Origin of the sequence: Streptomyces caniscabiei, from assembly GCF_014930365.1 — a bacterium.
GTDB lineage: Bacteria > Actinomycetota > Actinomycetes > Streptomycetales > Streptomycetaceae > Streptomyces > Streptomyces caniscabiei.
Window position 1 is genome coordinate 227903 of sequence record NZ_JABXWI010000006.1, and the last position, 57671, is coordinate 285573.

54 protein-coding genes and 1 pseudogene (2 of these 55 running past the window's edge) are annotated in these 57671 nt (G+C 68.4%); 10 read left to right on the forward strand and 45 right to left on the reverse strand.

The genetic code is table 11. The features are described from left to right. The 9 genes from HW837_RS18545 to HW837_RS18585 all read right to left on the reverse strand — a co-directional run. A protein-coding gene (locus HW837_RS18545; protein ID WP_049875716.1) for an NACHT domain-containing protein crosses the window boundary here: on the reverse strand, positions 1–1082 show its 5' portion. It extends 1153 nt beyond the left edge of the window; only the first 1082 of its 2235 coding nucleotides appear in the window; its start codon is at positions 1080–1082; its stop codon lies beyond the left edge, outside the window. Then, entirely contained in the window at positions 1079–1453 is a 375-nt protein-coding gene (locus HW837_RS18550; RefSeq protein ID WP_060878348.1) for a hypothetical protein, read from the reverse strand. Before HW837_RS18550 ends, HW837_RS18545 begins: the two co-directional genes overlap by 4 nt. A gap of 602 nt (positions 1454–2055) precedes the next feature. After that, positions 2056–3390 carry a hypothetical protein gene (locus HW837_RS18555; protein ID WP_059043321.1) on the reverse strand — a complete coding sequence of 445 codons (1335 nt, stop codon included), beginning with the start codon at positions 3388–3390 and terminating at the stop codon, positions 2056–2058. 120 nt (positions 3391–3510) lie between these two features. After that, positions 3511–4269 (reverse strand): hypothetical protein, encoded by a 759-nt coding sequence (locus HW837_RS18560; protein ID WP_013001002.1) that lies wholly within the window; start codon positions 4267–4269, stop codon positions 3511–3513. 396 nt (positions 4270–4665) lie between these two features. After that, positions 4666–5496 carry a transglutaminase-like domain-containing protein gene (locus HW837_RS18565; protein ID WP_060878346.1) on the reverse strand — a complete coding sequence of 277 codons (831 nt, stop codon included), beginning with the start codon at positions 5494–5496 and terminating at the stop codon, positions 4666–4668. 71 nt (positions 5497–5567) lie between these two features. Continuing rightward, positions 5568–6398 (reverse strand): TniQ family protein, encoded by an 831-nt coding sequence (locus tag HW837_RS18570; protein WP_060878345.1) that lies wholly within the window; start codon positions 6396–6398, stop codon positions 5568–5570. Beyond that, positions 6395–7450, reverse strand: coding sequence for a TniB family NTP-binding protein (locus tag HW837_RS18575; RefSeq protein ID WP_060878344.1), 1056 nt, complete (start codon positions 7448–7450; stop codon positions 6395–6397). The genes HW837_RS18570 and HW837_RS18575 overlap by 4 nt, the downstream gene beginning before the upstream one ends. Continuing rightward, the gene (locus tag HW837_RS18580; RefSeq protein ID WP_060880707.1) at positions 7450–9495 is read right to left on the reverse strand and encodes a Mu transposase C-terminal domain-containing protein; all 2046 of its coding nucleotides are present in this window, start codon (positions 9493–9495) and stop codon (positions 7450–7452) included. Before HW837_RS18580 ends, HW837_RS18575 begins: the two co-directional genes overlap by 1 nt. Next, complete coding sequence (locus HW837_RS18585; protein ID WP_060880708.1) at positions 9492–10250, reverse strand: TnsA-like heteromeric transposase endonuclease subunit; 759 nt, start codon at positions 10248–10250, stop codon at positions 9492–9494. Before HW837_RS18585 ends, HW837_RS18580 begins: the two co-directional genes overlap by 4 nt. Before the next feature lie 511 nt (positions 10251–10761). Here HW837_RS18585 and HW837_RS18590 point away from each other — a divergent pair. After that, complete coding sequence (locus HW837_RS18590) at positions 10762–12549, forward strand: serine/threonine-protein kinase (RefSeq protein ID WP_060886467.1); 1788 nt, start codon at positions 10762–10764, stop codon at positions 12547–12549. A gap of 319 nt (positions 12550–12868) precedes the next feature. Beyond that, positions 12869–13185 (forward strand): annotated as a pseudogene (locus HW837_RS48700) (hypothetical protein); the annotation flags it as partial. 2 nt (positions 13186–13187) lie between these two features. Here the strand turns inward: HW837_RS48700 and HW837_RS18595 are convergent. The 8 genes from HW837_RS18595 to HW837_RS18630 form a co-directional block, all read right to left on the reverse strand. Then, positions 13188–13820, reverse strand: a complete 633-nt coding sequence (locus HW837_RS18595; RefSeq protein ID WP_225615459.1) for a DUF2461 family protein — start codon at positions 13818–13820, stop codon at positions 13188–13190. A 225-nt stretch (positions 13821–14045) separates the two neighbouring features. Then, positions 14046–15665 (reverse strand): ISL3 family transposase, encoded by a 1620-nt coding sequence (locus tag HW837_RS18600; protein WP_060880117.1) that lies wholly within the window; start codon positions 15663–15665, stop codon positions 14046–14048. Positions 15666–16225: 560 nt separating this feature from the next. Continuing rightward, a complete protein-coding gene (locus tag HW837_RS18605) occupies positions 16226–16591 on the reverse strand; it encodes a CU044_2847 family protein (protein WP_079088877.1) in 366 nt (121 codons plus the stop codon). Between the two features lie 112 nt (positions 16592–16703). Continuing rightward, on the reverse strand, positions 16704–20972 hold the full coding sequence (locus tag HW837_RS18610) for an nSTAND1 domain-containing NTPase (protein ID WP_159057234.1): 4269 nt from the start codon (positions 20970–20972) through the stop codon (positions 16704–16706). A gap of 200 nt (positions 20973–21172) precedes the next feature. After that, positions 21173–23338, reverse strand: coding sequence for a TniQ family protein (locus tag HW837_RS18615; RefSeq protein ID WP_060880114.1), 2166 nt, complete (start codon positions 23336–23338; stop codon positions 21173–21175). Between the two features lie 5 nt (positions 23339–23343). After that, positions 23344–24465 carry an AAA family ATPase gene (locus HW837_RS18620; RefSeq protein ID WP_060880113.1) on the reverse strand — a complete coding sequence of 374 codons (1122 nt, stop codon included), beginning with the start codon at positions 24463–24465 and terminating at the stop codon, positions 23344–23346. Beyond that, the gene (locus tag HW837_RS18625; protein WP_060880112.1) at positions 24462–26573 is read right to left on the reverse strand and encodes a helix-turn-helix domain-containing protein; all 2112 of its coding nucleotides are present in this window, start codon (positions 26571–26573) and stop codon (positions 24462–24464) included. Before HW837_RS18625 ends, HW837_RS18620 begins: the two co-directional genes overlap by 4 nt. After that, positions 26570–27289: a TnsA-like heteromeric transposase endonuclease subunit gene (locus HW837_RS18630; protein WP_060880111.1), complete on the reverse strand. Its 720-nt coding sequence runs from the start codon at positions 27287–27289 to the stop codon at positions 26570–26572. The genes HW837_RS18625 and HW837_RS18630 overlap by 4 nt, the downstream gene beginning before the upstream one ends. Positions 27290–27607: 318 nt before the next feature. On the opposite strand from HW837_RS18630, the gene HW837_RS18635 reads away from it, so the two are divergent. The 3 genes from HW837_RS18635 (at position 27608) to HW837_RS18645 (ending at position 29190) form a co-directional block, all read left to right on the forward strand. Beyond that, positions 27608–27982, forward strand: coding sequence for an SPDY domain-containing protein (locus tag HW837_RS18635; protein ID WP_037729828.1), 375 nt, complete (start codon positions 27608–27610; stop codon positions 27980–27982). A gap of 80 nt (positions 27983–28062) precedes the next feature. After that, positions 28063–28353 (forward strand): hypothetical protein, encoded by a 291-nt coding sequence (locus HW837_RS18640; protein WP_037729826.1) that lies wholly within the window; start codon positions 28063–28065, stop codon positions 28351–28353. Positions 28354–28368: 15 nt separating this feature from the next. Continuing rightward, positions 28369–29190, forward strand: coding sequence for an SPDY domain-containing protein (locus HW837_RS18645; protein ID WP_013000990.1), 822 nt, complete (start codon positions 28369–28371; stop codon positions 29188–29190). 622 nt (positions 29191–29812) lie between these two features. On the opposite strand, the gene HW837_RS18650 is transcribed toward HW837_RS18645, so the two are convergent. From HW837_RS18650 to HW837_RS18700, 11 genes are all read right to left on the reverse strand, one after another. After that, the gene (locus HW837_RS18650) at positions 29813–30508 is read right to left on the reverse strand and encodes a hypothetical protein (RefSeq protein WP_013000989.1); all 696 of its coding nucleotides are present in this window, start codon (positions 30506–30508) and stop codon (positions 29813–29815) included. Positions 30509–30588: 80 nt separating this feature from the next. Next, positions 30589–31032 carry a hypothetical protein gene (locus HW837_RS18655; protein WP_013000988.1) on the reverse strand — a complete coding sequence of 148 codons (444 nt, stop codon included), beginning with the start codon at positions 31030–31032 and terminating at the stop codon, positions 30589–30591. 428 nt (positions 31033–31460) lie between these two features. Continuing rightward, on the reverse strand, positions 31461–33200 hold the full coding sequence (locus HW837_RS18660) for a relaxase/mobilization nuclease domain-containing protein (RefSeq protein ID WP_013000987.1): 1740 nt from the start codon (positions 33198–33200) through the stop codon (positions 31461–31463). After that, a complete protein-coding gene (locus HW837_RS48110; protein WP_013000986.1) occupies positions 33197–33586 on the reverse strand; it encodes a plasmid mobilization protein in 390 nt (129 codons plus the stop codon). The genes HW837_RS18660 and HW837_RS48110 overlap by 4 nt, the downstream gene beginning before the upstream one ends. Positions 33587–33810: 224 nt before the next feature. Continuing rightward, complete coding sequence (locus HW837_RS18670; protein WP_013000985.1) at positions 33811–34047, reverse strand: hypothetical protein; 237 nt, start codon at positions 34045–34047, stop codon at positions 33811–33813. Positions 34048–34133: 86 nt separating this feature from the next. Then, a complete protein-coding gene (locus HW837_RS18675; RefSeq protein ID WP_013000984.1) occupies positions 34134–34325 on the reverse strand; it encodes a hypothetical protein in 192 nt (63 codons plus the stop codon). Next, on the reverse strand, positions 34322–35941 hold the full coding sequence (locus HW837_RS18680; protein ID WP_060881478.1) for a collagen-like domain-containing protein: 1620 nt from the start codon (positions 35939–35941) through the stop codon (positions 34322–34324). The genes HW837_RS18675 and HW837_RS18680 overlap by 4 nt, the downstream gene beginning before the upstream one ends. Beyond that, positions 35938–36579: a WhiB family transcriptional regulator gene (locus tag HW837_RS18685; protein WP_037729902.1), complete on the reverse strand. Its 642-nt coding sequence runs from the start codon at positions 36577–36579 to the stop codon at positions 35938–35940. Before HW837_RS18685 ends, HW837_RS18680 begins: the two co-directional genes overlap by 4 nt. Positions 36580–36741: 162 nt before the next feature. Further along, entirely contained in the window at positions 36742–37440 is a 699-nt protein-coding gene (locus HW837_RS18690) for a zinc finger domain-containing protein (RefSeq protein ID WP_013000981.1), read from the reverse strand. A gap of 2 nt (positions 37441–37442) precedes the next feature. Then, positions 37443–38333 (reverse strand): helix-turn-helix domain-containing protein, encoded by an 891-nt coding sequence (locus HW837_RS18695; RefSeq protein ID WP_013000980.1) that lies wholly within the window; start codon positions 38331–38333, stop codon positions 37443–37445. Further along, positions 38330–38476: a hypothetical protein gene (locus tag HW837_RS18700; protein ID WP_158512235.1), complete on the reverse strand. Its 147-nt coding sequence runs from the start codon at positions 38474–38476 to the stop codon at positions 38330–38332. Before HW837_RS18700 ends, HW837_RS18695 begins: the two co-directional genes overlap by 4 nt. Positions 38477–39016: 540 nt before the next feature. On the opposite strand from HW837_RS18700, the gene HW837_RS18705 reads away from it, so the two are divergent. The 5 genes from HW837_RS18705 to HW837_RS18725 all read left to right on the forward strand — a co-directional run bounded on the left by HW837_RS18705 (position 39017) and on the right by HW837_RS18725 (position 42417). Then, complete coding sequence (locus HW837_RS18705; RefSeq protein ID WP_046773755.1) at positions 39017–39511, forward strand: helix-turn-helix domain-containing protein; 495 nt, start codon at positions 39017–39019, stop codon at positions 39509–39511. 174 nt (positions 39512–39685) lie between these two features. Further along, positions 39686–40240, forward strand: coding sequence for a hypothetical protein (locus HW837_RS18710; RefSeq protein WP_060878342.1), 555 nt, complete (start codon positions 39686–39688; stop codon positions 40238–40240). Beyond that, entirely contained in the window at positions 40237–41433 is a 1197-nt protein-coding gene (locus HW837_RS18715) for an MAB_1171c family putative transporter (RefSeq protein WP_013000977.1), read from the forward strand. The genes HW837_RS18710 and HW837_RS18715 overlap by 4 nt, the downstream gene beginning before the upstream one ends. Further along, a complete protein-coding gene (locus HW837_RS18720) occupies positions 41423–42016 on the forward strand; it encodes a phosphatase PAP2 family protein (RefSeq protein ID WP_037729819.1) in 594 nt (197 codons plus the stop codon). Before HW837_RS18715 ends, HW837_RS18720 begins: the two co-directional genes overlap by 11 nt. Before the next feature lie 233 nt (positions 42017–42249). Further along, on the forward strand, positions 42250–42417 hold the full coding sequence (locus tag HW837_RS18725) for a hypothetical protein (RefSeq protein ID WP_158512234.1): 168 nt from the start codon (positions 42250–42252) through the stop codon (positions 42415–42417). Between the two features lie 180 nt (positions 42418–42597). Here HW837_RS18725 and HW837_RS18730 read toward each other — a convergent pair whose 3' ends face one another. The 17 genes from HW837_RS18730 to HW837_RS18810 form a co-directional block, all read right to left on the reverse strand. Then, positions 42598–42942, reverse strand: a complete 345-nt coding sequence (locus HW837_RS18730; RefSeq protein ID WP_013000975.1) for a zinc ribbon domain-containing protein — start codon at positions 42940–42942, stop codon at positions 42598–42600. 216 nt (positions 42943–43158) lie between these two features. Continuing rightward, positions 43159–43377 (reverse strand): helix-turn-helix domain-containing protein, encoded by a 219-nt coding sequence (locus HW837_RS18735; RefSeq protein WP_078580112.1) that lies wholly within the window; start codon positions 43375–43377, stop codon positions 43159–43161. Positions 43378–43442: 65 nt separating this feature from the next. Then, a complete protein-coding gene (locus tag HW837_RS18740; protein ID WP_013000974.1) occupies positions 43443–44420 on the reverse strand; it encodes a hypothetical protein in 978 nt (325 codons plus the stop codon). Positions 44421–44545: 125 nt separating this feature from the next. Beyond that, positions 44546–45505 carry an SAM-dependent methyltransferase gene (locus tag HW837_RS18745; protein WP_049875715.1) on the reverse strand — a complete coding sequence of 320 codons (960 nt, stop codon included), beginning with the start codon at positions 45503–45505 and terminating at the stop codon, positions 44546–44548. Then, a complete protein-coding gene (locus HW837_RS18750) occupies positions 45499–46629 on the reverse strand; it encodes a hypothetical protein (RefSeq protein WP_013000972.1) in 1131 nt (376 codons plus the stop codon). The genes HW837_RS18745 and HW837_RS18750 overlap by 7 nt, the downstream gene beginning before the upstream one ends. A 111-nt stretch (positions 46630–46740) precedes the next feature. Then, positions 46741–47196: a hypothetical protein gene (locus tag HW837_RS18755; RefSeq protein ID WP_013000971.1), complete on the reverse strand. Its 456-nt coding sequence runs from the start codon at positions 47194–47196 to the stop codon at positions 46741–46743. Positions 47197–47312: 116 nt separating this feature from the next. Continuing rightward, a complete protein-coding gene (locus tag HW837_RS18760; protein ID WP_013000970.1) occupies positions 47313–48575 on the reverse strand; it encodes a cytochrome P450 family protein in 1263 nt (420 codons plus the stop codon). Next, complete coding sequence (locus HW837_RS18765; protein ID WP_013000969.1) at positions 48476–49798, reverse strand: cytochrome P450; 1323 nt, start codon at positions 49796–49798, stop codon at positions 48476–48478. Before HW837_RS18765 ends, HW837_RS18760 begins: the two co-directional genes overlap by 100 nt. Continuing rightward, positions 49795–50367, reverse strand: a complete 573-nt coding sequence (locus HW837_RS18770) for a GTP-binding protein (RefSeq protein ID WP_231885017.1) — start codon at positions 50365–50367, stop codon at positions 49795–49797. The genes HW837_RS18765 and HW837_RS18770 overlap by 4 nt, the downstream gene beginning before the upstream one ends. A 25-nt stretch (positions 50368–50392) precedes the next feature. Further along, the gene (locus tag HW837_RS18775; RefSeq protein ID WP_231885015.1) at positions 50393–50713 is read right to left on the reverse strand and encodes a DUF742 domain-containing protein; all 321 of its coding nucleotides are present in this window, start codon (positions 50711–50713) and stop codon (positions 50393–50395) included. Positions 50714–50751: 38 nt separating this feature from the next. Further along, positions 50752–51156: a roadblock/LC7 domain-containing protein gene (locus tag HW837_RS18780; protein WP_158953100.1), complete on the reverse strand. Its 405-nt coding sequence runs from the start codon at positions 51154–51156 to the stop codon at positions 50752–50754. 8 nt (positions 51157–51164) lie between these two features. Continuing rightward, positions 51165–52469: a sensor histidine kinase gene (locus tag HW837_RS18785; RefSeq protein ID WP_013000965.1), complete on the reverse strand. Its 1305-nt coding sequence runs from the start codon at positions 52467–52469 to the stop codon at positions 51165–51167. Between the two features lie 730 nt (positions 52470–53199). Then, complete coding sequence (locus HW837_RS18790; protein ID WP_013000964.1) at positions 53200–53532, reverse strand: hypothetical protein; 333 nt, start codon at positions 53530–53532, stop codon at positions 53200–53202. A gap of 121 nt (positions 53533–53653) precedes the next feature. Continuing rightward, positions 53654–54619: a hypothetical protein gene (locus tag HW837_RS18795; protein ID WP_037729816.1), complete on the reverse strand. Its 966-nt coding sequence runs from the start codon at positions 54617–54619 to the stop codon at positions 53654–53656. Further along, complete coding sequence (locus HW837_RS18800; protein ID WP_013000962.1) at positions 54619–55665, reverse strand: thiopeptide-type bacteriocin biosynthesis protein; 1047 nt, start codon at positions 55663–55665, stop codon at positions 54619–54621. Before HW837_RS18800 ends, HW837_RS18795 begins: the two co-directional genes overlap by 1 nt. Before the next feature lie 22 nt (positions 55666–55687). Continuing rightward, positions 55688–56920 carry a lanthionine synthetase C family protein gene (locus HW837_RS18805; RefSeq protein WP_013000961.1) on the reverse strand — a complete coding sequence of 411 codons (1233 nt, stop codon included), beginning with the start codon at positions 56918–56920 and terminating at the stop codon, positions 55688–55690. After that, positions 56917–57671, reverse strand: partial view of a lantibiotic dehydratase gene (locus HW837_RS18810; RefSeq protein ID WP_060878341.1) — the final stretch only. Its footprint extends 2374 nt past the window's final position; only the last 755 of its 3129 coding nucleotides appear in the window; its start codon lies beyond the right edge, outside the window; its stop codon occupies positions 56917–56919. The genes HW837_RS18805 and HW837_RS18810 overlap by 4 nt, the downstream gene beginning before the upstream one ends.

A 57671-nucleotide genomic window follows, 5' to 3' on the forward strand; every position in this document is an offset into this window, starting at 1 on the left:
TGAGCGGTGGCGAACTGATGGGTGTCGAGTAACTCGGCGGGGTCGCGGCCCGGGGTATCGCTGTAGATGGTGCGGGCAAGGACGACCATCAACGGGGTGGACAGCACTGCGGTGAGGTTGGCCTCGGCCAGGCCGCTCGGATGCTTGCACAAGCGGGCCAGGACCGGGTCCCACATGGTGGTGGTGCCGCTGCCGGTGGCGGTTTTGCGGGTGGTGCGAGGCAGATAGTCGGCCAGGTCGGTCCGTGTGAGGTCGTCCAGTTCGATGCCGGCCGCGGCAGTGAGGACGTCGGCGGCTGCGACGGCGGTGGCGTACTCGTCGGGGCGGCTGGTCAGCAGCAGCGGCATCCTAGTGGCGTTCAGCGCTTCCAATGCAGCACAGCGCAGTCTGTCGGCAATCTCATCAAACCCGTCCAGCACGGGCAGGATGCGGCCGGCCTCGACCAAGGCGGCGGCCAGACTCGATCCGGTCGGGCCGGGCGCGGCGAGACCGGGGTGGTCGCGCAGGAGCTGGTCGGTCAGCCAGTCCCGCAGTGAGGTGGTGGTTGGGTTCCACGACCCGAGGCTGAAGATCACCGGTACGAGATCGGTGTTGGTGCCGGTGTCGAGGAGGTCGAGGACGAACCGCAGGGTCAGCACCGTTTTGCCGGAGCCGACCCGGCCCAGGACCACCAGCCGTCCCGACGGTATCTGCTGGTAGACGTCGACGACCTGATCCAGGTGGCCGGTCAGGGCCAACGGACCGAAGGTCACCCCGGCTGGGCCACGGCGGATATTGGCCCAGTGATCTGTCAGGGCCTCGGGTGCCAGGTGCCACCGTATCGGCAGCGGGAACGGGTCATGTACCCGCTGCCGTTCCTCCTCGCGCCGCCACTGCGCTCCGACTGCCTGAGCAAGCTGGTCGGCCGCTTCCGCCAAGCGCTGGTTTCCCGCCAACGCACGGGCGGCCGGAGCTTCCTGCCGGGCCGGCTGGGACGCTGACGCCCCGTAGTTGATGGTGACGTCACCCATCACGCGGCCGACGAAGGTGCCTGAGCCGTGGTTGTGCTGGTCGCCGGCTTCCCGGCTTTGTCCGTCAGTCACCGGGAACTGTCGTGGTTGATGGTGAGCCCCCCGATCACATCGCCGGCGATGAACGTTCCCGATCCCTCATTGCGCTGTACCTGCAGGGCGGGGGCAGCGGACGGGGAAGCTGCCAGAGAACGAAGTTCTGCCAGGACCTCGGGGCGGCGTTCCGCGTGGGCGGCGAGGAGTGATGCCAAGGCGATGCGGCGGTCGTCGTCGGCAACGCCCCGCGACAGCGCGCCCAGTGCCGCTTCGCGCTCGCCCTGAGTGCCTTGCCGAAAAAGGCGGTCAACCGTCGCACGGGCGCGGTCCCATCCCAAGCGAACGGCGTCGGCGAGAATCGTTGCTGCGGCACCCGTGGCGATGGCGAGCAGTTCGGCATCAGACATGACCGCATGATGCCAGGCCACCAACTCCCCTGGCAGAGCTTCACGTTGGCTAGAGAAAGCTGTAAACCAATGGGGTAATGCCAGCCTGCCGCCTCGCGGAACCGGACCGGCGCTACTCACGCCTGGGCGCTTAACGGATCCTCATCTTGCTCTGGACCTCAGCCTTTACGACGTTCATGCCCTGGTTCGCGCACTCACTCCGTGTGCCCGTCTTCGATCCCGGGATTCGCCATCCTCCAACGAGACACCAGCAGACTGCTCCACGTCGGAGTGCCGCGAACCGTGGACGTGGCCAGCCACACCTTCACGACTTCACTCGAACGAGTGACGGTTGCAACCTACGAGTCTCAAATCCGTGTCGCATCCGACTCCGATCCGATATCGGTCGTGAGATTCCGACCCAGAAAATGAGTTCCCACAGATGTGTAGGATCTCGCGGCTGGTTGCACAGGCCCTCGCGCTGACCAGTTGCTTCTCCGGCAGTCTCGCGCGGTGGCCGGGCGCTCTTGTCTCAAGACGGGTGGCATTTCCTCTTGGTCCGACGCCCCAGCCCGATCCGGCGACCGATCAGGCTCGGTTACACACAGCACCGCCGGTCCGAGTCATGCCCAGACTTTGTGTTCGTCAGTGAAGTATGGCCACGGCTGCCAGCCTGCAACGCCCATTTGAAGGAGGCGTTCTACTCCTCGTGCCCACGTGTCAAGGTGGGTGAGTTCCAGCAGTAGCCGCTCGATTTCCGCACGGGCCATCACGACGCGGTGGCCATGTCCGTAGATCGCCACGACGGGCTGGAGGGGCGCCATGTCGGCGCCTTCGGCCAGGACCCACTCGGCATTCAGGCCAGCTTTATGCAGCTCCTCGATGAAGTTGTCGGAAGACATCGTCACGGTGAACACCAGAACGTCGGCGATCAGCCCGGCGCACTCCGCCGGCTGTAGGGGATAGATGCCCCACGGCGGGGCCATCGTGTTGCGGGCGGCGTTGTCACCGCTGCCGAAGCAGATTTGCTGTCCGGTCAGTCGGGTGCGGCGCAGCAATGCCGCGTACGCGGAGTGGAACTGTCGCGTGGCTTCCTGTGGGCCCCAACGGTTGCCGGCCGCCGGGATGTCGAGTGCGAGCAGTGCGCGTTGCCCAGGCACGCGCATCGTCTTGAGTCCCTCTCGGTGGGCGTAGTCGAAGGCGTCGCGGAGAGCCGACAGGTGGCTGGCGTACGGTATGCCGGTTTCGATGAGACGGGCTTTGTCGGGTCCGGGCAGCGGCCCGTTCACGTCTAGTGCCTCGGCCGCCATGCGGGTCCGTGCGAGCTGGGCGCCCTCACGCCGTTTCGGGTTTGTTTTGAGCTCATGCAGGTAGATGGTCTGCAGGTTGTTCTCGTCGGGGGTGTCGAAGACAGTCGCGTCGCCGATACGTAGGCAGTTCGTCAAGTCATGCAACATCGCGAAGCGTCGGTACTCGGTCCACTGCTGCTGCATGAACTGGACCTCGTGGACGGTGCCTTCCTTAGCGAGGGTCATCGGGCCGGGCGCTTCGTTCCGCCGCAGGGTGAGGATGTAGCGGCGGTCGTAGCCGAATGCTCTCCATGCCATGGCATCCCCCACGGAACGCAGTTGCCGGCCTATGCGCTCAAGGACATCCGACTCCAGCCGCCAGTCGTCCACGTCGTGGTGGTTGCCCGCTACCAGCTCGGGCGCGTCTGCGGGGAGTTTCTCTCCCCTCTTGAGCCGCTTGATCACCCGATTTCGCGCGGCACGCGCATGACTCGCTTCGAGAGTGGCCGTCAGCAGGTCGTGCTGAAAGGCTACGAAGTCCTCGGGACCGTGACACTCCCGCAGATCGCGGATGAACCTGATCAGCCCCTCGGCGTTCTCCCGGTGGAAGGGATGCTTGATCAGCGCATCCAGCCGGTCAGGCGGCATATCGGTCAACTTCGCAGGCACCGGGCCATTGTCGGGGCTACGCCCCCAAACCCACCAGCGGTTTTGGCTGACTCGCCCACCCGAACCGAGGTGCTTGCCCGTGGGCCGTCTTCGAGTCGGTCACCGGGTGAGCCCGGACCGCTACGAAGCTGGCCAATCGGACAGGTCCAGGTGCGGGCCCGGGTGGAGGCCACTCTCTGCCAAGTGCAGCCGCCGGATGAGCACTTCTACTGCCCTCCTGAGCGATTCCTTGTCTTCCGCAGACAGCGTCAGTGAGGCCGTGGAGACCTTCCGCTCGTCGCTTCTTGCACCCAACTGACTGACCTTGTTGAAGTAGCCCGAGGACACGTTGAGCCGCTCGGCTGCAGTCTGATCCCCGTCGGCCGCCCACCTCTTCAGGTGGGTCGAGAGCCAGTACGCGGCGTCTGCAATCGGTCGGGTCCCGCTCCGCAGAGGACGCAGGCACATCGTCCGCGCCGCCTTGGTCACGTCTGTGTCCCGCCAGGACCAGTCCGGCTGCGGAGGGGCGTCGCGCTGAATGACGACGGTCGCGTCGAACGCTGTGGCCGAAGCAGTTGCGAAGTCCGCGCTGGCAACTGTTCCCTTCGCGCCAGTTGTAACCGGCTCCACGTCAGCGCCGAGGTAGTAGAGCATCACGACGAGGCGCTGATCAACTTCAAGCTCGGCCGACCAAGTATCCAGTAGCGGCATGACGGCCGAGCGTGCCTCGTCCTCGATCATCGGCGCAGCTGGCGCGGCGGCGAGCCTCGTTTCGGTGAGCGTCAGCTTCCAACCTTCGACCTCGTACGAGGCGGGGAAGGCACCTTCGAGCCAGGTCACCGGGTGTTGATCGACCCACTCGACCGCAAAGTGCAGCATGCGAACCTGTCCGGTCTCCACGGCCTCAGTATCTCGCTGCCGCGGTGGCTCTTCCACAGCCTGGCCATCCGCTCTCGCCTGGCACAGACGGCATGTCCCAGCAGCGAGACGGGACAGGGGTGTCCCGTCTCATTAGATCTTGAAGAAGTGAGGCCGCTGACCTGCGGGGTGACAGGTTGAGTCGCGACTCACGGAGGGCGAGACAAGGCGTCCCGGAAGGGCTGCGGCCAGCGCCGAGTGCGCGTCTCATCGATCATGGCGGGGTGGTGCTTCCTGAGCTGGGAATCGTCAGGATGGTGAGACGCCTGCTTTCAGGGTTCGCACTCAAGGTGGCAGTTTCCTGTGGCTGCGCGCCGCAGTTGGCCACTGCGGCGCTCGGTGTCGACTGAACCTCCGCCAGTCGGTTCCCGAGCTCGCTCAACCGATGATGTGCTGGGGAACGGCCAGGTCCGGGTTGGCGGACAGACGGATCAAGGCCGACGGATCGTCCTTGGAGCAGGCGCCGGCGACCACGTCGATCAGCTGGTCGTAGTCCGGTCCGGTCTTGCCCTCGTAGGCTGCGGTCATGCGGCCCCACTCGTCCCAGTTCAGTGTCTCCTGCTTGCAGAGTGCGGCGAGGTCGCGGACGACGTTGCCGCTGATCTCATGCGGACCCCAGGCGTGATCGGTGCCGACCACCCCGAATGTGTGCGGATCGATCATGCTGCTTCGGTATTGGGCCCATGCCTCGCCGCCCGTGAGGAACTCGCCCGGAGCGAGGTCGTCTGGGCGAGTGACGAAGTTCTTGCCGAGGTGTTCGGTGTCGACGCGCACCCATCGGCGCTGGTCATCGTCCCAGTACTCGGTGATCCAGTGGTCGAAGCCGCGCCCTTCCTGGAAGTAGGTGCCGAAACCACACCGGGCGCGGGAGGCGACACCTCGCGCCCGCAAGATCGCGCAGGCGATCGTGGCGAAGTGCCGGCAGGTGCCGATCACCCGCGTTTCGGGCGTTCGAGGCCGGTGCAGGGGAGCCGGATCCAGGGCAGTCAGCGCAGCAATCAGTTCGTTGACCGGCCGGATGTTCTTCTCAGCGATCCGGTCCTCAGGAATCCCTAACGCCGCGGCGTCCGTGGGCTGGATGACCAGTCCCTGAACGGCGGCGCAGATGCCGACGGGGTCGTCTGGCAGTCCCTCGATGAGCGGGAGTTGCGCCGCATCCAAAGTCGTAAAGGGTCCGGGCTGCGAGTAGTTGAGCACGTCATCGGTCACAGCTGAGCATCGTAAGGGCTGGGTCTGACACACCGGCCCAGCCGATCCCGGGCCCCGCGGCCATGAGGCGCTCAGTCACGTTTCCGGCCCAGGTCCGAAGGGAGTTCCTGGGGAGCGATACCGAAGCGTTGTGCCGTCTCGGTCAGCAGCCGGGGGTGGTTTCGCCAGTGCGGTGAGGCGAACAGGCCGGTGAGAACGACGACTTCGGGATAGGCGACCAGTTCGATCCGGGTTTCGGAGGGATGGTGGGGATCACCGAACGGGTCCTCGCCCAGCGCGTCGAGTCGGCGGTTCCAACGCTGCCGAAGCAGCGGGCTGCCGACTTCGTTGGTGAACCACTTGACCAGGCGGTCGCGGGCACCGACGTAGGCCAGCGCGGTGGAGGGGTGGGTTCCTCGGCGAGCGATCCGCTGATGTTGGCGGTTGGCTTGGAGAACCTCAGGCAGTCGCGTGAGTCTGTGCTGTTCGTCTCCGAGGAGCCATCGGCGGTGCCGGTGGCAGACGCCTTCATGGTGCGGTGTGCTGCGGATGACGAGACCGCGGACGTGGCGGCGGGCCATGCAGGGGCGGCAGGCCGGGCGGCGCCGCGGCTCGATGACCTCCTCTGTGGCGGACAGCGGCAGCCGCCGGATCGGGTTCCCGATTGTGCCGAGTGGGGGCATCGCGTGGATCAGGGAGGCCGGGCTCCGGCTGGTCAGGGCGGCGAGCCGCGACAGCCCCTCCGGGGTCCAGTAGCCGACCCGGTTGTCGTCACGGCGGTGCTGTCGCGACGGGCCGATCAGGGACGAGAGGTGCCCGATGGTGAGGTGGTTGGCGTCGGCGAGCCGGTTCAGGTAGGAGCCGATCGTCTCGCCGTGAACGGGCGGCGGCCTGAGCGGTAGCGCCCGCAGCCGGGTGGTCACGCGGTCCGTTTCTCGATGCGGGTCCGGCGCCGGCGTGCGCGCGGGAGGTTCTGCTGCTCGGCGCTCTCGTCCAGGTCGACCCGTTCCAGCGACGCCCGGGTGATTCTCTCGCTGCCGTCGAGGATGGCGTCCAGGGCGGCTTCGCGGACGAGGTGGGACAGGCTCCCGATCATGCCGCCGGTGCGGTCGTGAAGATAGCTGCTCAGCTTCAGCAAGGTGCCCGGCCGGTGGGCATGCAGCCGCAGGGATTCCTCCAGTGTCGCGACCAGCGATCGCCAAGAGCTGCGCTGTTCCTCGGTCTTGTGGCGGAATGGGCTGGTGGGGATGAGGCTGTAGCGGCTGGCGATCTGTCCGCCGCGCCGTCCGGCAAACAGACCGGTGCCCTCGACATCGACACCGGCCAGGACGAAGGTCGCGGGGATGCGCTCGGAGAGGTACTTGATCTGGTCGGATGCCTCGGCGCCGACCCGCGTACCGATGTCGAGATTGTGCAGTTCGTCGATGAGCACGAGACGGCAGCCGAGGGTGCAGAGCAGATCACAGACCTTGTTGGTGACCTCGACCTGGCTGTAGCGGGACGGCAGAGGCAGGCCGATGAACCGGGCGAACTCGATGGCCAGCATCTTCGGGGTGGCGGCCGGCGGGACGGTGACATAGACGACCGGCAGGGCTTTCGGTTGAATCTCTCCCCGGCGGCGCCCCAGCTGTTCGTAGTTCTTGCCCAGTTGCGTGATCGCGGTGGTCTTCCCCGTGCCCGCCGGGCCCGAGACGATCAGTCCCCGGCGGGCGGAGTGCTGGTGCCGGTTGAGCAGGATGCGCTTGCGGCCGGTCGCGGCGACATGGCGGATCGTCGGGGTGGAGACGATCACCAGCTGGGAGTGGTAGTCCTCTCGTGCCTGGTCATACTCCGCCCGCTCGGGCTCCGGCAGCCGCTGCAGGGCCGCAGGCGGCAAGACGACCGGCGGCGCGACGGTCTCCGCGACGAACGCGGCCCAGCCCTCCTTCGTGGTCAGCGGGTAATCGACCTCTTCCGGCTCCAGGAAGTGCGTCATCAGCGGCTCCCGTCGGTGAAGGCGTCGAACACCCCGAAGGGGATGACCTTGCCCACCGCCTCGTCGACGTCGCCCGGCTCCGGCTCCTCGACCGTCTCCGGTGAGACCTCTGCGGGCGGGCGGCCGGGGATCGCGGAGGCGGCCCGGGTGCGGGCGGCGATCCGCCGGTCCGGTCCTGCCCCGGCCCGGGTCAGCAGATCCTCGACCGCCGCCGCGATGGCGCCCTCGTCGGTGGTGTCCGCTCCCCGCGCGGCCAGGAGTGACCGTGCGTGGCGCCAGGTGAAGTCGGCGAACGGGGCCGAGACCGTGCCCAGCCGGGTCCACGGGACGGTGATCCATCCTCCGGCCCGGGTGTCGCGTACCCAGACGTGCGAGAGGTCGTAGGGGTCGTAATGGACCTCCCAGAGATTGCCTTTGACGTCGACCCCGGACGGCTGGCGCCGGTAGGGGCCCAACTCCCGGCAGTCGTAGGTGCGGTAGTCGATGGTGATCCCGTAGTCGTTGATCTTCCGCCACTCCACCGGCAGCAGCTCGATGTAGTCGTCCCCGCTCAGGCAGATCGGCAGATGTCCCGAGCGGGAGACCAGCAGCGCGTAGACGTCGTTCGGCGACAGGGCCCTGCCGGGCAGGAACGGGCTGCGCAGCCCGTCGTGGGGCCGGGTTTGCCAGCAGGCGACAACCCACTCCTGGAAGAGGTCGGCAAGTTCCGCAATGGTCCAGACGGCCTCGACGTCCTGGCCGCGGCGGGTGACGTTGGAGCCGACGTAGCCGGCGACGTGCTGGCAGAACAGGGTGTTGATCGAGGAGAAGGTGCGCTCGACCACGCTCTTGTCGGTCGGGGTGGCCGGCCGTGCGGGCTGGAGGGAGATGCCCAGTGTCCGGCAGGCCGCGATGAAGGTGTCGGAGATGAAGACCTTGCCGCGGTCGACGACGATCGTGTCCGGGACGATCACCGGCTTGGCCGCGGCGTGCTCCAGCCGGGCGTCGATGCTCATCAGGCGGGCGTGCGGGATCAGCGAGGCCGACATGCGTAACGCATCCGCCCAGCCGGGCCGCATCGGCTCGGGCACCAGTGTCCGAGCCAGCAGCAAGGCGGCATCGACCGCCTTCGTGCCCGCTGGCCGCAGGATGGCCGCGCAGATCGTCCTCGACGCGATATCGACCGCGATGGTCAGCTCGACTCTGCCGGTGACCCCGTCGTCCAGGACCGCCAGCACGTCCAGCGGGGTGGTGTCGATCTGCACCACCTCGCCGGGCCGGGCGGCCATGGTCGGCGTGAACGGCGCCTCCGGCCGCCGGGCCTGCGACCGCCTGGTCGTGGCCGCCTCGAAGCTGTGCCGCCCCTCGGCCATAGCCTTCACCAGCCGGTAGAGCGTCGCCCGCGAGGGAATGGGCACCACGCCTTCGCCGTGGCGTTCGGCCACCAACTGCTCGGCCTGTCGCATCGCCCGGGTCCGGGTGCCGGTCGACTTGTTCTCCTGCGAGGCGAGCACCTCGATCAGGGCTTCCACCAGCCGTTCATCCACGCGTCCCGTACTCGGCATGGACAGCCGTGTGGCCCGCCGGTCGACCAGGCCCCACACACCCTCATCACGCCATCGCAGCCGCATGCGGTGCAAGGTCCGGTCCGAGACCGACGTTCCCGAGGCGGTCAGCTCGGCGGCCTTCGCAGTGATCCGCTCGTTGATCGTGCGCCACTTCGGGTCGAACTCCGGCCGGGGACTGGTGCCCGCGGGCGCATCCGGCGGCACTCCGGTCTCGACTTCGATCAGGTGCCGTTCGAAGAACTGGGCCTTGCGCAAGGCGGGTTCGGGAACTGTGTCGAGCTGCCCGAACGGCGGCAGGCCCGGCGTACTGGCCTGCGAGTCGAGCAGCTCGAAGTCCTCGGCCGCCAGGAGGTGGGTGAACATCATCAGCGACGGTGCCCCGTGGCTGTCGACCAGCCGGACCGTGGTGCCCGCGAGCCCGGCCACCGTATGAACCTGCCCATCGAAGCGGACCCGATCACCGACACGCAGTGCTCCGCGTGGACTTGTCCGGCTCATCGCTCCTCGCTCCGGCTCACCAGCGTGCGGTCGCTGAGCGGATGGGACAGATCCGCGGCCAGGCGTCCGCACCACAGCAGGTGGAACAGCACCGGGAGCACCTGGAGGGGATCGCCGACGGAGGCGGCCTGGGCAACCAGCGGAGCGGGGACGGCAAAGGACGCGGTCACCGCCGCAATGAGCCCCTCCGACTGCCCGTAACGGGGGTGGCGGTAGCCGGCAAGCCAGCGCAGGTTCGCCACCCTCACCGCATCGATCTCCCCGGCCAGCCGAAAGGCCCAGCCCAGCTGGTCGCATGCGCGGCGCATCGCGGCGAACGCCACCGCGGACCGGGCATCGATGCGGTCCACCGGACGACAGTCCACCACCAGGCCCGTCCCGTCCGCTGCCCGCGCGAAGAAGTCCGGCGCGTGCGACCGCACGCGGCCCGACGCCTCGTCGCGCCAGAACAGCCAGAACGGCTGCGAGGCGAACCCCACGACCTGAGGATCGAAGTCCATCAGGATCGCGTGATCACGCTCCAGCCACGACTCGAACCCGACATGCCGCCCCGTCGTCGCCGACCAGTACAGGCCCGGAAAGTGCCGCTGTCCCCGGTACGACGGAAAGTCCCGGACCGGCGCGACCTCCTCGAAGGCCACCTCCGCCGCGTACCCCAACGGCTTGCGTACCTCGTCACCGCGCTCCAGCCAGGCCAGATCGAAATCCGAGACCTCCGGCGGAGCCCCACCCCGCAGGACCTGTATCCCACCCATGACTCGACCATCACGGATGCCGTGAGACAAGCCACATGGAACGGGACACAGGTCACCCTTGTGGGTGACCGCACCCTCGACAACAGCCACCGGACATGAGATTCGAGGCCGCCCCGCTCAGATCGGTGAGACTCCTCCATGCTCAGCGAGACGGGACAAGGGGCTTACCAGCCAATCTCAGATCCGTGGCCGATCGGCCACCGCTTGGCCATCGGTCGTGAGATTCGGTCACGGAAATTGAGATCCCACAATTGTGGGATCTCATTGCGCTCGGCATGCACCAATGCTGTGACCTGCCGATCTCGGCTCTGTCTCACACCGGTGGCCATGCTTCTGTCTCAGGAGCGTGGCCATTTCCTAGGTCGGTTCTGACGCGGGAACTATGCCGGGCGTCCGGTGCGCCTTCTGGGAGCCGTGGGCGGGCGGTCATGGGTACGCTTCCGGACGGGTGGGCCGGGACTTGGGGGGTGCTGTGCGGGCAGGCGAGCAGGTGGCGGGGAGATATGCCCTGGTGGAACAGATCGGCCGCGGAGGCATGGGGGAGGTGTGGAAGGCCCACGACCTGGAATCGCGTGCGTTCGTGGCCGTGAAGCTGTTGCTGGCCGAGGTGGGGGACGAGGAGGCTGTGGCCCGGTTCCGCCGCGAGGCCCGGATCGGTGCGCGGATACGGCACCCGGGAGTCGTCCCCGTGTACGACGCGGGTCAGGACGCGGGGCAGCCGTTCATCGTCATGGAACTCCTAGAGGGCTCGGACCTGAGTTCGCTGCTCGACCGGACGCCCGGGGGCCTGCCTCTGCACGAGGCCGTGCACTTGGCCTTGGAGATTTCCGAAATACTCGCTGCCGCGCACGAGGAAGGCGTCGTGCACCGGGACCTCAAGCCCGAGAACCTCTTCCGCGAGGCCGACGGACGCGTGAGGATCTGCGACTTCGGCATCGCCCGAACCGCCGACTCGACCACCGGCCTAACGGTGACAGGACAGGCTTTCGGTACCCCGGCATACATGGCTCCCGAACAGTGGAGCGGCGCCCAGGTCGATGCCCGCTGCGATCTGTACGCCTTCGGGTGCGTGCTCTACACGCTGCTCACCGGGTCCCCGCCCTTCAGCGGTCACCCGCACTTCCTGATGCGGCAGCACTTGGAGGTCACGGCACCTCCACTACGGAGCCGGCGCGCCGATACCCCCTTCGAACTGGACAGGCTCGTAGCCGCGCTGCTGCAGAAGGACCCGGCACGGCGCCCGGATTCAGCGCGGGAGGTGTCGGCGGTGCTGTCGCGGATCCGGAACCTGCCCGGCGGGATCCTCCCCGTGGCCCAGGCGCTCGGCGGCCACCCGATCGAGGGCCCACTCGTGGCCGGGCTCCTGGCGCGGGTCAGGACCTCGACGGAAATCTTCACTCTCGCCCAAGCGGCCTATCTGGCGACCCGGGTGAGTCCCGGGCTCGCCCTGGAGCTGGTGGAGGCCGCCGAGTCACGGATGTGGGAGCTGGAATCCGATCCGGCAGCCTTCATGGCCGCGCTCCGCGAGGTATCCCTGTGCTGGAACACTTTGGCGCCGCGACGGGTGTCGAGCCTGGTGGCCGCAGCGACGGAACGGTTCGGCCACATCCAGTGGTTCGCGCGCAAGGTCTCCGAGTTGCCGAGGTTCGACATGAACCGCGAGATGGCAGCGGTCCGGCGTCGTCCGCCCGGGAAGGAGGCCGACCAGGCGTGGGCCAAGCTGATGATCTGTATCGGGGACACCAAGCTGGCCATGTCCTGGCTGGGCAGAATCTCGGATCCGGTCGCACGCGAGCAGGCCCTGATCCATATCGCCGAGAACGCGTCGGACAGGGACATGGACGAGGCCATGAGGACGCTCTCCATGCTCTCCTTCCAGTGGGCCTTCATCCAGGGCCTGGCCGCCATTTCGTTCCGCCGGGGAACCCATTGGTCCGATCCGGCCGGGGCCGGACACTTCCTGGAATGCGCCCGCAAGGAAGAGGCCGCTTACCTCCCTGAGTCCGAGCCCGACCAGGAAGACGGCCGGGCCCTCATGTCCAGCGCCATCGAGCGCGCCGACCGGTGGGTCCGCCTACATGAAAGAGATGTCCACCGGCGGGCCCCGCTCGACGGAACCACTGCGCGTGCCCGGGGAGCAGCGATCCCCAACCCGCCTGTCAGCCACCAGGTGCTGCTGGACTTGGCGTACGAATGCTTCGGAAGACCCCTCCCGGGCCCGTTCGGCACCGAGCTGATTGACGCCGTGAGCACACGTGCGCCCGTTCCGCTGGAGCTCTTGGACACCATCACCGCGTAACTTTCCGGAGCAGGTGCGGATGGCCTATCTCGTCGAAGAGCTCCTAGCAAGGCTGTTGGAGGCTCCACCAGAGGTTCGAGCGTGTGTCGGCCCTTGCTTCGAGCACCAACACGTGGGCGACAGAGAGGGTGTCGCAGATCCCACAGTTGTGTAGGTCTCGCGCTTCGCTGCATACGCCGAGGCTGTGATCTGCGACTTCTCGCGGTGTCTCACGCTGCTTCATCTGCGGTTGTCTCGGCTCGCGGCGCATCCCCGCCCACATTTGCTGAGGCCGCTCCGGACGGGCAGATCGCTGACCTGCGGTGTCTCACGGCCCGCTATCACCCGGGACGGCTGTGCGGTCGGCTGTGTGGGGGTGCCGTACGGCGGGAATGCGGAGGTCGTTCTGCCGCCGGATGTTCGACCGCAACATCACGTTACGCGGGGGCATCGCCCCGGTCCGCGCCCGCATTCCCAAACTCCCGCCGGATGCGTTGTCCGGGGCCCGTCTTCGACGGTGCCGTCCCCCTGGCCGAGATGCCGGACGGTTCTCGGGCGATGGACGACCGGTCGGCGCTGAAAGTGCGCATCACCGTCAGATTGCGGGGGCCGGCCGCACGGGTGTGGTTCCTCCCATGCCGCGTGGCGCCCTCGTGATGTCAGGCGGCGCGCTTCACGTGGCGGACCAGCCACATCAGCAGGGCGTCTAGGTCGGCGGCGGCCGAGAGGACCCGGTCGACCGCCTCGGGGGTGTGCAGCCACTCCTCGCAGCCGAGTGGACGGGCGGCGATCAGTGAACGGTGGCGCAGCAGGTTCGCACGGGAGTGGTCCGTCGGATAGCCGCGCGGGGGGCGTTTCATCACGTCCCCGGAGATGTCGTAGCCCTTCTTCCGCACGTCCTCGACGATGGCGGACAGTTCGCGGCCGCTCCTCTCGGAGGCCACTGCTTTGCGGAACATGTCCACCTGGCCGGGGTCGGGGTACCACCAGGCGCCTTGGATCCGCAGGCCGTCCAGGGAGAACCGGAGACCGATCTCGATCTTGCGGCCGAGCCGGATCACCGCGCCCTGGTGCTGCCACCACCAGGAGTCGGTGCGGTAGTGCCAGACGGAGAAGTCCTCGTACCGGGGGTCGGTGTCCGCGACCTCGTTGAGCAGGGTGATCATCGGCTGCCGGACCATGCGTTCGCGGTCCGCGCGGTAGCGCTCGCGGGTCGCGTGGGTCGGTTCGCCCTGGAGCTGCCATAACACGTCCATGGCCTGCTCCGGCCAGCCGGTGAACTGTCCGCGCATGCGCGCAGATTAGCTCACCCGTGATCCGCGCGCGCCGAGAGTGAGAAGGGCAGGGAGGCGTAACCCCAGACAAGGTGGGAGGTGCTGCGGCGGGGCTCACCGGCGAATTCGATGTGCCGTGCGCGGTGGGCGACGTCGAGAAGCACGGAGAGTGTCGGCGACGCTTGAAATGTGGCTCTGGATCACTTTCGGTGCTCGGGCCACGGAGGGTTACCGAACCCGCGATCATGAACGGCCTCGCGCGGCGAGGAGGACGCGTTTGCGGAGTAGGTCGAAGTTGGCTCGGCCGAACATCTGCCGCTTCAGCATCTTGATCTTGTTGTTGTGACCTTCGACGGCGCCGGAGCTGTAGCGGAGGCTGAGGCCGGCGACGACGGCGTCGAGGTCCTGGCCGAGGCCGGTGACGAAGGTGTGCAGGGCCGGCAGGTCATCGGCCTGGACGCCGGCGATCCACCGGTCGAGGTGTTTGCCTTGGCGGTCGTTCATCAACTCGGCGAATGCGCGGACGTGGTGGGAGGTTCGGTCGAGCGCGGGGCAGCGGGTCAGGATCGTTTTGAGCTGCTGGGCCTGGTCGTCGGTGAGGCGGTCGGGGTGGCGGGTGAGCCAGCTGGTCACGTCCCGGGTGGACGGTGCTTTGCGGGGCGGGTTGTGCGGGAAGTTCTCGCGGAGCTTGGCCACGTACTTCTTCACGACGCTCTCGCCGCCGGTGTAGCCGCGCTCGCGGACTTCCTCGAACAGGCGGCGGGCGACGGTGCAGCCCTCGTCCCACCGCCGGTGCAGGTGGGGCTTGTAGGGGTCGAGGATGCTGGTGCGGCCGGTCCACCGGCCGACCAGGAGCTCGTCCGGGTCCGCGGCGCCTGCGAAGCGGCGGACCGTGTTGCGGGCCAGCCCGAGCTGGCGGGCGATCGCGCGCAGTCCGACGCCTTGGTCGAGGAGAGCGTGGACCGCCGTGTGCTGTTCACGGACGCGGTCGGAGAGCCGGCCGGTTGTCCGCGGCCCGGTGGGAGGGGACGGTTCGAGGTTCGTGTTCTCCATGTCCGCGGCGACCCTGGTAGTGGAGGGGGCGTGCGGTTCCCGCAGCAGAGCTCGGTGCTGGACGACCGTCTTCTCGACGGCCTCGGCCAGGTTCGACCAGATGTGCCATCGGTCCGCGACGTGGATGGCGTTCGGGGCGCCGAGCCGTCCGGCCTCGGCATAGGCCGTGGAGCGGTCTCTGCAGATCACCTCGACGCCGGGATGCTCGGCGAGCCACCGGGCGACTGTCGACGTCGTCCGGTCCGGCAGCAGGTCGATGGGCTGGTGGGTTTCGATGTCGATCAGGATCGTGCCGTAGTTGTGGCCCTTGCGGAGCGCGAAGTCGTCCACCCCGAGCACCCGCGGTGTCGAGGTCTGGGGCTCCGGCAGGCGGCGGATCAACCGCAGCAGCGTCGACCTGCTCACCCCAGCCGCCAGAGCCTGAGACAAGCGGGCGCCGGGGCGGCCGGCCAGCATTACCGCCACGCGCTCCAGCACCCTCTGCAGGCCGGTGCTGCGTCTGCCGTGGCGAACCGTCAGTCCGTCGACCTGCTCGGCAAACGTCGCCTGTCTGCAGGAACGTTGACCACAGCGGAAACGCCGCACCTGTAACTCGATCAGCACCCGGCGCCCGCCGACCGCGCTGTCGGCGAGCCGACGTACGTATCGGCTGTGCACCCGGGACGAACGTGTCCCGCACGCCGGACACACGGCCCGCTCGGCAGCAGCCCGGGCCCGCACTGCCACCAAATCGCCGTCAGGCACGACGTTTTCGATCACGACACCTTCGACCTGGTGGAACCACAGGTCCTGGAGGAGGACATCAACCACGGCCGTTCATGATCGCGGGTTCGGTAACCCTCCGTGGCCCGAGCACCGAAAGTGATCCAGAGCCACTTTTCAGCCGTCGCCGACAGGAGAGTGCAGCCGATATGAAGCGGGTGGTGAGATTGTGCAGCCGAACTTGAGATCCCACACGCTGTTGTAGGATCTCGCGGCTCGTGTCATAGCGTCGTGTCTCTGACCTGGGCGTTCCGCAGGCGTCTCACGCCATGTCACCCGTCGGTTGTCTCAGCTTCTGTGTCATTTCCTCAGCTCTCCTATCCGGTGCGAGCCGCTGACCTGCGACATGGCATCCGCGTGAGATCGCGGCGGAGAAAAATGGCACGGAGGCTGAGCCCCTACAACAGCTGTAGGTTCTCATTCGGAATGTCCTGTTCCGATGGGGCGACCTGCGTTTCTCCTGACTGTCTCATTCGGGGGCCACGGCACTCTGTCTTACGATCTCGTCTTTTGAGTTCGCCTCGTTGCCCACTACCGGGTTGGCCAGGAACGGTGCAGTGTGCCGAGGGGCGCAGCATGCGCCCCCCGGGGACGAGCCCAGCGGACCGTCACGCCCCGGGTTTCCAGGTGGCGGTGACCGTAAGATGCGCCTGCCCACTGCCGTTCACGATTCCCAGTTTCAGATCCTGCCCGAGCTGCACGCCGAAGGTCACGGCGACCTCGGTGGGTGGTGTGGGCCCGGCGTTCACTGCGTCGTGCACCTCTTGGACCAGGGAGCCGAGCGGCTTGAGTGTGGTACGCAGCACGTCGGTGGCGATGGCAGCAACTGCCTCTCCGCGTCGGGCCACAGGGATAGGCGGGCCGAGGCCATCCGGGAAGTCCTCCTCCTGGCCAAGGTGGCCTTCTCCTGCTCCTGAGACCAAGAACCGGACGGTCGTGCCGTCGTCGAGCGGGAATTCCTGTGCACCGGTCATGGGCATGATTGTGCAGAACGAGCGTGCAGAGGTTGGGCCGTACGCTACTCGGTTACAAGATCGTGGCAGTCGGGGTTCGCTCCTGTGCGGCCCACGACGCGTGCGGGCTTGTTCAGGCGCAGGGCGGTTCCGACGGGGTTCCCTGCGGCAGGAGTTTGCGTTCGGCCTTGGTGTAGGCGCGTCCTGCGGCGGCGCACAGGATGCGGAACTGGGCTTCTGCGCGCAGGTCGAGGGTCTGTCGCAGCCCGGGGGTGTCGATGGCCAGGCGAGGCCCGTCCATGAAGGCCACTGTCCATGCGTCGTCCACCTGCATGGTGGTGGAGGCACCGTCGCCCATCAGGTCGTAGATCTGGATCTGCTTCTTGTCGTAGAGGTACGTGACGACGCTGTTGCCGGGTCCGAACCCGACCTGGATGTCGGAAGACGAGCGTGGCGCGCTGCGGGTCAGCGGTTTTCCGCGGTCGACATCCCACACGCGTACCAGCCCGTCGACGTTCTGCACGGCGAGGTACGTGCCGTCCGAGTTGAATGTGAGGGATTCAGCGACCGCCTGGAGGTCGCCCCCCTCAATCCCCGGCCCGGAAAACGTGGTGATCCGGCGGGGGCTACGGACATCCCACAACAGAATCTCACCGCGGACGGATCCTACCCTGGTGATCGCGGCTACTTGTCCGGGGTGCCCTGGGCGGGCCACGAGCTGACCGTGCGAGGCCGCCTTGCTGCCGTCGAAGTTGTCGCTGGACACGGGGTGGACCAGGAACGGCTGGGAGAGCAAGGCCGCGTCGACCGCATCGAAGCGGGCGAGCATACCGTTGCTGGTCAATAGAGCCATCTCGCTGCCCCCCAACGCGGCCATGCCGTCCAATTCTTTCATGTCCGGGACGACGTCCTTGAGTGGCACGCTGTCGCTCAGGTCTTTCACGGAGTACGACCGGTAGAGGCCGCGGGTCGTGCTCCACACCACGATCCGCTGCGAGTCGGCGGTCCAAGATCCAATCCAGTCGATGTTGTGGCCGGAGGCTGGAAGCTTCACGGACTGGAGGCGGGTGCGGGAGGCGTCCATGACCTCAAGGCGCTGTGCGGTGGTGTGGGCCACGAAGCGTCCATCGGGCGACGATGCGTAGAGTTCTCTCGCGGTGTCACGTTGCTGGAAAACTTCGTTGCCTGTCGCTTCGGTCCGCACCGCCATCAGTGTCGTGCCGATGGGCACGAGCAGGGTGAGCCCGCCGCCCGCGCGCGGCACCGCCGCCATACCCGTGTACTCGGCGGGAGTGTTGCCGGCGGTCGGGATGCGGGTGCGGTAGGAGTGCCCGTTGCGTAGGTCGGTCAGGATCGGCTCGGCGTAGCCCCCGTCCCCTACCCCCGGGCCGAGTGGGTATGGCGCATTGTCGATGCCGTAGCCCAGGCTGGCGTCCAGTTCAAACACGCCGTCGGTGGGGCGCAGGTCGGTCTTCCGGCCTGGGATGCGGCCAAGTGTTTGGCTGTACCTGGTGTCCCCCTCGCCAGTGATGGTTGTGGTTGTCATGAGGATCTCGCCTCCGGCCCGCAGCTCCGCGGCGTTCTTATCGCGGGTCGTGGAGGTGTACCACAGTCGGCCGGTGGTGAGGTCCCTGATCTCGATGCGCTTTTGCAGGTCGGCGTTGATGTAGCTGGTCGTCACGATGGTGTCACCTCTGGAGGTGAACGCGGCTTCCTTCAGCCCTCTCACAGGGAGGAGCTTGTCCGCTACGCGGATGCGGGAGCCCGAGGATGTCTGCCACGCCTCGGCAAATGCGGGGACGCACTGCTGTATGTCTTCGGCGCACTCAAAGGTGTTGTCGGTCATCGTCAGCAGCAGCCGCTTCCCGTCGCTGCTGAAGTCCAGGGTGAACCTCAGCTTTTCGGGGACATCGTGATCACCGAGATCCAAAAGGATGGGCTGCTTTGAGCCGCTCAGCTGCCACAGTCGCACCGCGCCGCCTGCTGCGGCCGCTGCGAAGAAGCGGCCGTCGGGGCTCAGGGCGGTCACCTCTGTCTCCTCCGGAAAGCCGCTCAACTCCTTGGCCCTGGGCTTGCCTTGTAGAGCCCCCGTCACCACGCTGATCGTTGCCTGGCCGCCGCCACCGCGCGTCGACCGCACGACGAGTACGCGCCCGTCCGGCGTGGCGTCCATGCCAAGTACCCGCCCACGCCACACCGACGGATAGCTGCCCACCACGTACTGCCCTCGCGCGTACTGGTGCAGCAGAGTCTGCCGGGTCTCGGCGGTCGGTTTCGCATTCCACGCAGCCAGGGCGAGCTGCAGCGCGGTGGCGGGGTCGCTGTGCGGCCGACCTTCAGCAGCCTGGGCCAGCAGGCCGGCGGCCTGGGTACGGAGTTGTTGTTCGGTGCGCTTGAGGCTCTGCCACGTCGAGAGCGCCAGCACTACGGCGAGCACCGTGAGAACGGACAGTGCACCGACGGCGCCCTGCTTGAGGCGGGTGCCGCGCCGCGAGTGGCGACGGCTGAGCTGTATGTAGCCGCGCTCGTCGGGGGAGATGTCCTGGGGGTGATCGGCCAGCCTGCGCTCGGCTTCGGCGAGGTCGGTTCCGTTCAACAGGCGGGCGGGCTCGTGGTGTGTCTGCCAGCGGTTCAGGTCGGCCCTGAGCTGTTCCTGCCATACGCGGAAGTCCCGGGAGCCGACGAGCCATTGCCGCAGGCGTGGCCACAGCTGGATCAGAGCCTCGTGCGCCAGGTCGATGATCTCCACGTCCCCCGCACGGCCAGTGGCTCGGGAGAGAACGACGAGTTTGCTCGGAGCCAGCTCCTGTGCCAGGTCACAGAGTTCGTCGGCTAGATCGTCGGCGGGCGTGGGCCTGCGGGAGAAGACGTCGCCGTCACCGGGTCGGGCCAGTTGCACGAACAGCCGTTCAGCAGAGGACTGTTGAGCTCGCGTCAATCCTGAAATGGTCTCTTCCGCGTATTTGACGAGAGCACCCGCGACGCCTCCCAGCTGGTCGTAGGCGGCATGGGTGAGCATCGAGGAGGCACGCCGCTTCCACAGCTCCGTCAGGGCGAACTGGACCAGCGGCATCCGCCCGGGTTCATTGCCCGCGTCCGCCACGATCCGCTCCGGCAAACCCTGTTCGAACCACAACCCCGGCACGGCATCGACCGGCGCGGTCACCGCCCGCGCCAGCTCATCGGCGGCCAGAGGCGCGAGGAACTGCACGGCGTCGCTGACCAGGTCGGACGTACCGGGTGTCACCAGGACGTCTAGGGAGTCGGGCCGGGTGGTGGCGACGACCCGCAGCACAGCCTCACCATCCTTGCCCGCCAAGGTGGCGAGCAGCCCGAACAGCACACGTGCCTCGTCCGGTTCGGCGCCCGCGTACTCCTCCAGCTGATCGACGAAGAGGACGTGTCCGGCGCCGTCGGCGCGGGCGAGGACCCGACTGCGCAAGGTGACGGGATAGCCGTTGCGGGTCTTGAGACGCTCCGCCCACTTGTCGACCTTGTCGGACCTGTCGGACTCGTCGAGGTCCGGCTCCAGGATCCCGATGAGAGACCCTGCGAGCAGGTCAGAGGCGGGAATACCGGGCACCGGTCTCAGCTCGGTCACACTCATACCCTCAGCCCGCAGCCGGGGCAGTACCCCGGCCCGCACGAGGGACGACTTCCCGCACCCCGAGGGCCCCGCCACCAGCGTCACCGGCCGCCTGCCAACGGCCGTATACAGACGGTCGATCTCGCTGTCCCGCCCGTGGAAGAACCCCGCGTCGTCCTCCGTGAACGCTGAGAGCCCCTTGAACGGGCAGCGCGGCTTCAGGATCCCTTCGTCGACCAGCGCGGCCGACGGCAACAGGTACGCGGTGCTCGCACCCTTGTGAGCGGTGACCGTCATCCCGACGACGCCGCCCTGAGCGTCGTCCCAGACCGGCCCTCCGCTGAACCCTTCCAGGATGCGCGGCCCCGGCTGGTGTGCCTCCATCTGCAACAGGCCCGAGCCCTGCCTGGCACGCAGCGTGCCCCAGGCCCATACGCCGTGGTCGACGTGCTCCGGGTAGCCGAACGCCCTGAACGTGTGCCCCCATACGCCGGTCCCGTCGACGAGCGGCGCTGGCCGCGCGCCCTCAACAGGGGCGTCGAGCCGCAGCACCGCGACATCCGCCCCGCCGCGTTGCCAGGACTCCACGATCGCCCGCACCCGGGGGCGGCCATCCACCAGCGGGAAATCGAGGTTCACCGGCTTGCCGGTTCGGTCTGCGTCGTTCGGTCCCCCGAGCGCGCGAACGACGACATGGGCGCAGGTGCACACCACATCGGGGGCTATGAGAAATCCCGCGCCAACCACTTCACCGGCGCTCGACCGGATACGCACATGCGACGGCTCAAGGACGTCGCTCTCCCATGCCGCAGTCACGGACTCCCCCTCTGACGTGTCGCGTGACACGCCAGCCTTCCCGGTGCGTCCTCTGCGTACAACTCGACATGCCCATACGTAAATTGAAGTTTCACTCGGTGTAGAAGTGTGTCTCTTTGCGAAGACATCCAGGCCCCAGGAAATGCCGCTGTCCCCGGTACGGCGGAAAGTCCCGGACGGGCGCGATCGGTGGCAGAGGCTCACAGTTGCGTTGCCTGGGTCCGTGAGAAGCGCATGGCGACGCCGTTCTTGATGAGGGCGAGGCGGACGGCGGCCAGGCTGGTTCCTTCGCGGTCGGCGATGTCTTGCAGGGAGACATTGCCTTGTTCGTACCAGGTGCGCCATTGCGGTACGCGGGTGGCGGTGTGCTGGGTACGCCGGAAGCGCGGCCCGCTCCAGTCGACGGGGTGCTGGGACAGCAGATAGATGACGTGGGCGGGGGTCGTTTGCAGGGTGTGCGCGAGCTGGGCGATGGAGAAGCCGCCGCCGGGCATGGCCTGGTGAAGCTGCGCGGGGGTGATGCCGTCCGGCTCAGGTCCGGGGAGTGCAAGATGACGGAGCGCGCGGGCGGGTGATGGTGGTGTCCACTGGACGGGTTCGTCGATGCCGTGCTCGTCCAGCAGGGTGCGTGCGGTGTGATGGAGCAGTTCGTGCTCGGCGGGCAGGATCCGCCAGCGAAAGCGCTCGTACTGCGCGCGTTGTGAGCGGGTGGCGGGCGCGATGTCCGGGTGCGCGAGGCGCGGGGGTGACCCGGTCAGGGTGTGGAAGATCCAGCGCTGGGCGTGCCTAGTGTCGAGGCTCGGGGCCGCGCGCAGTTGCTTCTGCAGATCCAGCCACGTCTCCGGGTCGATGAGACGGGGGCAGGCGGTGAACAGGGCACGGCGGCGGGCATAGTCGATGGGGGAGCCGTGCGTATCGAGGTGCTCGGCCAGCAGGATCAGTGCGTGCAGGACGCCGGCGCAGTCGCGGCGGCGGGTGAGTTCGGCGAGGAACGCCGACACGGTGTGCCTGCTGAAGGTAGTGCCGGTCAGGCGGGTCGCGTCTTGGATCGAGGTGGTGTTGCCCGCCAGCAGGCAGGCGACGGTGAGGAGTTCGTCCGTGCGTTGGGCTGCGGGACGGCCATCGGCGTGCCGGGGCGACAGACGCAGGGCCCACGCCGGCCACAGAGCCGTCGGCAGCATGTCCGCCCTGGAACTGCGCGCGGTCGGCGACTGTGTCGAGCTGAGCGTGGTGCGGTGGCGCAGCCGGGCCACAGGGATGAGCGTTGTCTCCCGGCTGCAGCGCAGGGCCGCTTCGAGTACTGGGGAGACCATGCTGCTGCGGGCGACGAGGCTGGCCGGGTAGAGCCGGCGGCCATCGGCGGTCACGCGGTCGGTCAGCCACCGCACGGCCCCGCCTGCGGCGCGGATGCTCTCGGCGCGCAGGACGCGGATCGCTGTCGTGGCCGCCACGGCCGCGGCAGCGGCGTCGCCGGGGGTCACGCTACTGGGCGGATTGACACCCCGGGCGTCCGGCGGGTGCTGGGCACTCTCGGACAGGGGTTGGGCGCGGTAGCGCTCCAGGCGGTCCAGGACATCGGACGGGGCCACAAGGCGCAGGTCCTCGGGTGTCGCGTGGTGGAGGACCAGCGTCGCCAGAGCCTTCACGTCGCGCAGCACCATCGCCAAGGACACGCCGGCCGGCCCGTACAGCGGCCAGTGCACCGTGCGGCCTGGGGCTTGGAGGAGGGTGTCGATGAGGCGTTGGGTCTGTGCCACGGGCCCGTCGGGAGCGATCGCGGTGACCGGGGTGTCGGTCAGGGGGTGGTGGCAGCGCGGCGGTCGCGGCCCGCCGTCGGGGGCGGGGCTTGAGCACCATCCGGGACGGGGGGTTTGGGTGCGAGGATGCGCGCGGAGGCGGGGGATGCGCTGGCAGGCCGGGCAGCGGTCGGCCAGCAGCACTTGATGCCGGGTGCAGGCGAAGGACCAGCCCAATCGCCAGGTGATCTGCCAGCGTCCGCCGCTGTCCGTCAGGCAGGCGGGGCAGAATCGGGACCCTGCCTTGCCCCACAGCACCTGTGGGCGCACCCGTCGTTGTTCGGGCAGGATCACCACCGCATGCCCGTCGAAGGGCTGCAGGGTCATCCCGGCGAGTACGTCTTCGCCCACCCCGGTGACCTCGGTGATGGAGGACAGCTCGTCGCGGGTGGTCAGGATGGCCCAGCGCGGCAGCACCAGTGCCGCCATGGCCGGGTCACGGTTGGGCAGGCCGAGCGCGTTGAGCACGTCTGTGAATGGGCAGTTCAGGCGGGCGGCGATGAACTCCAGCCAGGAGTCCAGGGCCTCCCCGGGATACGGGGCGCACCGGATCGGCAAGGTTCGCCGCATGGCACTCACCTACGAGTGGTCCGCGCCCTGCGGGGACGGCTGGTGGCCTTGCCCGCGCGAAACGCGGATTCCAACTCCCGGCGGGCGTGTTCGGCGGCCTCGTCATTCTTGACCCCGTCGAGCAGGTCCCGGGTGAGGCGTTCGGTGCCAGTGCGCTGGGCCCGCTGACAGCCTCGGTTGATCAACGTCATCAGCGAGCCGATGTGCCCGGTGCTACGGGCGAAGAGGTAGTCCGACAGGTCATCGGCGAGCATGCCGGGATACTTGTCGGTCAGAACGATGCGCTGTTCCAGGGCCAGCAGCAGCTGTCGCCAGTGATGGCGGCCCTGGTCAGTGTCGATGGTGAAGGGCGGCATGTCCAGGCGGGTGGTACGTCGGCCGGTCTGGGCCAGCGCGGTCTCGCCGACCGCCTCGCCCTCGCTGAACAAGCCTTTGTCCGCGAGCCCTACTCCGACCTTGAGGAGGGTGACGGGGAACTCGTTGGCGATCCATTTGAGATGGTTGCTGACCTCGATGCCGCTGGTCTTGCGCCATTTGAGGAAGTGCAGGTCGTCCAGTACAAGCAGGCGGACGTCGCAGGACAATACGCAGTCCAGGGCCTGGAGACCGAGCTGGGCGGCGGTGGAGGTCTGGCGTCCGGGGTGACCGAAGAATTCGAGCATGGCCCGGTTGAGGTCCTTCATGCCGGTGTTGCCGGTGAGTCCCACCCGGCACACCGGCCACCGCTCGTGCCCCTGCGCGGTGAACGTCCCGTGCTCGGCGATCTCCCGGCGGTGGAACTCCCGGGCGAAGGCGAGAACGGCGGTGGTCTTGCCCAGCCCCGGAAAAGCATCAACGGCCACGGCCCCCTTGGCCCTGTCCCCGTCCTGCAGATTGCTGTCCACGATGTCCCACAGGTCCTCGTGCAGCGCGGCCAGCTGAGGAGTACGGATCGGGCCCAGGTTGGCATGCCACTGCCGCCGGGCACGGTTGTAGGCATCCCGCTCGGCCGCATCCAGGATCCTCAGCTCATCCCGGCTCAGTACCGGGGGCTGGGAGCGGCCCGGTGCGTCGCAGAACGCCTGGAAATCCTCCTTCCGCGACAGCGTCAGAACCGCCGTACTCACCTGTTTCGAGGGAGCGTTCACACGTCCTCCAGCGCGTCGGCGTAGAAGTCGTCCACGTCGGTCTCGTCGTCATCGCCCATCTCCGCGGCCGGCGCGAGCCTCTCAGACGCTGCCGGTCTCGGCTCGTGGCCCAGGGCCCGGCGTACGGACGGTAGCGAGGCTGCCTCCGATTCGCCGGTGTCGGGCAGGTCGATAGCGGCTTGTTCACGGGACAGGCGCAGGGCCATACGCCGTTCGGCCAGCGTCGTGCCCAGTCCGAGGTTCCAGCGTTCCAGGAGGTCCGCGACGGCGAGCCGGTCATCGGGGTAGCGGTACTTCGCAGCGGCCAGCTTCCGGGCGAAGAGCAAGGCGTCCTCACTCAGCGGCATGCGCGCCGCCGGTGCGTGCTCCCAGGTCAGCGTGTGCCACGTGCGGGTGGCGGGATCGCGGAAGTAGATCCGGGTGATGTCGTCCGGATCGACCTGGAACGGCCAGCCGTTCTTGCCCGGCCCGTCATAAGGGCTGCGGATCCCGGGATCCGGCAGACCGGGTCCGCGATAGCGTCGGCGACCGATCTCGACTCCGTAGTGCTGGATCGTGCGCCACTTCGTGGGCAGGAACTCAAACGCGAGATCGGGGTCCCGTGGGGTCTCGATGTAGCCGGCCCGGGCCATGCCGTGCTCGAACATCTGCGCTGGGGACATCCGCAGACCTGGCAGGCCCGGGTCGACCAGGCTGGTGTGCGGCCGACAGTGGTAGACCGTCGCTGTCCACTCCCGGACGATCGACTCCAGTTCGTCGAGGAAAAAGAACGCGTCTCCTTCCGGGTTCTCTCCGCGGGAGTGGATGTCGGGGCCCTTGTAGGCGGGCAGCGCCTCCAGCAGCCCCTCACGCAGGGTTCGGAAGTAGCGCTCCACCGGTCCCTTGTCGCGGCCCGTCCGCAAACGCCCGGGCTGGATAGATATCCCCATCCGGCGGCAGACGCTGGTCAGATGCTCCGAAACGTAGACCTTGCCGTGGTCGACCACCAGCGTCTCAGGCACCAGCGGCGGCGAGGCCAGCCCGGGCCCGGTGGCCCCCTCGACGTCGACCAGGACCGTCCTTGGAATGCCGTGCTCGGGCCAGACCGCGTGCCGCGGCCAGTCCCGCCCTGCCGGCCGCGGGCGGAAGCACTGATAGAGCACCGCGCTCACGTCCACCGCCTTCGTGGACACCGGCGTCACCCTGATCCCGGTGATGCAGCGGGTGTACCAGTCCATCGCGACCGTTAGCTCGGCCTGCACCCACCTCAGCGTCAGCGGATCGAACGCGAATACATCCAACCGCGTGGTGTCCATCAGCAGGTACTCACCCGGCCTCGTCGGCTGCAGCTTCCCGTAGGGTCCCTCCGGCCTCTCGGCGATATCCCGGTTCCGTTTCGTACTCAGCCGGAACAACGGGTGGCGACGCTCCAGCTCCGCCAGAATCCGGTAAGCCGTCGCCTGGCTCGGCAGATGAACCGCATCAGGGCCATAACGGGCGATAACGCGTGCTCGGGTGCGTTCGATCACTATCTTGCGCGAAGGCTTCGACTCTCCGGTGTGCTCGACCATCACCTCCAAAGCCGTCTCCACCCACCGCTCATCAGCTCCAGCCGCCGCCCCGCCAGACTGCTTCCTCTTCGCAACCAGGCCGGCCTCTCCGTGCCGCCGGAAGTCCGCAACCCACTGCTTGACGGTGCGGACATGAACCCCCAGTTCCATCGCCTTAGCGGCGTACTTGGGCTCCACCGGCCCGCCGGGCGGATAGTCGCGACGCGGTTCCCCGTCGTGGGCCCACTCAGGACTTCCAGAACGGAAACCTGTCAACAGTTCACGGACATGTGCGGCCCGTTCGAGGACCTGGAGCCGTTCACCTTCCTGCAGTTGGTCCAGCACCACCGAGGCGATCTCCTCAACATCGTCAGCCTCTGGGCCGGGCTGGTCGGGAATCACGGCCGCCCGATCGGAAAACAGCAGTTCTTTCAACGACAGACGCAGAAGTCGGCCCCGACTGTCCCTGAGAACCACCTCATTACCTGCCGTGGTCGCAGCCATCTCCACCATCTCGACGGTCTCCCCGTCGTAGCGAAAACGCGTTCCGACCCCCACCCGGGCCCCGGCCCCGCTCACGCTGGCTGCCTCAACACATTTGCAGGGCTGAGCGGTTGGTCGAGATCCGTGCGGAGATCGTGCGCCCAAAGCAAGTGATAGACCGCGGCACGGACGTGGAGTTCGGGCCAACCAGGCAGGCACCGGACTGCCTCATCCAGCAGGACGCCGTCAAGGTCGGCTCGGCGTAGCGCATCCAGGATCTCGGGTGAGAATAACCAGTCCCGCCGGTAGCCGGCCAGAAAGCGGATGTTCTCCAGTTCCGCGTCCGGCGGCTCACTCCAGACCTCGTACCGCCAGCCACGGGACTCCACCGCCCGCCGGGTCCAGTCGAAGGTGGATGCCACCTCGGGCCGACGCAGCCGTTGACGTGGCTTGACGTCAACCACGATAGGTCCCTGGCTGGTGATCAGCAGATAGTCCGGGATGTGCTTGCGGACCTTGTCCGCCGCCACGGTCTTCATCAAGAACGGCTGAGCCACGATGCGGTGTACGGACGGATCGAAGTCAGCAAAGAGAAGCCTCGCCAACTCCAGCCGCGACTCATAGATCACGTGGTCACGCATCGTCGCCGACCAGTAGGCCCCGGAGTAGTGCTTCTGCCCGCGATACCAACGGAATGTGCGCCACGGGGTCGCCGATCCCAGCAGGTCGATAGGCACTGTCATCCACGACAGATCGTCGACACACTTGCCGTCTCGCGAGCGAGCACTGACTACTGCGGTGGGACTTTCCATGGCGTATCCCCAACTGGGTGAGGCCCCGTACGCCCACGATGCCCACCCTCCGTGAGGAGGGCGGGCAGAACCTGCCCCTATCACCCGAATGAGTGAGTACGGCGAGCTGGAGGTCTCAGCACAACGCCATATATGGCCCTGATATGCAGTCAGCTCTGAGAATGTGGCGCAGTTTTTGAGAACCTACAACAATGTCAGCGGACAGCAGTTCGCCGGGGGCAGACAGGAAAGATCACGGAAAGACTGGCCAACGCGGGCGGGGGCATGTCAACGTAGACGACCTTGCAAGAAACCCCAGGTCAGAGATGGTGATCGCTAGTGCCCATAGCGCCCGTGGACTCCGGTTTCTCCACCACCGTCGAAGCCCTGCGGCTGCGCGAGTGGCAGCTCGGCCCCGGCCAACCCACGCTCGTGATGGACCAGTTCTCCGCAGGGGACTTCCACCTGATTGTGGACGACCGTGCGGACGTGCACGTCAGCTCGAAGGACGGCCGCCTCAACCTCGGTTGGTTCCCGCTCGGCCGTTCCGGCACGGACGGCGAGGGATGGAAGATCGCTGTGTCCGGCACGGCCAAGGTGCGTGGCTACTGCCCGTCGTTCGACATCGAGACGCTGGCCCACATCGTCGCCGCCGCCGTGGCGCGTGTGCTGGAGACCTCACGTCGTGTACGACAGCCAAGCGCCCACGAGTAGTTCTCGCTCGAGTGGCCGGCCAGCTGTCGGGCCCCACCTTTCCACCGCTCACCGTTTCCCCTCACCCCAGGAGGCTGTTCGTGACGACCCCGGAGATGACCGTCGGTGATCTCATCGACCTGCTGTCCGCCTGCGACCGGGATGCTCCGGTCCGCCAGGCCATGAACCCCTTCTTTCCGATGGCGCACCGCCTGGCGCAGGTCGTGCAGTCCGTGGACGAGACCGGCCGGACCGTCGTCTACCTCGCCGAGGGGCGGGACGAGGGCGCACAGCTCGGCCATCTGCCGCCCGGGGTCGCCGTCGCCCTGACCTGGCAGGGCCCCGTCCAGGCTCCCCCACGCCGCCCCCGCCGCAGTGCCAGCGGCAACTAGACCCGCACCGACCCCTTGGAGGCGCCCCTGTACCCCGACTTCCCGCTCGACCCGTGCACTCCGCCCGGAGGCCAGCCCGCGTTCTGGGTCGGACCCCGGCACCTGGCCGGCGACGATAGGCGCCTCTACGAGACCGTCGCCGACACGCTCGCCGGACTGGGCTGGACGAGCCTGACGATCGTCCGCGGACGGCACGAGCCCGACGAGGAGCCGGAGGACCGCCAGGTCCTGCGCAGTACCGTCCTGCACATCAGCCCCGACACCCTCCGATGGGCCCAGTGGAGTCTGGCGGACGAGCCGTTCCACCTGGGAGACTTGCCGATCGCCTGGCAGATCTCCGCCCGCGCCGAGACGAGCACCCCGCTCGCTCAATGGTCGGCCTACTTCACCCCCGATGTCCCCGGCGAGGCCGTGGCCGACTTCCTCGTTGCGCTCGACGCCCGAGACCAGCCCGCCATGCCGCTCGCCGGCCACGAGTTGGTACTCGACGCCGTCGCCGCACACGGCTGGCTCCGCGACATCGACCAGCCCCACGCGGCAGCGACGGACCCGACGTTCACCTCGCACATCAGCCTCGGCGAGGTACCGCCCCTCATCCAGGACGCCGACCCGCGCGCCCTGACGACCGAGGCGGCCGACGAGGCGGGACCGGCCGGGTGGCAGGCATGGGCCGAGCCCGCACTCGGGGCACCCTGCCTGTGGGCGGCATCCTTCGGTTCCAGCGTCCCACACGACCTCGTGGCAGCCTTCGCCGCCTCGCTCAGCTCGACCGCACCGGTCCTGCGCCGGGTGCTGCCCGAGGCCACCCGGGAGCGACTGCTGCAGGCACCGGCCTAGCGACGGCACCCCTCAGCCCGAAGGAAGAAGCCCGGTCCTCCCGAACGGGGGCGCCGGGCTTCTGGCATTTCCCTCCGGGCTCGGGCGAGCCATCGAGGCGAAGGAGGGCGACCTGGGCGACGAGTGCACGATGTCAGGGCCTGCCCGGCGTCGGTGATCGCCTCCGCCCCACGGCAGGGAAGTGGGGTGAAGTGGGGTCTACTCGGTGTAGCGGTAGGGATTCCTCACGTGGTACGGCCAGCGTCTCAAGTGGGGCAAAGTGGCCGCGCTTTGGCGTAGTGGTGCCGCCCAACGTGTGGTACTCGGTGGCCGGTCGAAGTGGCGAGAAAGTGGCGAAGGTTTGGCGTAGCGGTGCCACATCCTGTGCGGCGGAATAGCCATATGTCTCGAACCGAAGAGAAGCAGCAGCCGGCCCTTGAACTCCGTTGCGGCGGAGTGCACATCATCATTCAACGCATTTCGACCTGGCTGGTGGCGGCCTTTGTCACAGCGATGGGGAGTGGACTCGCAGCATGGTTCACGTCCCGTTAAGAACTTGCCGGACCGTGCAGCGGGGAGAGCCGCACAGCACTGCTGCCCCCGACCATCTCTTGGTCGGGGGCAGCAGTGTGTCGGGGCCCGGTCAGCTGGCTGCCGTGGCCTTGGCGAGGGCCTTGTCGAGGTGGCGGTCGACAAGGGCCGGAGAGCCGGAGACGATCAGCAGCAGGCTGCCGGCGCGGATCGCGGTCTGCTTGACCACGGTCCTCCGTCCTCCGGTGGAGAACGTCAGGAGCTGGCTCCACTGCTCGGCACCGAGGTCGCGAGGTGCGGGCAGCTTCTGTGAGGCGATGTCGATTGGGGCGCCGCCCGCGACGACCTGATAGGTCGGGCAGCCGGTCATGGCGTCGAAGATTCGTCCGATGACCTTGGACAGCTTGGTCGCGCTGTCGCTGTAGAGCTCCTCCGAGACCTCTGTGGAACTGCCGCCGTAGGTGAAGGTGGCCTTCGCCCTGTGCGGGAAGGTGAGCGTGCCGCCGGTCGTCGTGTCGCCGCCCAGTTCGCTCAGGGCCGGGCAGCCGATGACAGTGACGTCGTTGTGCTGGGTGAGGCGCTCCGGCTTGCGCAGGTAGCCGCTGCCGAGGTCGCTCTGGTCGAGCAGGCGCGTCTCCAGCGCGGCCGACGTGAGCGGAGCAGTCTGCTGGGCGGCGTCGGTCGGCGACCCGGTACGGGCGGAGGCGGCGGTGTTGGGCTTGGTGCCGGTGGTGTCGGTGAAGCAGGCGGGCACGGCGAGGAGAGTGGTGGTGATGCCGAGGATGGTGATGGCGACGCGAACGCGCATGACGGAACTGACCCCTTGGTGCTAGGCGACGGGTGGTCAGTGGGGGCCTGCGGGGCCCGGTGGGGTCGTAGGAGTGGGGGTCAGTGCCCGAGGTGGCGCAGGCAATCCTCGAACGTGGCGTGCGTCGCGTCCGCCGGTCCGCGGTTCCGGTTGAACCAGGCGGTGTCGAGGCGGGATTCTTGCTGCTGGTGGCCGACCCGGCAGCGCAGCCAGATCTGGTCGCGGGTGGAGAGGATGAGCCAGTCCCGGTACGTGCCGCACTCGGAGCAGGCGACCATCTCGCCGTCGAGGACGAGCGGCTGCTTCCACGGCATCATGGTGCCGTCGACCTGGTCGTGGCTGGGTACCCGCAGCTCCGGCGGAAGGAAGTCGTCCACCACCGCGGTCGGCTCGATGTGTTCCGGCTCGGTCGGCGGCACTCCGATCCCGGGTGGGACCTGGGGCTGCAGCTGCGCCGACAGCTCGAAGAATCGGCGCTGTTCCTCGCTGGGCTCCTTGGCCCGGCGGCGTATTCGGTGAAACACCCTGGCGTCCTCCTGTGCCTCGTCCTGCTCGCTTCATGATCGTGCCTTACGCCCCTGGCGGTTTCAATTCACAAAGTCCACAGTCGCCTTCGGGCAGGCCATCAGGCGTTTTCCGCCTCCTGGGGGCGCGGATGATGAGTGGGAACGGCGCGTGTCTCCGAGCGGATGAGTGATGTCCCCTCGGCGTGCCCGAACACGTCACGTCGGCTTCGACCGCCCACTTCGCGTCGCCTGCTGGCTCGAGTCGCCGCACCTGCGCCCTTGCGTTCCTCCTGAGTGTGCGTGAGTAGAGCCCGTGACCCACAACGCGGGCCTGAACGCCGCCGGGGTCCGCTGTGGCGTACGGCCACGCTGTCGGTCGCGAGCGGGGCGGTGGTGGTGCGCCTGCTCCTAGTCGTGTGCTGAGGCTGCACCCCGGCTGGCAGGGCTCACCGGGTCTTGCCCGATGTCTCCTCCCCGCTGCGGCGGCGGCCGGGCGCGGAAGTCTGGGGGGCCGTCCTGCGCGTTGCGGACGGGACCCCAGCGGTGCCGCTCTCGGACCGGAACGAGGAGTCGGCGGGCAGATCGGCCGTCCGCCGCAGCCGCCATACCAGCACGTCGCTCACCGAGTCCGCGGTGTCGAGTTCGCGGTGCCCTGCGGCGTCGGACAGGATGGCGGCCGGGTCGTGGCCGGCGGCTTCGGCGTCCGCGATGGTCGCGGCCAGGGCGTACCAGCCGGGCTCGGCCAGGATCTGTTCGGCGAGTTGGGGCAGCGTTTCGCGCAACAGCATGGTCTGCCGCTGGAGTATCGGCCGGCTCAGACGTCGGCCTTGCTGGTAGAGCACGCCGAGTGGCTGGGCGGCGGCGGCCTGGTAGGCGGTGCGCAGGTGCTCGGCGGCCTGGGCGGCGGCTTCGGCCTGCTGGGCGTGGCCCATTCTCGCGTGCCAGTGGGCGGCGGCGGTGATGAGGAAGAACAGCATGTCGATCGCCATCGCGGTGGTGGCCCCGTCTTCTCCGCGGCCGAGGGCGGGCCCTCCGTGGACGAGTTCGCGGGCGGCCTGGCGCAGCGCGCGGTCGTGCCCGCGTACGGCGCGTACGTGGGAGCGGGAGGCTCGCTCGAACGCTGTTGCGGCGTCTTGCAGTTCGCGGCGGGTGTGTGCGGCGGAGGTCTTCGCGAGCGCGTCCAGGACTTCGCCGGCGGCGGCGATGTGTGCGGCGGCGACCGCGTCGTCGCCGTGCTCGACGATGAGCACGGCCTGCCACGCGGCCGATGCTGTACTGCGCCTGGCGGAGGCAGGGGCACCCGCTCCCGCACGGACCGTGTCCTCCTGCCGTGGGGTCGGATCGGTCCCGGTGTCGCCGGACCAGCGCTCCCGGATGCGGGGCAGCGACAGGTCGGGGGCCAAGCGCGCGCCGGGGTAGAACACCGGCTCGCCGTCCCTGTTCAGGTCGTCGGGCAGAGCGACCTTGTATCCGAGGAGGTCTCCGGACGGCGCGGCGCGCTTACGGATCAGGAGGCCGGCGGCGGCGAGCCGGTCGAAGAACTCCTCGTCACTCCTCGCACCGGACACCGCGCGCCGTACCGTCTCGCGCAGCTCCTCGCGGGCCGTGCGTTCGCGACCCTGGCGTTCGGCCTTGTGCCGTTCGGCACTGGTGGGCCGCTGTGCGGCGGTGCCGTCGCCGGGGGCGACCTGCCGGAGCCCGAGTTCTTTCTCGATGAGACGGGCTTCGGCCTGCGCCCGTTTACCGGATCGGTGGTGGTCGGGGCGTCGGCCGTCTTCGCGCACGAGGGTGGCAACGATGTGGATGTGGTCGTCAGCGTGCCGCACGGCGGCCCAGCGGCAGCCCGCGCCGTCGCGCGGGTCGATCCCTGTGGCGGCGACGATGCGACGCGCGATGTCCGCCCACTGATCGTCGGTGAGGATCGGGTCCTCGGGCGCAGCACGCACCGAGCAGTGCCACACGTGCTTTGCCGGGCGTTGATCCGCGGCAAGAAGATGGAGGGGCTGGTCGAGCAGCTGACCGAGATCCTTCTTGGTGGCTGTCGGATCGCGTCCGGGGTCAGGCGACATGCCGTCGAAGGAGGCGACGAGATGTGGATCGACGTGTTCCTCATGGGTTCCCTTGCCGTAGAGGTAGTACAGCAGGCCCAGGGTGTGACTGCCCTGCTTGTGGATCTGTGGAATCAAGGCGCCTCGTCTGCCTGCCGGTTGGCCACCTTGTCGGCAGCCATCCTCACCGCGTCGGCCGCTCGGCGGACGTCGGCCATCACCTGGGTCAACTGGGGAACGTCACCACCGGAGTTGAGGATCTTGGCGGCTTGATTGAGATTGCTGCCGGCCCAGCCGAGCTGCCGCCTCATCGCGAACAGTTCGGTGAGCACGTCGCGTTCGGTGGCGATGGCGACCGCGGTACGGGACCGGTCGCGGGCCATGGCCAGCCCGGAGTAGGCGAGGAACCCCGCCACGCTCATCCCGGCGGCGTCTGCTCCGCCTTGGATGAGGGCGAGTTCGGACGGGTTGAGGCGGACGCTGTGCGCGCGACGCTGCTTCTTGTCGCGCGGACGCGCTCGCACCTTCGGCCGCCCCTTGTGGGCGGCTTCTGGCTGCGATCCGCCCTCGGTCGCAGCCTTCCCGACTGGCGCCCCCGGGTGCCAGTCGGGCCCCGCCACCCCAGGGGCGGGGACGGGTTCGGACACTGCCCCATCGGGGGAGTGTCCGAACCTCCATCTTGCTCGCCCCGAGACTGAGTGGGAGTCGGGATCAGGTTCCTGGGTGGTGCCGTTCTTGGGTGCGTTCGTCATCGGGATTCGGGCCTCATCATGCGGGTGTCGTGCTGGATGGTCGCGGCCAGAACGACGGCGTCGGCCGGTCCCATGAGGACGCGGACGGGTCCGTCGGGCCGGTCCTGGACGAGCGACTGGCCGGTCGGAGCGAGGACGGCGGCGTGCAGGAGCCGCCGACGGACCAGGACATCGGCCCAGGCGATGGCCTCGGGGACGGTGGGCTCGGAAGAGCGAGTGGGACGCGGAATCACGGGGTGTCTCCTGGAGCGGGACGGTGGCCTGGCAAGGAGCCGGTCCACCCGTTGCGGATAGAGCGCTGAACTGGGGCTTTGCCGGTTCAGCCGCACTCGGGGCAGCGCCCGACATGGCTGTTGAGCGCCCGGGCCATCCGCTGCTTCGTCGAGGAAGCCTGTTTTGCGCTGGCCTTCGCCGCCGGCCTGCCCGCGTGCCGCTGGGAATGGGCAAGCATGAAGCCGATCTCCCGCTCGTACTCCGCACGGACGGTGTCGAACTGGTGGCAGGTCTTCATCGTGCAGTGCTCCTTGTCTTCGTGGTGTCGTCGCTCCGAAGTTCCTGGAGGACGAGGCTCAGCCGGTCGTTCCGGCCGCCCTTCAGACCCTCGCGGCGGAGGATCTCCCGCAGCTGGACCCGGGTGACGGACTCATTGCCGTCCCGTTCGAGCAGGGCGGGGACATGGGGGCGGACCTGCTGGACGAGCTGGTCCACCGACTGCTCCAGCTCACGTGGCGGGCGCTGTGCCTGCAGGGTGCGGGACCCGCCGCGCTTCCCCTTGTGCTTCGTCCTGGTCTTCGTGATCGACTTCCGTCGAAGGGGGACCTTGTGTCCCCGGTCCCCGGTGGGCTCGGTCCCCGTGTCGGTGTCGGTCGGTCCCCGGTCCCCGGTGGGCTCGGTCCCCGTGTCGGTGTCGGTCGGTCCCCGGTCCCCGGTGGGCTCGGTCCCCGACTCGGCGGCGCTCGGTCCCCGACGCGAATCAGGGCCCGGAGCAGCCACTTCTCCCGTCAGACGCTCGACCCCCACGCCTCGGGCATCACCCTGCTCGGCTTCCGGATTGGCGGGACCGGTCCCCGGGACCGGGCTTGCTTCTGGGGTCTCGGTCCCCACCCTGGTCCCCGTGTTCTCGCCTCCGGTCCCCGCGCCTGCCGACGCCTTTGAGCCCGCAACCTCGGGGACCGTTCCCCTCGGGGCGCTCGGTCCCCGGTCCCCGTCCGACTCGTGGGGACCGGCTACGGGGACCGGCGCCTTCGAGGCGACCGTGGCTGCCGTTGCGGTGTTGTGCACCGGGGACCAGGGCGACGGCAGCGGGACCGTGGCGAGCGCGAGGGCGTGCCGACGGGCGGCGAGCTGGTCGAGCAGCTGTGCCCGCTGGAGGGGGTCGGTGCCGACCGAGGCCCTGCCGAGCGCCTTCGACAGGCGCCGCGTCAGCCGCCGACCTCGACGGTTCCGCTGCTGCTCGGGTGTGCGCTCGGCGAGGCGGGCGGCGAGGGCGACCGCGCGGGTGGTGGCCCGGTCCCGGGTGATCTGCGCGGCGTCGCGGTCTCGCGCGGCGATGCCGAGGCGGGACAAGAGCCGCTCGCGTGCCTCCCGCCCCAGGACGGCGATCAGTCCGTGCGAGGCGGCACCCGGGGTGCGCAGGCGCAGCTCGATCCCCATGGCCAGGTGCCACAGCATCGCTGCCATGACCGGCCCGACGAAGGCCCTAACCGTGCCGCCGATGGGACCGCTCTCTGCATAGGCGGGGATCACCTGCACCGTCGTGATCACCCAGACCAGCGTGCCCGGCAGACCAGGAGCACCCTGGGTGGCCAGGTTCTGGCGTGCCATCAGCGCGGTCGCGAAGAGCGCCAGCTCGGCCGCGGCGAACATCCCGGCCCGCTCGGCGGTGCCGGCCATGTCGAGGAAGTCGGCGGCGAAGCGCCACGAGGTGTCGGCGCTGTAGGCGGTGCAGCCGAGGGCGGCAAGGGCGGCGACCTTGACCGCCGGACTGCCGAGACGTTTCTGCGGGCGGGTTCCGCGGCGCCGGATCGTCCAGGCGGCCAGCATCAGCAGGAGGACGGCGGGCACGCCGGCGGTGAGGAGGAGGGGGAGGTCCGGAGTGACACCGAGGGCCAGGGCGGGGTGGGTCATGCGGCCTTTCCGAGAGGGGTGTGGGCCGGAGTCGGCGCTACCGGGCGGACTGCGGGCTGCTGTGTGCCGGGTGCGGCGGGCGCGGGGCTGCCCGTTGACGGAGTGGTCTTCTTCCGCTTCTTCTTGGAGCGGGGCACGCCGTAGTTGCGGTCGCGGTCGAAGACCTTGTTGGCCGCTTGCCGGAGCAGATCGCGGGCGTGCTTGTGGCTGATCTGCAGGGCAGCGGCAAGCCGCTTGGGCCGCCAGCCCCGGACGTAGGCGTGGTCGATGACGACCTGCCGTTCAGCCTCGGTCAGGTGCACGTCGCGTCCCTGGAAGAAGGCGGTCACGCGCCGGTAGTCCAGGCGCCGGTGCAGTCCGTCGTGCAGCGGGCGCCGCTCGGCTTCGGTGAGGCCGCCCCAGACGCCCTCCTTGAGGACGTTCTCCAGGGCGAAGTCGAGGCACTTGCGGCGTACAGGGCACCAGCCGCACAGCTCCTTCGCCTCCGCGATCTCCTCGTGATCCCGAGGCCCGGGGAAGAACACGGCGTCGGCGTCCTCGACGTCCATGCCGTGGCACGCTCCGCGGGTGTGCCAGCTGGTGTCTCCGATGCCGCGCAGGCCGGTGGTCGGCGCGTCGTGGGTGGTGATGTGGCGCAAGGGGCTCTCCGATGTGCTGCCGCGTCTGCCGGCCGGGGCGGTGCTCGTCGGGTGCGGCGGCGGGTGCCGGCTGCGGCGCGCGGGCGTGCGCCGCAGCCGGGGCGGGTCGGTGGTGTTGGGGTGGCGGTGCATCGGAGGGGATGCACGCGCCGGATGCGCCGATCAGTCCACGGCGGGCTGCTGGGCCTGCTGGGCGATGGCGAGGTCGAGGCGGCCGGGATGCGGTGTGGCCCGCGGCGCGGTTCCGCGGGCCACACCGTCGGGGCCGGGTCGGCGGCGGCGACACGGCTCGCCGGGCCGGGCCAGGCACCACTCGCAGCGGACGCTCAGGGCGTCGGGCAGACCCTTCGCCACGGCGGAATCGCGGGTGGCACGGGCGGGCCGGTAGGGGGCGAGGGCAGCACGGGCGGCAGGCGGTATGCAGGAGCCGATCTCCCGCAACCTCGCCTCGAGCCTCGGGTCGATCCCGTCGCGACCGCTGGTGATCGCCCGGGCCTGCGAGGGCTGCGCGGTACCGGCGGCGACGGCGCGGCGGGTGCCGACCAGCTCGGCAGTCCAGGCTGCCTGGTCGTCCGGGTCGGCGGACGGTGTCGGGTCGGAGTGCCGGGCCAGGCGGTCGCGCCGGTAGCTCTCCCAGGGACGGGCTATGTCCGCGGGCAGGATCTGGTACGGCGAGGTGCGGATGTGCTGGCGGGCGGCGATGCGGGCGTCCCAGCCGTACGGGGTGGCCATCGGCACGTCGCCGAGCAGCTCGTGCCACTGGGCGAGCTGGTCGCGGGCCTCGCCCTGGTCGGTGCGGATGGTGCGGGGGTCGAGTCGGCCGATGTAGGCCAGCAGGGCGGCGATTTCGCGGCGGTCCACCGTCAGCCCTCCGTTCCGGTCGGCTCGTCGAGGGCGGCAAGCAGGGCGGCGGTGTGCGCCTGCGTCCGCGTCATGCCCCCCGGTACGGCGGTGTTCTTGCCGGGCACGGCGTAGAGGTTCGGTCGGCTGGGAGCGTGCTCCCGGGCGACCCAGGACCGCCAGTCGGCAGCCCAGGCGTCCGCCGCCCTCGGAGCATGGCCCGCCCGGTGTGCACGCCACTTCGCGTCGGCGGCCCGAAGGCCCTGCTCGCCGAGGCGATCGAGGTGTCCCTGCTGGCGGGCCCAGGTGTGGGTGGCGGAATCGACCTGCCACTCGGCAGCCGAGAGGACGGCAGCACCACTACTGCTGTACCTCCGGTTCAAATCAGGTTCACTACGGTTCTGTGTGCCGGTTTCCGGTACATCGCTGTGCCGGTTTCCGGCACGTCGAGGTGCCGGTTTCCGTCGGTACCTGCCGGATTCCGGTACTGCCGGTTTCCGGACCCTCGCGGGGGTTTCCGGCACCTCACGGGGCCGGATTCCGCACCGCCGCAGGGCCGAGATCCGCAGCGCTGGCGTGGCGTCGGGTCCCTCCGCCGGCGCCTGGTCGGCTTCCTCGTCCTCGGCGGTCTCTGCCATGGCGGCCTTGGCGGCGAGGGGGAGGCGGTAGACGGTGCTGCGCTGCGGGCCGGTGAGGTCGTCGAGCTGCTCCAGCTCACCGGCATGGACCAGGCGGTCGATGGCCTCGCGCACCGTGGAGACGGAAGCGCGCGTGCGCTTGGCCAGGCTCGACAGCGAGGCCCAGGAGACACACTGCTCGTCGGCCACCCGGTCGGCGATCGACAGCAGGACCAGACGCGCAGTCCCCCGGCTGGAACTGTGCTCCCACACCCACTCGCGGGCTTCGCTGCTCATCGGCCGCGCCCGATGAGCAGGCGGGGCCGGCGGCCCTCCGGGGCCGGGATGGTGCGTTCCGGCTCGGTGCGCTGAGGCGTCGAGGCGAAGGCGGCTGCCGCGCAGGCCAGGCGGAAGGGCCTTTTGCGCAGGGCAGAGCGCATGCAAGAATCTCCTTCGGTGTTGCCACGCTGAGACGCCCCGTGGAAGGGATCAGCGTGGTGATGGTGGCGATACCCGCCCTTGCCGGGGCGGTACATGCCGTGAAGCGTTCGGCGTCCGGGAGTTGCACCTCTCGGGCGCCGTCGCTGTTTGTGGGCCTACAAGGCCCGGGTTGCGCGCATGCTGCTGCTCCTCGCGTTCGTCGTGCCGGACGGGCTGCCCGGGGGACGACGAACATACGCACCACCCTGCGTCAAGATCCAGAGTTGGTTCTTAAACTCTGTAGAAGTCGCGCGGCCGAGCGCGACGCGGGGCAGGTCATCATGAGCGGTCCTCGTGCCTAGGGGTATGGCGAACGCCGCAGGGAGCGATGCGCTCTGCCGCCCTCCCAGCGTTGCAACACTTTGGTGTTGCCGCGGCTGGAACATACGCCGAAGTGATCCCTGTCTGTCAACACCATAGTGTTCTGTCTCGCGGGTTGGTCTCACATCATCACTGGAGTATCGTCGGGTCTTCAGGGTGTAGATGGGAGGAGGCGGGTGATGGTGGAGTCCAGTGGATCGGCGGAGGTGTCCTCGGGGTCGTCCGGCGGTCGGCGGCTGAGCCTCGCCGACAAGCTGAACCACCTCTTCGAAACGGTGAAGAACCCGGCGACGGGCAAGAGGTACACCAACGCGGAGGTATCTCGCGCGATCCGTGAGGCCGGCGAGGTGGACGGCCTCACCGTCTCGGAGAGCGCCATTTCGCAGCTACGCTCCGGAGTCAAGCCGAACCCGACCGTGAATACCGTCGAAGCGCTGGCGCGCCACTTCAATGTCACACCCCAATACTTCTTCCCTGACTTCGATGCCGAGGAGTCCGAGAAGATCCGGGCCTCCATGGAGCTGATCGCGGCCGTGGGTGACAGCAAGGTGCGAGGACTCGCGCTGCGAGCCAATGGACTCTCGGCCGACAGCCTCAAAATGATCACGACGGTAATTGAACAGGCGCGTCGCCTAGAGGGCCTTGATAAGCCTGATAATCCCTCAGTAACGTGACCTCCCTCACCCGTTATCCCGTTTTGGCGGATATGCCTTCAAGATCCTCTTGGTCACCCGGCGAGGCTGTGTAAAGCTCCGCTCGGGCGCGGGAAATCCTCGTGTGCCGGTGAGTAAGAGTCGAGTGAGAGTTGCGTACTGCGCTTACTCGGGGCCACAGCAAGGATCTCGTTCATGTTCAATCGGCGCTATGCGCGGAAAGAAGCGCAGCTGAGGCGACAGTGCGAGGAGCAACTGCAGGGAATCGAAATATCTGACCCCTACGCGGTGGATGAAATATGCCGCCAGCTGGCGGTCAGGCGTGGACGCCCGCTGCACCTCCACGAATTGCCCGACCTGGGTGGCGTCAACGCCCCGTGCGGTCTCATGATCTCCTTCGACAGCGGAGATCACATATTTCATGTGGCGGCGACAAGCGAGCGGCACCGCGCGCAAATAGTCCGCCACGAATTGGCGCACCTACTGCTCGGGCATGCAAGCGAGAACACGAGCGTCGTGCAGTCGCTCCTGTCGGTCATGCCCCAGGGCGTCGACCCCTCGGCCGTGATCACAGCGCTCGGACGGACCAGCTACGACAGTGAGACCGAGTACGACGCCGAGATGGCTGCCTCGTCCCTCGGTGAGCTGTTCGAGGAACTGGCCTACTCCGGCCGAGAGCCAGGGCGGCCAGGCGCCATGACCCGTCTTGAAGACGCCCTCGTTCATCCCCGGAGGAACCGCCGCTCATGAACACCCCGACCCTCGTCGCCGGCTCCCTGTGGCTCGTGACCGTGTGGCGTCTGCCGTCCATCCGTCACTCCCACAAGCAACGGAGCCTTGCGCTGACGTTCGCGGCCCTGGCTGCGGCCATGACCTTCGAGGTGCCTGCCGTCAAAGCCGTCATCAGTCACACCGCTGGCGTCACCAGTCTTACTCCGCTGCTAAAGCACCTGCTCGGCGTTACCTCCGCGGCCTTCCTCCTGGACTTCATCGTCGCCGTCGTCCGCCCGCAGGGCCTGGCCCGCCGCACCAGGCTGGCAGCGATCGCGGTGACGCTCCCCCTCATGGTCCTTTTCTATGCAATGGCCAACTGGATGCCAGGTGGGCCAGTACGGGTCGGTGAGGGCGTGCGCGCTATCTATCCGGTTCTCTACACGGCGGTTTTCACGCTGTACATCGGCATCGCCATGTTCGTCGCCACCTGGCTTTTCCTCAGCGGCGTCCGGCACAGCCGCACCCTTCTGGGCAGGGCCGGCCTCGGCCTCATGGGGCTCGGCACGCTGCTCGGCAGCCTCTATGCCCTGCAGCGCGTCGGCTTCGTCACGCTGAACCTCACCACCGGAGTCCGGTATCCGACGCTGGAGTACCAGATCTCCACTGCACTCAAGCAGTTGGCGATTCTGTCGATCGCACTCGGCAGCTGCCTGCCGCCGCTCTCCGTGGCCGTGGAGTACGTCAGATCCTGGATCATGCTCAGGCGGCTCCAGCCTTTGTGGAAGCGCCTGGCAGACGCCGCTCCCCACGTGGTGCTCTCCACATCGGTTCCAAAGCGGCGTGTGGGATTCCGACTTGAACGATGCGTCATCGAAATCGAGGACGCATGCCTGGCGCTACGTGAATACGTGTCAGCAGATGTGCGCGAGCGGGCTCGCGCGCTTGCCTTCCAAAAAGGCGTAAGTGAGCAGGAAGTTGATGCTGTGTCAGAAGCCGCCTGGCTGCGCGTGGCCGCTAGCGCCGCTCGAACAGGAAAACAGCTTGAAGGTGTTGAGCACCCGCCCCTCGGCGTCACTGGAAGGGACCGGCCGAGTGAACTCGCGTGGCTCCACGCGGTATCCCGCGCCGACGCTTCTTCGCCCGTCGTAGCAGAATTCACCCGCCAGGAAGTCGCGCTTGCCTCCTTGTCGGCAGGTGGACCGGGAAAGGACTCCTCCCATGACAACTGACGTGTACCCCGCGGAGTCCAAACTGGCACGCCGCATCACCGACTGGCTTGAGCCGAAAAACTGGATTATCGCCGTCACGCTCCTGATCGGCTGGCACACGGCGCAATGGATCGGCGTCGCCTGGGGAGCGGTCGGCGCACTCTTCGCCGCCATTATCCCCATCACCTTCATCAAGTACGGCATTCGGAAGGGCCACTGGGGCGATCGACACGTCGGGGCCAAGCCTGCACGGCTGGTCGTCATGGCCGTCATCCTGCTCTCCGTGGCCATTGGAATCCTCCTCATGGCCGCCGCAGGCGCCCCGCGGACGATGACCGCCCTCATCGTGTCGATGCTGGTCACCCTGGCGATCCTCGCCGTGATCACGTTCGTCTGGAAGATCTCCGTGCACCAGGCCGTCTCGGCAGGTGCCTGCGCGATGCTCGTACAGACCTACGGTGCGTGGATGGCCCTCGGGTTCCTCCTGGTCGTCATCGTCGGGTGGTCCCGGGTCGAGCTGCTGGACCACACACGCAACCAGGTCATCGCGGGCACAATCCTCGGCACCATCGTGGCCGCGGCCGTGTTCCAGTTGGCACGCTGATCAGTCCGCCGCCGACCAGACGGCGGGCGATCGGCGCCCGCTACTCTCGGCGCCGTGACCCAGCAACGCTTCCCGGAGACCCTGCCGCACTGCGCCTGCATTACCACTTCGGCCACGCCCTGAGCGGGGACGCCCATGAGGAGACGGTTGAGCGCTGGCAGGTATACATTCGCTACGACGGTGACACCCACGATGCCGCTGGCCCAACCCACGGCGGGGCCAGCGTCGGGCACATGGTGTTCTACCGCATCCGCCTGACCCAGCGCATGAACGCGTACTGGGCGATGGAGGCGGAGAGCGAAGAACTGTACGAGCTGGCCCAGGCCCTTCTCGACCCCTCCATGGGCTACGTCACCCTGCCCGCAGGATTCCAGGACCTCTGCCTCCGGTGGCGGAGGTGAACCTCGTAGGGATTCGTTGGGACAGCGACACTCGGTGGCCCACCCCTGAGCGGACAGCTCGCATCAGCAGAGCATCAGTGGAGGATCCTCCTGGCTCCGGGGTCTTCATCGTCCTTCCTGAAGAGGGACACAACTTCGTCGATCGCGGCTCCCTGGCGCCAATCTCATGAGACGGCACAGCTAGCCGTGGGCGGCCGGGAGGGCTTCACGCGTCCGCCTCCCGCGTTGGGCGGGGACTCGCACCGCTCGGGTGCTGCGCGTGCTGTTGGTGACCGAGCCACCCGTCCGGCGGGCTCGGGCCTCGATCTCGATCGAGGCGTTGTGATCGGCGTCGTCCTCGTGTCCGCAGTGGACGCAGGAGAACAGCCGTCCGCTGCCTTCTCGGCTGTCGGTGTCGACCGTGCCGCAGGCGGCGCAGGTCTGGGAGGTGTGGAACGCCGGCACTGCAATGAGTTGGGAGCCGTAGAGTTCGCACTTGTAGGCGAGATGCCGTCGGCGCTCTCCTGAGGCGATGGCCTCGCCCACCTCGGTGAGAAGGGGAGCGTGCGCGTGTGTTCTGTCCCCCGGCCCGGCCGGTCTGAAGACTGCCCGCAGGCGAGCGGCACGCAGGGGGCTCGGGGGTGAAGGTCGGATACGAGGTACGGCCTACTGGGGGTTTGCCTGGGAATCAGTTGCAGGTCTGCGGCGGGGAGGATCCGGCGGACTGCGGAGGGGGCGAACCAGGCGACCGGCAGAGCGCTGTCAGCTAGGCGCCGTTGACCGGTGCCTGCCTCCGCGGGGGCGGAAGGTCACCTTGGATTCCTGCAGAATTCCACGGACGAATCCGTAGGAGCGACGGCTTTCCTCCATCAGATCGCGGATGCTTGCGCCTGCTTCGTATTTCTTCTTCATGTCGGCTGCTACCTGTTTCCGGGCGGCGCCCACTATCGGGCTTTTTGGCTTGAATTTCGAGTAGTCCATCGAATGTTCTCCTCTACTGTTGGCTTTCGGCGTGTTCTGGCGGGTAGGGCGGGCCATGGATTCGGTCATGCGGTGGCCCCTGTTTTCCCTGCCCGGCGGGGTGCGACTCCGAGGATCGCCGCGGTTGCGAGCATGAGGGCGATCACCATCGTAGGAAGGCCCGGGGCGAACCACTTGAGCAGTACGGAGATGTTGAAGACGAGGTGAGCGACCGCCAGCGGGAGGAAGCCTTGGTATCGGCGGTACAGCCAGATGCGGCTGGCGGTCAGGACGGCGAAGGCGAGGGCGGAAATGCCCATGTAGGCGTGAACGGCGACTTCCACGAGACAGATGGCGGTGTATATGTGCCACGTTGGGCGTCGGGCCTTCGCCAGCAGGGTGGCTGTCGCGGCCACGATCACCACGTCCTCGATGGCCACGGTGGCGATGAAGGCGAGTACACCTTCGGCCGGGCCGACGAGTCCGAGGGTGGAGCGCTGGTCGAGTCCCACGATCAGTGCGTTGTCGAAGCCAGCCGTTCGCAACAGCTGCTCGGACATGGTGACGAGGAAGCTCCCGGCCACGCACAAGAGGTAGAACCATGAGGTGATCCCCCACGTGCGGAGGCGTTGGTCACGGTCGGCGATGTCGAAGCCGCTAGACAGCCGGGCGCCGCTGGCTCGGCATACTTCGATGGCGAGCCATGCCAGCACGACTCCGTACACGGCGGTTCCTAGGTGCCGGGCGAGGGGGCTGGAGGCGGGCGTTGTCGTGTAGAGCCAGCTCAGGGTGCACGCGGCCACCGCGGTGCGCTGGGTGAGTAGCCTTCGTCGTGTGGCTCCTTCGTGGCCGACGGTGCGGGTGGTGACCATGGCGGCGAGTAGTAACGAGGCGGTCAGGGCCGCGCCGAACTGGACCCAGTCGGCGAAGCCGTGGGGCAGCCGTTGCGCGTCGCCGTGTCCGTCGAGTCGCGATGCCGCTGTGGCCAGGGAGGGCAGGCTCGCGAGCACCAGTAAGCCTGCTGCCCAGGCAAGGAGCTGGTTCTGGCTGACGGCGCGTTTCATGGGTGGGTTCTTCCTTCTGGGCGAGGAGGGCAGTACGTGGATGCCCGGCCGTGGCGGACCGGTGCGGGCGCTGCCCGAGCGGGCTCCGGTTGTGGGCGGGCCGGGTGCGGGGGATGAAGTGACGGTCAGGCTGTGGTTGTGGCGGGTACTGGTCGGAAGCCGTCGGATTCGGGTTGGGCCGTGGGGTGTTGCCCGTGGGTGCGGGCTGCCGGGTGGTGGCCGGGGGCCGGTGGTGTTTTGGTGAGGATGGCGGCGTACGCGTTGCAGCGTTCGCCGGAGGGCAGCCGGCGAACGCCGCCCGCCCGCCACTGCGCCGTCGGAACGAGATCCCCCGGCGCCGGGCTCCACGCGTTCAGCACGGCCTGGATCTCCTCCCGTGAGCGCGGCTGGTAGGCGATTCCGGTATCGGCGAACCTGGCCTGGAGCCCCCACATCGGTGCGGGCTCCATGTCCGCCGTGGCGTGGGTGACGGAGAGGGTGCTGCCTGGGGAGAGCCAGTCGTGCAGGCCGGTCATCGCCCGGGTCGCGGCAGTGGTGCTCAGCCAGGGGAGGACGTCGTGGACCAGAACGGCGATCGGCTCCGCCCGGTCGAGGAGGCTGAGTCCCGGGTGGTCGAGCACCTCGTTGATCCGGCGGAGGTCGGCCTGGACCACGGTGGTCTGGCTGCTGTCCGAAGCCAGACGGGCGTACCCGCAGACCATGGGGTCGTTGTCGAGGTAGACGACCCGGGCGCCGGCGTGGACGGCTCGCGCGGCTTCGTGGGTCAGCTCGGGGTCGTGGCGTCCATGTTTCCGGTTCCACCTGGAGGGCAGCCCGCAGCCCAGGTCCAGGAACTGGGTGATGCCGAGATCCTTCGCGAGGGCGGTGACGGCGTGGGACCGGTGGCGTTGGTTGATCTTCACCATGGCTGGGAGCCAGGGTGCCTCCGCTGTGAGGAGTCCGGCCAGGTTCCGGTCGGCCGCGAAGTGGTCGCATCCGCCCGTCAGGTAGTTGTCGATCCGGGAGGTCGCCGGGCATGTGAACCAGTTCGAGGGCAGGCCGGTGGGGGAGGCGTGCTCTGCCGGGCCGGCGGGTGGCGTCACCACGGGGCGGGGGTGAGGACGCGGCGGCCTTCGGCGAGGAGGAGCCTGGCGATCAGCAGGGCGTGGTCCGTCACCCGCCGCACCTCCTTGGTGGCGACGGTCTCGAAACTGAGCGGGGCGGGTGCTGGATCGGGGGGTGGCGAGGGCAGAGTCGATGCGTTGCGGGGGCCTTGGTCCGTACGATGCAGGCTGGCGGTGGTGGCAAATGTCGTGCGGTGGATGTCGACGATCACGTCACGGTCGAAGGCCACCATGACCGTGTGGTGGTCGGAGAGGCCCTTCATGTCGATGACTTCGGCGTTGATCACGGCGGGCAGGAGCATCCGGCTGGTGTAGATGCGGTCGACGCGGTGTGCCGGACCGTGGGTCGGGGAGGCGTCCACGGTCGGCGCGACCGCCCGCAGGCCCGGTCCGCCGGGCAGCAGTGCGGCGTGCCGGGCGGCATCCTCCAGTTCGGCGGCCAGCAGGGTCCGGTCGGCCAGGGAGTCCATCACCCGTAGGCCCGGGGCGGTTTCGTAGCTGCGGTGTGCCCGGTGCTGGGGGTCCTTGATGTCGGCGAGTTCGGGGACGGGAGTCTCGCCGGGGACGAGCCGCGGGGGATCGACGTAGCTGTTGCAGTCCTGGCCGATCGCCAGGACGGGCAGCTTGCGGTCGGCGGTGCCGGCGCCGGTCTTGCAGGGCTCGACGCGGTCGGCGAAGCGGGTGACGTCGCCCGCCTGGACCGCCCGCAGGTGGGGGGAGTTGTAGGACAGGCGGGTGCAGGCCGCCACAAGGTCGACGTCCTCGGTGCCGCGCAGCCGCAGCGTCATCGCGACCGGGGGCAGCGGCCAGGCCGGACATGCGGTCTCCCACACGGTCAGCTGCTCGAAGACCTCCTGGTCGTAGTACAGGGCGTCGGTGCCCAGTCCGGGGCCGAGTTCGCCGGCAAGACCGAGGATCCGCTGGGACTCGTTGAACAGCAAGCGCCCGGCCCCGGTGCGGGCGTGGCCCGGGTTCTCCTGGCGGCACAGCACTGCCGGGCGCAGGGCGGCCAGCCGCTGGTACATGGTCAGCCAGGTGTCGTAGTCGCTGCGGCCGTTGCGTTCGAAGTTGCAGCTGACGACCCGGATGATCTTGCGCGCTGTCATGATCGGGTTCCTCGGGGTTGACCGTGTTCGGGGTGCCGGATGGGTGGAGGGGGGTGACGGGGTGGACCGGATGCCGTCGTCGGGACGGTCTCGGGGACAGCTGCGGTTGTGTCAGAAGGTCATGTGATCGAGGACCGGCCGCAGGAAGAGTGGAGAGGTGAACTCGCGCCCGGGAGCGCCGTGTTGGATCCAGCCGAGGCTGCAGCCGATGGCGCGGGTGTGCTCCGGGGGCGGAACGGTGATGAAGCTGCCGGTGGTCAAGTAGCGGACCGGCCGGGGCCAAGGCGTGTTGTCGAAGTGGGCGGGGACGAAGAACCACCACTGGTCTTGGTCGGCCAGCACCGCTCCGATCGGCAGGGCGGGGAACCTCTGCAGGTGTTGGAGGACGAGTTCACCGTGCTGCTGGGTGACGCGTACGGCGTCGAAGGTGTCCCCGGCCGGTACGGCTCGTGGAGCGGGGCGGGGCAGCCAGGCGTCCTGGAAGACGCTGCTGGTCTGCGCGGGTGGCGCGGCCGGGGTGATTGCCGGATGAACGGCATGGGGGCGGGATGCGGTGAGGATGTTCACGAGGAGTTCCGGACAGGTCGAGGTGGGTAGCGGGCGGGGCGAGGTCCTGGTCGGCCGGGATGCGACGCCCGTTCCCTGGGGCGTCACGGTTGGCGAGGGATGCGAAGGACCGTGCCCTACGTGGCGGTTGAGGTGGCCGGTGAGGGTGTGAGGTGGGCGGGGAGTGTGGTGTGGCCGTGGGAGACGAAGGAGGGGAACGGGGTCAGTTCCGGGGCCGGCATGGTGAGGCGGAGGTCGGGGAAGCGGGTGAAGAGGGCGGGGAGGGCGATGGTGGCTTCGGCGCGGGCCAGGGGTGCGCCCAGGCAGTGGTGGACTCCGTGGCCGAAGGCGAGGTGTTTGCCCGGTTCGCGGGTGATGTCGAACTCGTGGGCGCGGGGACCGTGGGTGTCTGGGTCCCAGCCGACGGCGCCGAAGGTGGTGAGGATGGCTTCGCCCTGGATGATCGTCTCCTCGCCGAGGTCGATGGTGGTGGTGGCGAAGCGCAGGGGCAGGGAGGTGATGGGCGGTGCCCAGCGCAGGACTTCCTCGATGGCCTGTTTCCAGGGCACGGCCCCGTTGAGCAGCAGGTCGAGCTGGTCGGGGTGGTCGAGGAGGGCGGCGATGGCGTTGCCGATCAGGTTCACGGTGGTCTCGAAGCCGGCGCCCAGGGTGAGGATGAGGGTGTCGACGAGTTCCTGTTCGCTGAGCCGGTCGCCCTGGTCCCGGGCGGTGATCAGCGCGCTGGTGAGGTCGTTGCCGGGCTGTTCGCGTTTGCGGGCGAGCAGACGGGCCATGACGCTGCGGGTGTGGGTGAGGATCTGGCCGGCGATCTCGGGCGGCGTGGTGGTGTCCATGATCATGTCGACGAAGTGGGCTGCGTCGCCGCGTTCCTGTTCGGTGAGGCCGAACAGTTCGGAGATCACCAGCAGCGGCAGCGGGTAGGCGAACAGGATCCGCAGGTCGGCCGGCCGGCCGGGGAGGGAGGCGGCGCGGGTGGACAGGGAGTCGAGGAGGCTGGTGGTGATCTCCTCGATCCGGGGGAGCAGGTCCAGGGTGCGGCGGCCGGTGAAGGCGGGGGCGACGAGGTTGCGCAGGCGTCGGTGGTCCGGCCCGTAGGCGGTGAACATGTTGGTGACGCCGGTCCAGTTGTAGATCCAGTGGGCCTCGGGGTTCGCTTCGACCCACCCGGAGGTCCACAGCTCCCAGTGCCGCGGGTCTTTGCTGACCCGGTCGTCCAGGAGCAGGTCCCGCAGAACGGTGTGGCGGGTGATCGCCCAGGCGGGTATGCCGCCGGGCAGTTCTACGCGCACGGCGGGGCCGAGGGCGCGCAGGCGGGCGGCTTCTGCGGGGATATCGCGTCCGGCGGGGTCGATGACGTACGGAAGGGATTGCCGGGCCATGCTCGGTCTCCTGTCGTGGGAAGCGCGGTCAGGGGGGTGAAGGTTGCGGGGATGTGGCGGTAGGCGGTGTGGAAGGGGCCGATGCGCCGCTGCAGGTCCTCGCGGCGGCCGTCGAGTTCGAGGTCGGGCAGCCGGCTGGTGATCTCCTCGATGGCCGTGACGGCGATGAGGATCGCGGGGTCCTTGACGGGGCAGGCGTGCGGTCCGGCGGACCAGGCCAGGTGGGAGCCCTCGCCCGACAGCGGTGCGCCGGGGCCCTGGGGGTCGGCGTTGGCGGCGGCGAAGGAGACCATGACCAGGGAGTGGGCCGGGATGCTCAGGTTGTTGATCCGCACGTTGTGCCGTGGGTAGTGCGCCGCGTAGTTCGCCATCGGCGGCTCGTCGCGCAGGACGCGGTGGACCGCGTGGATAGGGGCGAGGGCGCCGTTGGTGACGCCGGCGTAGTACCGGTCGTCGGACAGCATGATCGCCAGGGCGTTCGCGATCAGGTTGGTCGTGGGTTCCTGCCCGGCGCCCACAGTGAGCACGACATGGTGGAGCACTTCCTCGGGGCTCAGCCCCGCGGAGTGGTCCATGATCCAGGAGGTGAGGTCATGGCCTCGCTCGCCGGTCTTGAGCGCGAGGAGCCGGCGCATGTACGCCTCGAACTCCGCGTTCGCCGCGGCGGCGTTCTCCCCTCCCTCGATGAGACCGGCCAGCGCGGTCACCAGGCGGGGAGCGGCGTGATCGGGCTGCCCGAACAGCCGGTTCATCACATAGGAGGGGATCGGCCGGGCGTACTGGGCGATCAGATCCGCGATCCCGGCGCCGGCGAATCGGCCGATCAGCAGAGCGGCGATCTCACGGACCAGGTCGCGAAGGTGGTGCGGCTGGATCCGGCCGAAAGAGTCGGTGATGACCCGCCGGTAGCGGGCGTGCCGCTCACCGTCGGCGAAGAGCGGGTTGGGGCGCGGGCCCAGCATGCCCAGGACGGGTGAGTCCTTCGGCAGATGGGACACCCACACGGTGGGGTCCTTGGACCAGGTCTGGGTGTCGCGCAGCAGCTGCAGGGCGAGCCGGTAGCCGATGACCAGGTGCCCGAACACCCCGGGGCTGATCTCGATGGGGGCGACGTCGCCGAAGTGCGCGCGCATGTGGGTGTAGTAGGCGTGCGGGTCCTGCGCGAAGCCGGGCTCGTATAGGCGGTAGGCGTGCGGCAGATACAGAGGTGCGGTCGTCGTCATGAGACAGGGTCCAGGCGGGCTCGGGCCAGGCATTGGCGGGCCAGGGTGATCAGTGCGTCCAGGCAGGACAGGCGGTCCAGGGCGTTGCACATCACCAGCGGTGTGGTGTCGGCGAGATCGAGGGCGCCGCGCAGGTCCGCTTCGGCGATGTCGGGTGTGTCGGGGAAGCGGTTGACCGCCACGGTGTAGGGCAGACCGGCCCGCTCGACGAGGTCCAGGAAGGGATGGCAGTCCTGTAATCGGCGTATGTCGACGAGGACCAGAACGCCCAGGGCGCCCTGGGAGAGGGCCGGCCACAGCGGGGTGATGAAGCGGGACTGCCCCGGGGCGCCGAACAGGTAGAGGATCACCTCGTCGTCGATGGTGCGACGTCCGAAGTCCAGTGCGACGGTGGTGGTCGACTTCTGCGGCGTGAGCGTGAGGCTGTCCGTTGCGATGCTGGAGGCCGTCATCACCGCCTCGGTACTGCGCGCCGTGATCTCTGAGACCGTGCGGATCAGCGTGGTCTTCCCGACGCCCAGCCCGCCGGCCACGACGAACTTCACCAGGTAGCGCACCTGCTCGTCCACGTACGCCGGACTGCCGGGCAGCCCTTCAACCGAACCTGTCCCTCTGGAGTCCAACGAGCACCCTTTCCAAGAGCGTGGTATCGACTTTTTCGGCCTCGGGAATGGGAGCGCGGGCCTCGACCAAGCCCGCGTCCACCAGACTGCAGGCGACCACGCACACGGCGTGGACGGTCAGCCGCAGGTGCGCGGAGACCTCGACGACGGTCAGCGATCCGGCGGCGAGCAGATGAAGCAGGTGCGTCTGGGGCGGATCCAGTCCCGCGGGCTCGTAGCCGCCGCACCGCTTGAGCCGCGTCAGCTCGCCGAAGGTGTTGCGGCGCGGCGCGCTGTGCCGGCTCGTCGCCACATACGCGGGCACCGTCCGCGGCCCCGGCGGGCGCGGGCTCACCGGTGCTCCCGGGCCGGGGAGTCGAAGGCTTTGGCACCGATCCTGCCGATCAGGTTGGCCATTTCGAAGGCCACGTTGCCGATGTCCGCCCTGGCCTCGGTCCACACGGCCAGGTTCGTGTGGTTCCCGGCCGCCATGACGATCAGGAACTGCCCCCCGACCTCCACCGTGATCTGATCCAGCGCGACCTCGGCGGTGTCCGGGAGCCGGTTGAGCGCCCGCACCGTCGCCAGCGCCGTACTGAACATTCCGCTGGCCATCGCCGCAGCGCCCGCCTGCGCGTCACCGTGCAGGTTGGTCGAGCCGCCGGCCTTGAGCCCGTCATCGGTGAAGAACATGGCCAGCTGCACACCGGGCACCTCCACCAGCCGCTCCGCCCAGCCCTTCAGATCCTGTTGCACCGGCGCCTTCATCGGACGGTCCCTTCCTCGGTCTCGGCGGGGACGGAATCACTCCGGCCCCGGATGGTGCCCCGCTGCAAGCTCGTGTAGAGGCCGCGGGTCTGTTCGGCATCACGCGCCGCCACCGCTGGCTCCGGGGCGAGGCCGGAGCCAGCGGTGTGGTCCGGCTGCTGGCGGCGGCGCCGCGGCAGTGACTTCGGACCGGCCGGGGCGCCGCCGGTTACTGCTTCGGGGGTCAGCGCGGACGGCTGCCTGCCGCCCACGGGGATCGGCGAGATCACCGACGGCCGCACGGCCGGCGCCATCGCCACTAGCAGCTCCTTGCCGATGTCGAGCACAGCTCGCACGCCGCCGTACTGGGACCTGCCGAACGTGACGCGCAGCGGGTAGTCCTGGATCAGCCGCCCGACCGCGGCCAGGCCGAGGCGGACCGGGTCACCCAGCTCGGTCAGTAGGACCCTGCGCCCGGAAAGCATGCGCTCGGCGAACTCCAGGTCGTCCTCGTGCAGTCCCACACCGGCGTCGTCGATGATCACGGCTGCCCCGGAGGACGTCTCGTGGATCTCGGTATGGACCGCGATGGTGCCGGAGGAGTAGAAGACCGCGTTCGCATGCAGCTCGGCCAGCACGATGGCCACGGGCTCAGCCGCTGCCCCGGTGATCCCGAAATTACGGTCCTCGGCCAGGCAGTTGACCGTCTCGATCCGCTCGAAGCCCTCGATTCGCGACTGCGCGGCCGTCACGATGTCGGACAGATGCGTATCCTGCCGCGTCAGCCCCGGCGTGTCCCCGCACACGATTCCCGCGGCCTGCCAGCGCCGTCGCGTGAACTCGTTCTGCCGGTCCAACGCCAGAACGAACTCTTGCACCCCCGCCTGGTGAAACCGGTCTTGCATGCCCTGCAGCAGTTCCTGCATCCGGATCGACGACGACCGCGCGGACTGTGCCGTCCACCGCACCACGCTCTGCGCCGCCAGATCGACACGTATCCGCTCCTCGCGCACGGCCGACGCCACAAGATCCAGGACCTGTCGGTGCCAGCCCTCTACCTCCGTGCCCCGCAGCCCTGCATCGGCCAACGGCGGCACCGGCACATGAGGATGGACCAGATGAGTGATCAGACCCGGGAGCCGCACAGTCACCAGGTGCCGCGTCTCTTCACGCACCGCCTGCACGTGCAGCTCATACGCGGTGCGAGCGTCCACGGCCCTCCTGGCCCGGCGGCGAGCGCTCATCACGAGCCACGAGCCCGCGCTGGTGGCCGAGACAGCGCCCGCAGCGGCGAACACCGCCAGCACGTCAGGAATCAGCATGAAAAACTCCGTAGTTCAGTCCAAGTTCAGGCCGCTGGCGACGGAGAGACCGGGGCAAGAGCAGCTTCGAGCCGCCCCAACAAGAAGCGGAGCAGATGCTTCCTGGGGCCGTCGCTGCATAACTGCTGGGCTCATCTCGCCGCACGAGAACAGTCGTGGTCCGACGAGAGGCCGGTAAAGGGGGCGGTTGCCGTCGTGCATCCTCCGGCAGACGGTCTCTTCTTGCGTTCCGCTCACGTTCTCCAGGAGGGAGTCCGCGAATGAACCGAAAGAGCTGCTGTGGAATGAGAAAGTGAGACGTGACGCCGCTACGGTGTGGCTGATACGAAGGTCTTATTCGCGGGTCAGCTGCCGTACTGCCTCGGTCGACGGACGGGCGTAAAAGTAAGTGGCGCCCACGGGTGTGTTTTTCTGTCGAGACCGTACTTCCGGGGAATGAAGAGAATCTAGCCGACAGAGTGAGAAGGGCCGGCGTCGCTGCGGAAGTTGGAACGAATGCGCAGCTTGCAGTCGGGGTGTCTGTGAGGCGAAGGCAGACCGTCGAGGCGGCAGATGAGTGGGACACGGTGTTCTCCGGGCGAGCGCGCAGGCTTGTCGTCTTGCGTCATGTCCGCGACGCCCGGGTGACCGTTTCCGGCCTTCGATGATTTTACACACAAACCAGGTGGGTAATCGATGCTCTCAGGTCAGAAGTCTGTGAAAAATGCATGGTGCAGAAGGGAGTTGGCGTCTAGATCGGCCAATATCGTTGCTCTGTCCGTTCGGGGATGCTGGTCAACCAGACTGAATACTTCCATTGCTGTGATGGCATCGCTGGCCCAACTCCTCCGGGGCTTTTGAGGGCGAGGCGGCTGCGGGTCTTGTCCATGAGGAAGCGTGACTCAGAGGCTGCCAGTTGGTCGCGGGCGTCGCCGACGGCCATACGGAAGCTGGGTTCGGGTGGCTTGTTGCCCCAGCCCTGGTTCCACTCGCTAATCTCGGTGGCGACCTGGTCGGCAAGTTCGGTGGCGCGCGGGCCGTGGCCGATGACGCCGATCTGCCAGAGCGAGCCGTGTTCGTCCATTCCTTCCTGTTTCGTGAGGGTTCTGCCCGGTCCGGTCAGGCGGGGCGGCACGCCAGGGGAAGGTGCGAGACCACGCGATCTGCGATGGGACTGCCCAAAATGGTGCGTTGTGGGTGTGCGCTCATGCCGTGGCCTGCCTATCGCCCTGCTGAGCTGCGAGCGGCGATCGGTGTTCTGCGCGGAGACTTGCCGGCGCGGTGCGTTCAAGGTTGTCCGGGGCGATGATCGGACGTTCAGGCTGGGGGACGGGACGTCCCAGCAGATGCTCTGCACGACGGCGAAGGGGCCAGGCGAGTTCGAGATTGTCGCCGCGGGCTGTGCTGTGGAGGAGCTGGGTGATGACGGCGAGCTCGGCGAACCGGCCCTCGGGGGTATCGAGCATGCCTTTCAGTTCGCGGCGGATGCAGGCGGCGACGGAGGGGATGAGCAGGCTGTAGCTGTGGAGCACGGCGGCGTCATAGCCGGTCGGGGCGAGGCCCCAGCCTTCCCAGTCGAAAATGTGGAGTTCGGGCGCGCACAGGTTCGCCCAGTGGAAGTCGCCGTGCGCCGTGGACCATGACGGTGGTGTGGTGTCGATCGGGGTGCCGAGGAACTGTGGCATGGCGCGTTGGAGGAAGGGCTGGTGCACGGAGAAGCGGTCGGTGTGCACCTGAGCGATGTCGTGCAGCACGGTGCGGACGGCCCGCCACCAGGTAGATCGCAGATCCGGGGCGGTGGTCAGTGCGGCGGTTGGGGAGGCGGGCCAAGTAGTGACCCGCTCGTACAGTTCCGCGCGGTAGGTCCAGTGCGCGTCGTTCCAGTCGTGAACGACGTGGAGCCGAGGGCGCGGTACCGACTCCGGGAGGGCCTGGTGGGCGGCAACGGAGCCGTTCCAGAAGGTGGAGTTGATGTCGCCGGAGGGAGCGCAGCCGACACGGAGCCAGGCTGGGCCGCTGGGAGCGATGACAGGCCCACTCAGCGTTCGGCCGCGCCACCCCCAGGTCTCGGCAGCGTCTTGCTCGGGCAGGGCGTCCAGGACAGCGCAAGCCAGGTCACGGGCGGTTCGCATCCGCGCTGTGATCTTGGGATCGTCGGGCTCTGTGAACATCAACTGCCTCCCGATGAAGGGGTCCCGGGCAGGGCGTTCGACGGGTTCATTGCGGTGTCACGTGCGGCGCGCGCGAGGATGGCCTGGGTTCGGCTGTCCAGGCCCACGCGGTTCCAGGCGAAGATCACGTGGTGGGCGAGGACGTCGCGCACGCCCCGGTGGAGAGTGCCTGCGTGTGCCGCGCCGCCCAGGCGTCGCCCCGCGGTCTCGAAGGCGTCGGCCCAGGGCGCGAGGAAGGCGAGCGAGCCACGCTTGTTGAACAGGGGACTGGTGGGGCTGGTGTTGAGTCTCATCAGGACTTGCAGCGCCGCGGTCATCCCGGTCAGCCGGGCGGTGGGTGTGTCGGAGGGCAGGGGGCGCAGCTGTTCCACACGGTGCCAGATGTCGCCCTGCTCGTGCGGTTCCTGCCCGGCACCGAAGAACAGAGCGGAGCACAGCAGCACGGACACCTCGCGGCGGCCGAGGGAACCGCCGGGCATCGTGCTGGAGTCATGACGGCGCAGGTAGTCGAGGACCCCCCGACTGTCGGCGTGGAACAGATCGTGGGCTGCGTCCATGCCCTGGGGGCCGCCGAATGCCAGGGACTCGGGTTGGTAGATGGTCTGCCACCACCGGTCCACCAGACCGTCGGCCATGAGCCTGTCCAGGATGGTGCTCACGACTTTCTCGGCATCGGCACGCGTGGCCGAGGAGCCGGGTCGGCAGCGCAGACGCCAGCAGGGGTATTTACGAAGGAACCACCAGTTGGCGAGCGCCCCCGCCTTTTCGGCCTGCCCCAGTTGTGGACCGAGGCCGGCTAGCGCGGTCTGCTCGGCGGCGTTCCAGTCGGCGAACTGGATCGAGACGGAGTACCAGCCCTGAGCAGCCTCGGCTTGAGCGTCGAGGGCGTGTTCTCCCGCGGCCTGGTAGACCTCGACGGCATCGGCGAGGTCACCGACATCCAGGCCCGCACGGGCAGCGACCTCGTGGAGCGGGGCGCCGGCCAAAACCTCCAGGACGCTCTGAGCCGCTTGGTGCGGCGATACGGCAACTTCCACTTTCCTCATCCCTTCGTGATCCGGGGGCGGCTCAGTTGATGAGCAGGCACGAGTCCCACCCGGAGACCGGCGGTGTGGTGTGGGCGGCGGTGTGCAGGGCGAGGGCAAGTCCCGCATTCCCTTCGAGAAAGCCGATGTCGTCGCCAAGGCCAGTGCGGCACTGCTGAAAGAGGTAGTCGGCTATCGCGGGCACGTGCGCCCTGACCTCCGGTGTGCACGCGTCGCGGCCAGTCCGCCAGACCGTTTGATACAGCCCGGCCCACCCGTGGCAAAGGCTGCTGTCCGTGATCCGGTTGAGCTGGTCCGGGTCGGACAGGCAGCGGGACAGGGCATGTTCAGCCCTCTGCTGTCGTGCGATATCGCGGGTGGCGATGGCCGCGAGCTGTTGAGCGCGAGCAAGGCCCGGGGTGCCGTAGCACCAACTCGGCCGCAACGGTCCGAGTTGGCCTGGCCTGCCGGTGCGCAACTGGCCACGGGTGATCCACTGCGGCCACCACGGACCCGAGTCGGCGTCCTGCCGCCAAGTATCAAGCCAGCTGCTGATCCGGTGGAGGGCTTCGTCATGCCCGTCGACGGTGATGCCCCGGCGCCAAGCCTGGGCTAAGAACGCGAGTGGCCCGGCGACACCGTGCGCGATACCGAAGTTGCTGTGACCGCCGGGGAAGGCATCAGACTGCTTGAGCTGGGGGTCGTGGAAGACCCACCACCCCGGCAGGGTCTCGTCGTCAGCCCGCAGAGGATGCGTCAGGCGTACGAGGTAGGTCAGTACCCGCTCCAAGGCGTCGTTACCGGCTGCGTGTTGGAGGAGATGGACGCCGAGCCCCGTCAGGCCGTGCAGCAGGTCGTACTCGCCGAAGGCGGGAAGCTCGCCCCGGTCGATCCGTGCATGTGCGAGGTCAACACGGCGGTGGGTGAGAGCAACGACGGACGTGTCCACTGCTGTGCGAGCTGGGCCGTATCGCACGGTCCCGTCCGCGTCGGCCGCGTGGAGTATGAAGGCGAGGGCAGGTGCGCCGAAGAGCAGGTTGGCGTTGTCCGCGGCGCTCACTCCATCCCCGGCCGCGGCCGTCACCCACGAGTGCGCGGTCTGCCAACCTCCTTCCCCACAGTGAGCGCGTTCGATGTGGAGCAGCGCGACGCCGGCCGCCCCTCGGGACAGAGACTGCTTGCTCCAGCCCCGTCCAGGAGGGAGCGGTTCGGGCGTCGTCAGCAGCCGGGCAATCGCCTGCGCGGCGGCGGACGCGAAGCGGGGCCCTACCTTCACGGCGTCCTCCAGTGTTCGCGGGCGCTCTGGCGCAGGGCTGAGGCGCGGGCCAGGCGGTGGGTGACTCGTTCGCGGTCCGGGTCGACCCCGATGGTGCGGACGTGATGCATGTGGAGCAGGGATCTGAGCACGCTGTAGGGATCGCGCTGGCGTGCAAGGTGCGTGCGGTAGGTGGTGAGGGCGGTTCTGCGTCGTTCCCAGGCGCGTGTCACGGTCTCGGCGCCCGGCGTGGCGCGCAGCGTCGCCCAGTCGTCGGCGGGGTCGGCCAATCGCATTCCGGTATCCCGCAACTTCTGGTCGAGCTTGCCCTGCTCGTGCGGAAGACGGTCGATCAGCCAGCGCATGCCGATGTCGGGGCTTTCTGCGTAGGAGGCAGCGAGGTCGACCAGGCCGGCTGCGGTGACAGCTTTGGGCGGGAGCCCGGTGTGGATGGCGAGGGTGATCTGGGCGAGGGCCGCGGCAGAGTCGGCGGCGAACACCTCGTGTGCCGCGTCCATCGCCTCGCTGTGCCCGTAGCGTCCCGCCTCGGGGCAATAGGTGGCGAGCTGGAGGTGTGCAAGAAGGCCACAGCCGCGCAGGTCGGCGGCCCACTCTCCGACCCGGGCGGCGGCCTGTCCGTACTCGCCGGGGGTGGGCAGGCGCAGGTGGAGATCGAGGTATTGCTCGGAGTCCGGGCGGGTGGTGTCGCGGTGACGCCTAAACCACCACTGCCGAAGGCCGGTCCAGCCGTCGAGGAGGCGCGGCAGGTGCT

Excerpts from the sequence above, each read along its gene's own strand:
- HW837_RS18740 (WP_013000974.1), bottom strand. The coding sequence starts at position 44,420 with ATGAAACGCGCCGTCAGCCAGAACCAGCTCCTTGCCTGGGCAGCAGGC.
- HW837_RS18650 (WP_013000989.1), bottom strand. The coding sequence starts at position 30,508 with ATGCGCGTTCGCGTCGCCATCACCATCCTCGGCATCACCACCACTCTC.
- HW837_RS18680 (WP_060881478.1), bottom strand. The coding sequence starts at position 35,941 with ATGACCCACCCCGCCCTGGCCCTCGGTGTCACTCCGGACCTCCCCCTC.
- HW837_RS18580 (WP_060880707.1), bottom strand. The coding sequence starts at position 9,495 with ATGAGCCGGACAAGTCCACGCGGAGCACTGCGTGTCGGTGATCGGGTC.
- HW837_RS18790 (WP_013000964.1), bottom strand. The coding sequence starts at position 53,532 with ATGGACGAACACGGCTCGCTCTGGCAGATCGGCGTCATCGGCCACGGC.
- HW837_RS18705 (WP_046773755.1), top strand. The coding sequence starts at position 39,017 with ATGGTGGAGTCCAGTGGATCGGCGGAGGTGTCCTCGGGGTCGTCCGGC.
- HW837_RS18710 (WP_060878342.1), top strand. The coding sequence starts at position 39,686 with ATGTTCAATCGGCGCTATGCGCGGAAAGAAGCGCAGCTGAGGCGACAG.
- HW837_RS18800 (WP_013000962.1), bottom strand. The coding sequence starts at position 55,665 with ATGAGGAAAGTGGAAGTTGCCGTATCGCCGCACCAAGCGGCTCAGAGC.
- HW837_RS18605 (WP_079088877.1), bottom strand. The coding sequence starts at position 16,591 with ATGACCGGTGCACAGGAATTCCCGCTCGACGACGGCACGACCGTCCGG.
- HW837_RS18615 (WP_060880114.1), bottom strand. The coding sequence starts at position 23,338 with ATGCGGCGAACCTTGCCGATCCGGTGCGCCCCGTATCCCGGGGAGGCC.
- HW837_RS18785 (WP_013000965.1), bottom strand. The coding sequence starts at position 52,469 with ATGCTGATTCCTGACGTGCTGGCGGTGTTCGCCGCTGCGGGCGCTGTC.
- HW837_RS18795 (WP_037729816.1), bottom strand. The coding sequence starts at position 54,619 with ATGTTCACAGAGCCCGACGATCCCAAGATCACAGCGCGGATGCGAACC.
- HW837_RS18550 (WP_060878348.1), bottom strand. The coding sequence starts at position 1,453 with ATGTCTGATGCCGAACTGCTCGCCATCGCCACGGGTGCCGCAGCAACG.
- HW837_RS18760 (WP_013000970.1), bottom strand. The coding sequence starts at position 48,575 with ATGGCCCGGCAATCCCTTCCGTACGTCATCGACCCCGCCGGACGCGAT.
- HW837_RS18700 (WP_158512235.1), bottom strand. The coding sequence starts at position 38,476 with ATGCGCTCTGCCCTGCGCAAAAGGCCCTTCCGCCTGGCCTGCGCGGCA.
- HW837_RS18695 (WP_013000980.1), bottom strand. The coding sequence starts at position 38,333 with ATGAGCAGCGAAGCCCGCGAGTGGGTGTGGGAGCACAGTTCCAGCCGG.
- HW837_RS18585 (WP_060880708.1), bottom strand. The coding sequence starts at position 10,250 with ATGGGTGGGATACAGGTCCTGCGGGGTGGGGCTCCGCCGGAGGTCTCG.
- HW837_RS18575 (WP_060878344.1), bottom strand. The coding sequence starts at position 7,450 with ATGACGCACTTCCTGGAGCCGGAAGAGGTCGATTACCCGCTGACCACG.
- HW837_RS18720 (WP_037729819.1), top strand. The coding sequence starts at position 41,423 with ATGACAACTGACGTGTACCCCGCGGAGTCCAAACTGGCACGCCGCATC.
- HW837_RS18750 (WP_013000972.1), bottom strand. The coding sequence starts at position 46,629 with ATGACAGCGCGCAAGATCATCCGGGTCGTCAGCTGCAACTTCGAACGC.
- HW837_RS18725 (WP_158512234.1), top strand. The coding sequence starts at position 42,250 with ATGGTGTTCTACCGCATCCGCCTGACCCAGCGCATGAACGCGTACTGG.
- HW837_RS18765 (WP_013000969.1), bottom strand. The coding sequence starts at position 49,798 with ATGACGACGACCGCACCTCTGTATCTGCCGCACGCCTACCGCCTATAC.
- HW837_RS18715 (WP_013000977.1), top strand. The coding sequence starts at position 40,237 with ATGAACACCCCGACCCTCGTCGCCGGCTCCCTGTGGCTCGTGACCGTG.
- HW837_RS18735 (WP_078580112.1), bottom strand. The coding sequence starts at position 43,377 with ATGGACTACTCGAAATTCAAGCCAAAAAGCCCGATAGTGGGCGCCGCC.
- HW837_RS18630 (WP_060880111.1), bottom strand. The coding sequence starts at position 27,289 with ATGGAAAGTCCCACCGCAGTAGTCAGTGCTCGCTCGCGAGACGGCAAG.
- HW837_RS18675 (WP_013000984.1), bottom strand. The coding sequence starts at position 34,325 with ATGAAGACCTGCCACCAGTTCGACACCGTCCGTGCGGAGTACGAGCGG.
- HW837_RS18595 (WP_225615459.1), bottom strand. The coding sequence starts at position 13,820 with ATGCGCGGACAGTTCACCGGCTGGCCGGAGCAGGCCATGGACGTGTTA.